Annotated in this window: 44 protein-coding genes and 1 pseudogene (1 of these 45 cut by a window edge); 22 read left to right on the top strand and 23 right to left on the bottom strand. The window is 40.4% G+C overall.

Annotated features, from left to right (window positions below):
* Window positions 1-55 precede the first annotated feature (55 nt).
* The 5 genes from FTT77_RS05335 to FTT77_RS05315 form a co-directional block, all read right to left on the bottom strand.
* Window positions 56-514 carry a hypothetical protein gene (locus FTT77_RS05335; RefSeq protein WP_180005394.1) on the bottom strand — a complete coding sequence of 153 codons (459 nt, stop codon included), beginning with the start codon at window positions 512-514 and terminating at the stop codon, window positions 56-58.
* 32 nt (window positions 515-546) lie between these two features.
* Window positions 547-897 (bottom strand): DUF2971 domain-containing protein, encoded by a 351-nt coding sequence (locus FTT77_RS05330; RefSeq protein ID WP_180005395.1) that lies wholly within the window; start codon window positions 895-897, stop codon window positions 547-549.
* A 606-nt stretch (window positions 898-1,503) separates the two neighbouring features.
* Complete coding sequence (gene ilvC, locus FTT77_RS05325) at window positions 1,504-2,520, bottom strand: ketol-acid reductoisomerase (protein WP_078192867.1); 1,017 nt, start codon at window positions 2,518-2,520, stop codon at window positions 1,504-1,506.
* A 109-nt stretch (window positions 2,521-2,629) separates the two neighbouring features.
* A complete protein-coding gene (gene ilvN, locus FTT77_RS05320; protein ID WP_078189625.1) occupies window positions 2,630-3,121 on the bottom strand; it encodes an acetolactate synthase small subunit in 492 nt (163 codons plus the stop codon).
* Window positions 3,118-4,845, bottom strand: coding sequence for an acetolactate synthase 3 large subunit (locus FTT77_RS05315; protein ID WP_168378448.1), 1,728 nt, complete (start codon window positions 4,843-4,845; stop codon window positions 3,118-3,120). Before FTT77_RS05315 ends, ilvN begins: the two co-directional genes overlap by 4 nt.
* A 758-nt stretch (window positions 4,846-5,603) precedes the next feature.
* On the opposite strand from FTT77_RS05315, the gene FTT77_RS05310 reads away from it, so the two are divergent.
* From FTT77_RS05310 to FTT77_RS05275, 8 genes are all read left to right on the top strand, one after another.
* Window positions 5,604-5,900 (top strand): DUF4124 domain-containing protein, encoded by a 297-nt coding sequence (locus FTT77_RS05310; RefSeq protein ID WP_373683082.1) that lies wholly within the window; start codon window positions 5,604-5,606, stop codon window positions 5,898-5,900.
* Window positions 5,901-6,028: 128 nt separating this feature from the next.
* Window positions 6,029-8,650 carry a leucine--tRNA ligase gene (gene leuS, locus FTT77_RS05305; protein WP_180109002.1) on the top strand — a complete coding sequence of 874 codons (2,622 nt, stop codon included), beginning with the start codon at window positions 6,029-6,031 and terminating at the stop codon, window positions 8,648-8,650.
* Window positions 8,651-8,851: 201 nt separating this feature from the next.
* Entirely contained in the window at window positions 8,852-9,385 is a 534-nt protein-coding gene (gene lptE, locus FTT77_RS05300) for an LPS assembly lipoprotein LptE (protein ID WP_078192675.1), read from the top strand.
* 9 nt (window positions 9,386-9,394) lie between these two features.
* Window positions 9,395-10,378: a DNA polymerase III subunit delta gene (gene holA, locus FTT77_RS05295; protein WP_180109003.1), complete on the top strand. Its 984-nt coding sequence runs from the start codon at window positions 9,395-9,397 to the stop codon at window positions 10,376-10,378.
* 136 nt (window positions 10,379-10,514) lie between these two features.
* Entirely contained in the window at window positions 10,515-11,867 is a 1,353-nt protein-coding gene (locus FTT77_RS05290) for a MacA family efflux pump subunit (protein ID WP_180109004.1), read from the top strand.
* A gap of 2 nt (window positions 11,868-11,869) precedes the next feature.
* Window positions 11,870-13,849 carry a MacB family efflux pump subunit gene (locus FTT77_RS05285; RefSeq protein ID WP_180109005.1) on the top strand — a complete coding sequence of 660 codons (1,980 nt, stop codon included), beginning with the start codon at window positions 11,870-11,872 and terminating at the stop codon, window positions 13,847-13,849.
* Between the two features lie 10 nt (window positions 13,850-13,859).
* On the top strand, window positions 13,860-15,263 hold the full coding sequence (locus FTT77_RS05280) for an efflux transporter outer membrane subunit (RefSeq protein ID WP_180007263.1): 1,404 nt from the start codon (window positions 13,860-13,862) through the stop codon (window positions 15,261-15,263).
* A 131-nt stretch (window positions 15,264-15,394) separates the two neighbouring features.
* Window positions 15,395-16,345 carry an SUMF1/EgtB/PvdO family nonheme iron enzyme gene (locus FTT77_RS05275; RefSeq protein WP_180007204.1) on the top strand — a complete coding sequence of 317 codons (951 nt, stop codon included), beginning with the start codon at window positions 15,395-15,397 and terminating at the stop codon, window positions 16,343-16,345.
* A gap of 28 nt (window positions 16,346-16,373) precedes the next feature.
* Here FTT77_RS05275 and FTT77_RS05270 read toward each other — a convergent pair whose 3' ends face one another.
* The 4 genes from FTT77_RS05270 to FTT77_RS05255 form a co-directional block, all read right to left on the bottom strand.
* A complete protein-coding gene (locus tag FTT77_RS05270; RefSeq protein ID WP_180025989.1) occupies window positions 16,374-19,466 on the bottom strand; it encodes a hypothetical protein in 3,093 nt (1,030 codons plus the stop codon).
* A gap of 13 nt (window positions 19,467-19,479) precedes the next feature.
* The gene (locus tag FTT77_RS05265; RefSeq protein ID WP_180109006.1) at window positions 19,480-22,254 is read right to left on the bottom strand and encodes a type VI secretion system Vgr family protein; all 2,775 of its coding nucleotides are present in this window, start codon (window positions 22,252-22,254) and stop codon (window positions 19,480-19,482) included.
* 236 nt (window positions 22,255-22,490) lie between these two features.
* Window positions 22,491-24,305, bottom strand: a complete 1,815-nt coding sequence (locus FTT77_RS05260) for a tetratricopeptide repeat protein (RefSeq protein ID WP_180109007.1) — start codon at window positions 24,303-24,305, stop codon at window positions 22,491-22,493.
* Window positions 24,306-24,420: 115 nt separating this feature from the next.
* A complete protein-coding gene (locus FTT77_RS05255; protein WP_180041398.1) occupies window positions 24,421-25,191 on the bottom strand; it encodes a ThiF family adenylyltransferase in 771 nt (256 codons plus the stop codon).
* Between the two features lie 199 nt (window positions 25,192-25,390).
* Between FTT77_RS05255 and FTT77_RS05250 the strand changes: the two genes are divergently transcribed.
* Complete coding sequence (locus FTT77_RS05250; RefSeq protein ID WP_180041397.1) at window positions 25,391-25,831, top strand: GNAT family N-acetyltransferase; 441 nt, start codon at window positions 25,391-25,393, stop codon at window positions 25,829-25,831.
* A 56-nt stretch (window positions 25,832-25,887) separates the two neighbouring features.
* Here the strand turns inward: FTT77_RS05250 and orn are convergent, their stop codons facing one another.
* Window positions 25,888-26,445, bottom strand: a complete 558-nt coding sequence (orn, locus tag FTT77_RS05245) for an oligoribonuclease (protein WP_067763591.1) — start codon at window positions 26,443-26,445, stop codon at window positions 25,888-25,890.
* Between the two features lie 125 nt (window positions 26,446-26,570).
* On the opposite strand from orn, the gene rsgA reads away from it, so the two are divergent.
* From rsgA to secB, 4 genes are all read left to right on the top strand, one after another.
* Window positions 26,571-27,629, top strand: a complete 1,059-nt coding sequence (rsgA, locus tag FTT77_RS05240; protein ID WP_180007196.1) for a ribosome small subunit-dependent GTPase A — start codon at window positions 26,571-26,573, stop codon at window positions 27,627-27,629.
* Window positions 27,630-27,722: 93 nt separating this feature from the next.
* The gene (locus tag FTT77_RS05235; protein WP_078189639.1) at window positions 27,723-28,130 is read left to right on the top strand and encodes a rhodanese-like domain-containing protein; all 408 of its coding nucleotides are present in this window, start codon (window positions 27,723-27,725) and stop codon (window positions 28,128-28,130) included.
* Between the two features lie 20 nt (window positions 28,131-28,150).
* Complete coding sequence (gene grxC, locus FTT77_RS05230; protein ID WP_078192689.1) at window positions 28,151-28,405, top strand: glutaredoxin 3; 255 nt, start codon at window positions 28,151-28,153, stop codon at window positions 28,403-28,405.
* Window positions 28,406-28,445: 40 nt separating this feature from the next.
* Window positions 28,446-28,901: a protein-export chaperone SecB gene (gene secB, locus FTT77_RS05225; RefSeq protein ID WP_180109008.1), complete on the top strand. Its 456-nt coding sequence runs from the start codon at window positions 28,446-28,448 to the stop codon at window positions 28,899-28,901.
* A gap of 163 nt (window positions 28,902-29,064) precedes the next feature.
* On the opposite strand, the gene FTT77_RS05220 is transcribed toward secB, so the two are convergent.
* The 7 genes from FTT77_RS05220 to FTT77_RS05190 form a co-directional block, all read right to left on the bottom strand.
* The gene (locus FTT77_RS05220; RefSeq protein WP_078189642.1) at window positions 29,065-29,871 is read right to left on the bottom strand and encodes an enoyl-ACP reductase; all 807 of its coding nucleotides are present in this window, start codon (window positions 29,869-29,871) and stop codon (window positions 29,065-29,067) included.
* Between the two features lie 151 nt (window positions 29,872-30,022).
* A complete protein-coding gene (locus FTT77_RS05215; protein WP_180109009.1) occupies window positions 30,023-30,844 on the bottom strand; it encodes a TatD family hydrolase in 822 nt (273 codons plus the stop codon).
* Between the two features lie 8 nt (window positions 30,845-30,852).
* Complete coding sequence (locus tag FTT77_RS05210) at window positions 30,853-31,836, bottom strand: RsiV family protein (protein WP_180025995.1); 984 nt, start codon at window positions 31,834-31,836, stop codon at window positions 30,853-30,855.
* Between the two features lie 74 nt (window positions 31,837-31,910).
* Window positions 31,911-32,738: a hypothetical protein gene (locus FTT77_RS05205; protein ID WP_180025996.1), complete on the bottom strand. Its 828-nt coding sequence runs from the start codon at window positions 32,736-32,738 to the stop codon at window positions 31,911-31,913.
* A gap of 106 nt (window positions 32,739-32,844) precedes the next feature.
* A complete protein-coding gene (locus FTT77_RS05200) occupies window positions 32,845-34,437 on the bottom strand; it encodes a peptide chain release factor 3 (RefSeq protein WP_078192693.1) in 1,593 nt (530 codons plus the stop codon).
* A 242-nt stretch (window positions 34,438-34,679) separates the two neighbouring features.
* A complete protein-coding gene (locus FTT77_RS05195; protein WP_180109010.1) occupies window positions 34,680-36,746 on the bottom strand; it encodes a bifunctional diguanylate cyclase/phosphodiesterase in 2,067 nt (688 codons plus the stop codon).
* A 431-nt stretch (window positions 36,747-37,177) separates the two neighbouring features.
* Window positions 37,178-39,388, bottom strand: coding sequence for a carboxy terminal-processing peptidase (locus FTT77_RS05190; RefSeq protein ID WP_180026004.1), 2,211 nt, complete (start codon window positions 39,386-39,388; stop codon window positions 37,178-37,180).
* A 200-nt stretch (window positions 39,389-39,588) separates the two neighbouring features.
* Between FTT77_RS05190 and nagZ the strand changes: the two genes are divergently transcribed.
* Together nagZ and FTT77_RS05180 are read left to right on the top strand one after the other, a co-directional pair.
* A complete protein-coding gene (nagZ, locus tag FTT77_RS05185; RefSeq protein WP_180026005.1) occupies window positions 39,589-40,611 on the top strand; it encodes a beta-N-acetylhexosaminidase in 1,023 nt (340 codons plus the stop codon).
* Window positions 40,612-40,741: 130 nt separating this feature from the next.
* The gene (locus FTT77_RS05180) at window positions 40,742-41,611 is read left to right on the top strand and encodes a class I SAM-dependent methyltransferase (protein WP_180109011.1); all 870 of its coding nucleotides are present in this window, start codon (window positions 40,742-40,744) and stop codon (window positions 41,609-41,611) included.
* A 27-nt stretch (window positions 41,612-41,638) separates the two neighbouring features.
* Here FTT77_RS05180 and FTT77_RS05175 read toward each other — a convergent pair whose 3' ends face one another.
* Entirely contained in the window at window positions 41,639-42,967 is a 1,329-nt protein-coding gene (locus tag FTT77_RS05175) for an alpha/beta fold hydrolase (RefSeq protein WP_180109012.1), read from the bottom strand.
* 303 nt (window positions 42,968-43,270) lie between these two features.
* On the opposite strand from FTT77_RS05175, the gene FTT77_RS05170 reads away from it, so the two are divergent.
* From FTT77_RS05170 to pta, 3 genes are all read left to right on the top strand, one after another.
* Window positions 43,271-44,536 carry a glutamate-5-semialdehyde dehydrogenase gene (locus tag FTT77_RS05170; protein WP_078189652.1) on the top strand — a complete coding sequence of 422 codons (1,266 nt, stop codon included), beginning with the start codon at window positions 43,271-43,273 and terminating at the stop codon, window positions 44,534-44,536.
* A gap of 492 nt (window positions 44,537-45,028) precedes the next feature.
* Window positions 45,029-46,246 carry an acetate/propionate family kinase gene (locus FTT77_RS05165; protein WP_180026008.1) on the top strand — a complete coding sequence of 406 codons (1,218 nt, stop codon included), beginning with the start codon at window positions 45,029-45,031 and terminating at the stop codon, window positions 46,244-46,246.
* Between the two features lie 59 nt (window positions 46,247-46,305).
* Window positions 46,306-48,447 (top strand): phosphate acetyltransferase, encoded by a 2,142-nt coding sequence (gene pta, locus FTT77_RS05160; protein WP_180004548.1) that lies wholly within the window; start codon window positions 46,306-46,308, stop codon window positions 48,445-48,447.
* An 88-nt stretch (window positions 48,448-48,535) separates the two neighbouring features.
* Here the strand turns inward: pta and FTT77_RS05155 are convergent, their stop codons facing one another.
* Window positions 48,536-49,219: a hypothetical protein gene (locus tag FTT77_RS05155; RefSeq protein ID WP_180050478.1), complete on the bottom strand. Its 684-nt coding sequence runs from the start codon at window positions 49,217-49,219 to the stop codon at window positions 48,536-48,538.
* Window positions 49,220-49,307: 88 nt separating this feature from the next.
* Between FTT77_RS05155 and FTT77_RS05150 the strand changes: the two genes are divergently transcribed.
* The 4 genes and pseudogenes from FTT77_RS05150 to FTT77_RS05135 all read left to right on the top strand — a co-directional run bounded on the left by FTT77_RS05150 (window position 49,308) and on the right by FTT77_RS05135 (window position 53,843).
* A complete protein-coding gene (locus FTT77_RS05150; protein ID WP_168378404.1) occupies window positions 49,308-49,661 on the top strand; it encodes a DUF2345 domain-containing protein in 354 nt (117 codons plus the stop codon).
* Window positions 49,658-50,814 (top strand): annotated as a pseudogene (locus tag FTT77_RS05145) (DUF2515 family protein). Before FTT77_RS05150 ends, FTT77_RS05145 begins: the two are co-directional and overlap by 4 nt.
* The gene (locus FTT77_RS05140) at window positions 50,798-51,697 is read left to right on the top strand and encodes a hypothetical protein (protein WP_180109013.1); all 900 of its coding nucleotides are present in this window, start codon (window positions 50,798-50,800) and stop codon (window positions 51,695-51,697) included. Before FTT77_RS05145 ends, FTT77_RS05140 begins: the two are co-directional and overlap by 17 nt.
* 619 nt (window positions 51,698-52,316) lie before the next feature.
* Complete coding sequence (locus FTT77_RS05135) at window positions 52,317-53,843, top strand: fumarate hydratase (protein ID WP_078189659.1); 1,527 nt, start codon at window positions 52,317-52,319, stop codon at window positions 53,841-53,843.
* 127 nt (window positions 53,844-53,970) lie between these two features.
* On the opposite strand, the gene FTT77_RS05130 is transcribed toward FTT77_RS05135, so the two are convergent.
* The 4 genes from FTT77_RS05130 to tig all read right to left on the bottom strand — a co-directional run.
* Window positions 53,971-54,684, bottom strand: a complete 714-nt coding sequence (locus FTT77_RS05130) for a DUF2846 domain-containing protein (protein WP_180109014.1) — start codon at window positions 54,682-54,684, stop codon at window positions 53,971-53,973.
* A gap of 163 nt (window positions 54,685-54,847) precedes the next feature.
* Complete coding sequence (gene clpX / locus FTT77_RS05125) at window positions 54,848-56,158, bottom strand: ATP-dependent protease ATP-binding subunit ClpX (RefSeq protein ID WP_180109015.1); 1,311 nt, start codon at window positions 56,156-56,158, stop codon at window positions 54,848-54,850.
* Window positions 56,159-56,187: 29 nt separating this feature from the next.
* Window positions 56,188-56,793, bottom strand: a complete 606-nt coding sequence (gene clpP / locus FTT77_RS05120; RefSeq protein WP_078189662.1) for an ATP-dependent Clp endopeptidase proteolytic subunit ClpP — start codon at window positions 56,791-56,793, stop codon at window positions 56,188-56,190.
* A gap of 194 nt (window positions 56,794-56,987) precedes the next feature.
* Window positions 56,988-57,671: the 3' portion of a trigger factor gene (tig, locus tag FTT77_RS05115; protein ID WP_180040534.1), read on the bottom strand. Its footprint extends 648 nt past the window's final position; 684 of the gene's 1,332 nt are visible here — the last part of the coding sequence; its start codon lies off the right edge, out of view; the stop codon is at window positions 56,988-56,990.

Below are 57,671 nucleotides of genomic sequence, written 5' to 3'. Positions count from 1 at the left end.
CACAGATGACACAAATATAGGAGTTTTGAAACTACCTACGACTCAAACTATCAGATTAAATTGGAGTCGCTTTTAAAGCCCATGTTTCCAAATCTAATGAAATACATTTCAAACCAATATTAGATTCAATACATAGATCTTTCAGCAATTCAAACTGATCTACCTTATGATCAATTACGGGCTTCACAAGCTCTTGCTTTCTTCTAAGATCAATATATGCATTTTTCCCAACATATACTTCAACAAAGGCTTCTTCAGGCAATTTTAATGTATAAATTGGACGCGTTTGCAATTGGACTCTTTGCCAAAGTTGGTCATTGATATATGCATGTGTTTTTGTAGAAAAGTGATACCCGAATTGAGCATCGCTAATATTCTTTACAATACGTACTTCCTCTTCGTATGCCCATTCCTGCATTTTATAAAGCAAACCATGCTTTATTAAAACTTCTTCATTATCCCAATTTAAAATATTTGAATTTCCTACAGACATTAATTTTTCAACACTTGCCACATTGGCTTGCTTCGGCGCTGTTTTTAAATATCTCAACTCTCCTTTTGTTGAAGGAATAATAAATTGATCACCATCTGTATATCACACTCAAAACCTGCTTTGCATGTGTCAATTCCGATCACAACACCTTTGTAACTATCCCCATAATGTGACCACATGAGTGGATTTAAAGCAGTTCTAGTCAAACTTAAAATCACATACTTTCTAGAAAACCGATTACGGAATGCCCCTATTGCTAGGGATGTCGGCACATCCAAATCATAAAAACCAAAACCAGTGCATTCAAATGGGTCATTAAAATCTTCTAAATCTGAAAAACCTAGAGATTTTGTTTTTAAAATCGTTAAAGCAGCTTCAAAACTCACATATTTATATAAAATCATTATCCTAACCCACGCTAATATTGGGTTTTTTGTAGCATAAAACTCAAAAGATAATTAATTAAATAAATTCTTTTCTTTGCTTACGATTTTGTTCACTTCTATCCAAAGTATGAACGAGTACAAACACTGTTTTGTACGAAGTACAACGAGGCAGCACACCATTCTGTGTGACGCGTAAGGAATGAAAGCATGCTTTTCTATTTTTAAGGCACGTAACTTTAGGTATTAAAAAACCCACTCAAAATGAGTGGGTCTTCGTATTCAAATCAATTGATTCAAGAAATTAGTTTTTCTCTTTATCAACGATTTTGTTCGCTTGGATCCAAGGCGCGAAAATGATGAAAGTATCGCTTACATCATTTGAGGCTCGTAGCCTTGATGCCGTCTTTTATAAGGGATAAAAAAGCCCCTGTTAAAAACAAGGGCTTTTTGACTTAGATATCAGAACTTCGTTCTTTTCTTTGTCTACGATTTTGTTCGCTTGGATCCAAGGTACGTAAAAATAGAAAAGCATGCTTTTCTATTTTTAAGGCACGTAACTTTAGATATTAAAAAACCCACTCAAAATGAGTGGGTCTTCGTATTCAAATCAATTGATTCAAGAAATTAGTTTTTCTCTTTATCAACGATTTTGTTCGCTTGGATCCAAGGCATCATCGCACGTAACTTGTTACCAGTTACTTCGATACCATGCGCCGCGTTTTGACGACGACGAGCAGTCATTGAAGGATAGTTCAACGCACCTTCTTGGATGAACATTTTCGCGTATTCACCAGATTGAATACGTTTAAGCGCATTACGCATCGCTTCACGAGATTGTTCGTTGATTACTTCAACGCCAGTTACGTATTCGCCATATTCAGCATTGTTTGATACTGAGTAGTTCATGTCCGCGATACCGCCTTCGAACATTAAGTCAACGATCAATTTAAGTTCGTGTAAACATTCGAAGTAAGCCATTTCTGGTGCATAACCAGCTTCAACAAGAGTTTCGAAGCCCATTTTAACCAATTCAACAGCACCACCACAAAGGACTGCTTGCTCACCGAAAAGGTCAGTTTCAGTTTCTTCACGGAATGAAGTTTCGATAATACCAGTACGGCCACCACCAACACCTGAAGCGTAAGAAAGCGCAACGTTACGTGCATTACCAGAAGCATCTTGGTGAACAGCGATAAGATCAGGTACACCTGAACCACGTTGGAATTCTGAACGTACAGTATGACCAGGCGCTTTTGGAGCAACCATGATTACGTCAAGGTCAGCACGTGGAACAACTTGGTTATAAAGAACAGAGAAACCATGAGCAAATGCTAGCGTTGCACCTTGCTTGATGTTTGGCTCAATTACGTCACGGTAAAGTTGTGATTGGAACTCATCTGGAGTCAAAATCATAACTAAGTCAGCTTGAGCTACAGCAGCAGGAACTTCTGAAACTTTAAGACCAGCATTTTCAGCTTTTTTCCAAGAAGTAGAACCAGCGCGTAGACCTACAGTTACGTCAACGCCTGAATCTTTAAGGTTAAGCGCATGAGCATGGCCTTGTGAACCATAACCAATGATTGCTACTTTTTTGCCTTGGATGATAGATAAGTCTGTGTCTTTATCGTAAAAAATTTGCATTGCTGTCTCCGCTAAAATGCTTTCGTTTCCTTTAACTTGATACCGTGATTCTGTTTGATTATTCACGTTTCAAGTACCTCACCCATAGGAGTGAGGTGAATATATAAAATTAGATAGTTAAAACTTTTTCGCCACGTGCGATACCTGAAACACCTGAACGTACAACTTCTAGAATTGTATTTTCAGCTAAGGCATCAATAAAACCATCTATCTTTTCAGTTGTACCTGCGATTTGAATGGTATATGTCGTTGGCGTTACGTCTACGATTTGTCCACGGAAAATATCCGCAGTACGTTTAATTTCGGCACGTGCTGAACCGAGTGCTTTGACTTTAATTAACATCAATTCACGTTCAATATGAGCACCTTCAGACAAATCAACAACTTTAACAACTTCGACAAGCTTGTTGAGTTGTTTGGTGATTTGTTCAATTTTATGCTCATCGCCATACGTGGTTAAAGTCAAACGCGAAAGCGTCGGATCTTCTGTTGGCGCTACGTTTAATGTCTCAATGTTATAACCACGCTGAGAGAATAAACCTACCAAACGTGAAAGCGCACCTGCTTCGTTTTCTACAAGTACAGAGATAATATGTCTCATTGTGTGCGCTCTCCTTTGCCTAACCACATATCTTTCATTGACTGGCCAGCAACCAACATTGGATATACATGCTCTGAACGGTCAACCATCACGTTAATAAACACGCACTTGTCATTGATCGCCATTGCTTCAGCAAGCTTCGATTCGAGTTCATCTGCATGATCAATTTGAATACCCACATGCCCATACGCTTCCATTAATTTAGGGAAGTCAGGAAGTGACTCAACATAAGAACTTGAGTGACGACCTTCGTAGTTCATGTCTTGCCATTGCTTAACCATACCTAATGCACGGTTATTCAAGCATAGAATTTTTACATTCAAGCCATATTGCTTACATGTAGAAAGTTCTTGGATACACATCTGAATCGATGCTTCGCCAGTAATACACACTACTTGTTGATCTGGGAAGGCAAGTTTTGCTGCCATAGCATATGGCAAACCTACACCCATGGTTCCTAGACCACCTGAGTTGATCCATTGACGTGGACGTGTGTATTTGTAGTAAAGCGCACCAAACATTTGGTGTTGACCAACGTCTGAAGTAATGATGGCTTGGCTATTGGTAATTTTATCCAACGCTTCAACAACTTGCTGTGGCTTCATTGAACCATCAGTTGGTTTATCATAGTTCAAACCATGAACTTGACGCCATTCATTGATTTGTTTCCACCAAGCCGCGATATCTTCTGGATTTGGTTTAGACACATTCAATTGCTTTAATTGAGCCAACATTTCAGTCAATACAGGCTCTACTGCACCCACAATTGGGATGTGCGCCATAATTGTTTTTGAAATCGTTGCTGGGTCTATATCAATATGAATGACTTTGGCATTTGGACAGAATTTCGCTGGATTATTGGTTACACGGTCATCGAAGCGCGCGCCCACACACAGAATCACATCTGCATTGTGCATCGTCATATTGGCTTCGTAAGTACCATGCATACCCAACATGCCGATGAATTGTTCATCATTGCCCGGATACGCACCAAGACCCATTAAGGTACTGGTTACTGGATAACCCAGTAAATGTGCAAGTTCTGTCAACTGTGCAGAAGCATTGCCTTGAACCACACCGCCGCCTGAATAAATAATTGGGCGTTTAGCATGAATCAATTCATCAATTGCTTTACGAATTTGACCTGAGTGACCACGATGCGGCGGTTGATACGAACGCATTTTCACTTTTTCAGGATATTCGTAAGCAAATTTCTCTGCAGGATTCGTTGCATCTTTTGGAATATCAACGACAACAGGACCCGGACGACCACTTGAAGCGATATAAAATGCCTTCTTAATAATCGAAGGGATTTCGCTTGCATGACGTACTTGGAAGCTGTGTTTTACGATTGGGCGCGAAATACCAACCATATCCGTTTCTTGGAACGCATCCTCACCGATAAGATGGCTTGCAACCTGACCTGACAAAATCACCATTGGGATTGAGTCCATATAGGCAGTTGCAATTGGAGTTACGGTATTTGTTGCACCCGGACCAGATGTCACCAGTACGACACCTGTTTTACCTGTGACACGTGAGTAAGCATCAGCCATATGACCAGCAGCTTGCTCGTGGCGCACTAGGTAATGATTGATTTTTTCTTGTTGAAATAGCGCATCATAAATATGCAGTACTGCGCCGCCTGGGTATCCAAAAACATGTTCAACGCCTTCGTCCGCTAAAGCGCGTACGAGCATTTCACCACCAGATAAAAGTTCCAACGTGATTCACCCTAATCTTTTTTCACGCACAAATGGAGGGCATTTGTCGTGGTTAATTCATTAACTGTGTGCTCTGTTATAGCACACAAATTTCATAGTTTTCATAGCAATAAGAAAAAAATCTGACCTGCTTGCTGTTTGAGCAATATGGGGTCTAAAACATGTTGGGATAAACATATTTTGTTGGCTTTGTTCAACCTCTCGGCTAGAGAAGAAGTCCATTGCTAAAATGCACTCATTCGAAGGGTGATCGATCTAAGGCATATAAAACTAAAGACAGCATTTTTGTAGTTTCAACCATTAAAGTCAAGTTTAAAAATGGGCTTTTTTCTGATTACTTACAGACCGTTTGTTTTTTAAGCACACTCCCGTTCTTTGCATTCTTTGTAGTTTGTTTATTTATAACCAGTTAGCATGTATTTAATAAAATACTTTTATAAATCTAATAAATAAATTAAATGAATTGCTGTGGGTTTTTAATTCAATTGCCTCACTTTCAACTTAAGGCATGGATTAAATGATAAAAACACAATATTTTGATTGCTTATTAATTCCACAATTCATCATTCACAAATCATCATTCACAAAGTTACTCATCCCACGCGATGCCCCTTTTATCCTTTGTGCTAAAAAATGCATAGATTCTGCTGTCAAAAAAGCGCAAAATTTTCAGCATAATTTTGCATGATCACTATAACTTTGGGACTGAATTTATGATGAAGACGACGATTGCACGAACTGCCTGTATTTTATCTAGCATGGCGTTTTGCCTGACCAGTTTGGACCTTTCAGCGAAAGAATATTACAAATGGGTGGATGCTAAAGGTTCAACGCATTACACCACCACGCCACCGCCAAAAAATGCGCAGCGTAAAGGTAAAGTAAATACCTATGGCGCAACAACGACTACGCAATCAACTCCAGCAAAAAACCAAGAAGAGGTTTCACGTGAAGCCGAACAGTCGAATGAACAAAATGAGCAACAAGCAGAACAACAACGCGAAGCCAATGCAGCACTCCGCCAAGCTCAAGCGGTAGCTGCCGCAGCACAATAATTCATGCCAAAGTCCTGCTATATCGACTTAAATTATTTACATCTACACAGCATCGCAAAATTCACTCTAGGCGTATTTTGCGCTATGCTGTAGCACAAACTTTTTAACCGTTATTTCTATTTACGTTTATGACTACTCACATTGACCCTGAATATCAAGCCAGTGCGATTGAACCTACAGTCCAACAAGACTGGGAAAATCGCAAAGCCTTTAAAGTTGCCGACCAAGTAGAAGGACCACGTCGTTATATCCTCTCTATGTTCCCTTATCCAAGTGGCAAACTGCATATGGGTCATGTGCGTAACTACACCATTGGTGATGTGATCAGCCGTTTCCACCGTTTACAAGGTGAAACTGTGCTACAACCCATGGGTTGGGATGCTTTCGGCCTACCTGCTGAAAATGCGGCGATTGCCCATCAAGTCGCTCCTGCAAAATGGACTTTTGAAAACATTGATTACATGCGTAATCAGCTTAAAAAGTTAGGTCTTTCTGTAGATTGGGATCGTGAATTTGCAACTTGCACACCTGAATACTATCGCTGGGAACAATGGTTATTCGTACAGCTTTATAAAAAAGGTTTAATTTACCGTAAGCTTTCAACAGTGAACTGGGACCCAGTAGACCAAACTGTTTTAGCAAACGAACAAGTTGAAAATGGTCGTGGCTGGCGTTCTGGTGCATTGGTCGAAAAACGTGATATTCCAATGTACTACTTCCGCATCACTGACTATGCGCAAGAATTACTTGACGATTTAGAAACATTAAAAGACGGCTGGCCACAGCAAGTTTTAACCATGCAACGTAACTGGATTGGTCGCTCACAGGGTATGGAAATCACCTTCCCTTCAGCGAATCCAGATATTTACGCAGATGGTTTAACTGTATTTACCACTCGTGCTGACACCTTAATGGGTGTGACTTATGTTGCGGTTGCAGCAGAACATCCGATGGCACTTAAAGCTGCGGAAAACAATCCAGAGCTTGCTGCATTTATTGAAGAATGCCGTATGGGTTCTGTTGCTGAAGCAGACCTTGCGACTGCTGAAAAGAAAGGCATGGCAACAGGTTTGTCAGTTAAGCACCCAGTTACAGGTGAAGAAGTTCCTGTTTGGATCGCAAACTACGTCTTGATGTCTTACGGTTCAGGTGCGGTGATGGCGGTTCCATCACACGATGAACGTGACTTCGAATTTGCGAATAAATATGGCTTAACCATCAAGCAAGTGATTGATGCGAAAGGCGCAGATGATAGCGACTTCTCTGCGACAGAGTGGCAAGAATGGTATGGCTCTAAAGAAGGTAAATTGGTGAATTCAGGTGAATTTGACGGTTTAGATTTCCAAGGCGCATTCGATGCATTCCTTGCAAAACTTGAGCCTCAAAAGCTTGCAAATGTAAAAGTTCAATTCCGTTTACGTGACTGGGGTGTTTCTCGTCAGCGTTATTGGGGTTGTCCAATTCCTATGATCAACTGTGAAAAATGTGGTCAGGTTCCAGTACCTGAAGAACAACTTCCAGTTGTATTGCCAACGGACGTGGTTCCAGACGGTTCAGGCAATCCACTCAACAAAATGCCTGAGTTCTATGAAACCACTTGCCCATGCTGTGGTGGCGATGCTCGTCGTGAAACAGATACTTTGGATACCTTTGTAGAATCATCTTGGTACTATGCACGCTATGCATCTCCAGATTTCACTGACGGTATGGTGAAACCTGAAGCGGGTCAAACTTGGTTACCTGTGAACCAATACATCGGTGGTGTTGAACATGCGATTCTGCACTTACTCTATGCACGCTTCTTCCACAAATTGATGCGTGATGAAGGCGTCGTTCAAGGTAACGAACCATTCACTAACCTTTTAACACAAGGTATGGTGTTGGCTGATACGTACTACCGTGAAGCTGATTCAGGTAAGAAGACTTGGTTTAACCCTGCTGACATCGATTTAGAACGTGATGAAAAAGGCCGTATCATTTCTGCGAAATATCAAGGTGATGGTCAAGACGTCGTGGTTGGCGGTCAAGAAAAAATGTCGAAATCGAAAAACAACGGTATCGACCCGCAAGCGATTATTGATCAATACGGTGCAGATACTGCACGTGTATTCATGATGTTCGCTGCACCACCAGATCAATCACTAGAATGGTCTGACGCTGGTGTTGAAGGTGCAAACCGTTTCTTAAAACGTGTATGGCGCCTAGCAACAGGTTTCCTTGAACAAGGCAACTCTGCTGTAAACATCGACAAAGCGACACTTTCTACCGCTGCACAAGACTTACGTCGTAAAACACACGAAACCATTCAAAAAGTGGGTGATGACATTGCACGTCGTCATGCCTTCAACACTGCTATTGCAGCGATGATGGAACTTCTAAACGCAAACAATAAGTTTGAAGTAAAAGATGATAACGATGCAGCTGTTGCACGTGAATCAATCATTACCCTTCTAACTTTACTTGCTCCGTTTGCACCACATTTAAGCCAAACCTTATTGGCTGAGTTTGGTATCGAATTAACATCAGCACGCTTCCCTGCGGTAGATGAATCTGCGCTGACTCGCAATACACAAACGATTGTAGTGCAAGTGAACGGTAAACTTCGTGGCAAATTAGAAGTGTCTGTCGATGCCTCTAAAGATGACATTTTGGCACAAGCAAAAGCATTACCTGAAGTTCAACAATTCTTGACTGGTCCAACCAAGAAAGAAATTGTGGTGCCGAATAAATTAGTAAATTTGGTGGTTTAATTTAATCCCCCTAAATCCCCCTTTATAAAAGGGGGACTTCCCCCTCCCAACAAAAAATCGGATCTCCTCCCTTTTTTAAAGGGAGGTCGGGAGGGATTAAAAAACAATTCCCAAACAAAGCCCGTTGCGAGTCAACGGGCTTTGACTTTACAATCCACACAGGATTTCAACATTATCCCTTCGGGAAACAGAGGACACTTTATGCACTTGGTTCAACGTGTTGCTGCAATTGTATTAACTATGGGCCTGAGCGCAGGCATGGTCGGTTGTGGTTTTCATTTAAAAGGCACCAACCCTGCTGCTGTACCTGTAGCCTATTCCAATATGCGATTGGCACTTCCTGAAGATACGGATGACTTACATGAAAAGTTAGCGATTTATTTAGGTTCTGCAGGCGTGCAATTGAGCAATAATCAAAATGCCTATGTCTTACATGTGTTGGATTACACTCCACGACGTTTAGAACTCAATGGTAAATTGGTTGAAACTTTACTGCGCTTGAATGTGACATTCCAAATTGAAGATGCTCAAGGTAACCCTGTGACAGAACCACGTACATTGATGGCAACACGTAGCTACCAATACGACGTAGCAACCGTGAACACTGATGACCAAGAAGAAAAATATTTAAAACAAGTGATTATTGATGACATTGCACAACAGATCGTGCGCCAAATTTCATCAAACCGCTTACCAAAAGCGAATCCACTAACTGCACCGACCAAAGCTGAGTAAGAACCATCCATGAAACTTGACTATCTTCAGGCATTAAAACGTGTAGATGAAGCGCAAGGTGCCTGGGTGCTACATGGTCAAGAGCCATTACTTGAACAAAATCTCCTCGATGCATTTCGTAAGAGTTGGAACGCTAGAGAAATCGAGCGTCAACGGTATGACATTAGCTCTGCTGCTGATTGGAAAAATGTCTTTAATGCTTTAAATAGCTTGTCATTATTTTCCAGTCAACTGGCAATTGAGGCACATGGCAGCATTAAACCCGATGCCAATGGACTAAAACTGTTAAAAAGCTATTTACAGCAAAATGAAAGTAACTTGCTGCTCGTGGTCATGCCGAAGCAAGACAGTGCGAGTTTAAAGACCAGTTTTTTCCAAACCATTGATGCCAATGGAGTCAATGTTGCACTGACTGCAAACTACCCTAAAGATCGTCAGCAAATTTTGGCCGTTGAAGCACAAAAGCTTGGCATTCAACTCGCCAATGATGCTTGGCAATGGCTAGAACAGCATCATGAGCACAATTTACTGGCGGCAAAAAATAGTTTAATGCGTGTCGCAGATACTTTTCCTGAAGCAGAGATGATTCAGATTGATCATCTGTACTCTTGCTTACAAGATCAGTCACGCTACACCACCTATGATTTAAATGATGCCATGCTGCAAGGCAATTTGGCGCAATCAATTAAAATTTTTCAATACTTAATCGCTTCAGGCGAGCCGATGTCGCTGATTTTATGGAGTATCAGTAAGGAAATGCGTTTGCTGATGCAACTGTTTGAGCAGCCACAAAATGCCTTGCAAATCGGTATTTGGAAAACCAAAGTCGGGCTGTATCAACAAGCGTTACGCCGTTTAAATGCGAACGATTTTTTGACTTGGCCTGCCCTATTACTTCGTTTAGACGCGTCAATAAAAGGTTTAGGTCATGAAAATCCTGAGCACTTGGTACAACAAGCTATTGCCAGCTTGTGTGGGCGCAGACTCTTCTAGTCTAATAAAAGGCTGTAATAACTTGCATTCCAGTATAAAAGAATAATTATCATTACTGTTTGTTCAAAAAGTTCACAATTTATCCGTATTTAAATCTTATAATTCAATCATCTTTATAAACTTTTAACTGCCAATCATGACAAAAATAAAACCAGCAAAATTGATCGTAGCCATCATCGTTGCTTTGGCAATCGCTGTCACTGCATGGCATTTCCTAAAACCTAAAGAAACTCAGCCGCAATATATTACTGCTGAAGTGAGTCGTGGTGACATTGAAAACTCTGTGCTTGCAACAGGTGTACTTGAAGCAACCAAAATGGTGAGTGTTGGTGCACAGGTTTCTGGTCAGGTGAAAAAGATGTATGTGCAGCTCGGCGATGAAGTTAAACAAGGTCAGCTGATTGCCCGTATTGACTCGGTACGTCAGGAAAATGATTTAAAAACTGCAGAAGCTAGCATCAAAAACCAACAAGCGCAATTGGCAGTTAAACAAGCAAATCTTGCAAAAGTCCAAGCTGAATATAATCGTCAACAAGCAATGTACGCTCAAGACGCGACTAGTCGTGCAGAACTTGAATCTGCGCTAGCAAGTTATAAAACTGCGCAAGCTGATATTGCAGCCATTAATGCACAAATCGAACAATCACGTTTAACTTTAGCGACTGCAAAAGAAGACTTAGGCTATACACAAATTGTTGCACCTATGGATGGAACCATCGTGGCGATTGTGACTGAAGAAGGCCAAACCGTAAATGCCAACCAAAGTGCGCCAACCATTGTGAAATTGGCAAAACTCGACACCATGACCATTAAAGCTGAAATTTCTGAAGCCGATGTGATGAAAGTCCAAGAAGGTCAAAACGTTTATTTTACAACCTTGGGCGACAGTGAAACAAAACACTATGCTACCCTGCGCCAAGTTGAACCTGCGCCAAACTCAATTAACACCGAAAGTAACAACAACACCTCTTCGTCTTCAAGTACTGCGGTTTACTACAATGCGTTATTTGATGTCCCAAATGAAGACGGTAAATTGCGTATCGATATGACTGCTCAGGTGTATATCATTTTAGATGAAGCCAAGAATGTCTTGACTGTACCTGCCGCAGCCGTTCAAACCTCGAACCGTCCACAACGTAGCCGTAATAATGCATCTGCAAATGGTGAATCTGCTGATAAAAAAGCCAGCGCAGAAGCTAGATCGAACAAAGACAATCCAAACCGTCCTAAACGTTTAGAACTGACTGAAGCTGAAAAAGCATTGGTCAAACAAGGCAAAGCCAGCGTTGCCATGGTGCGTGTATTGCAAGCGGATGGTTCTGCACAACCTCAACCTGTATTACTTGGCTTAAACAACCGTGTGACCGCACAAGTGATCCGAGGCCTAAAACAAGGTGATAAAGTCGTGATTGCCGACGGTTCTGATACTTCAAATGATACAGCGAAACGCAGCAACCGTGGTGGTGCTGGCGGCCCAATGAGAATGTAATTATGAGTCAATATCAGACGCCTCTACTCGAGGTCAAGAATCTGACTCGTGAATTCCCTGCTGGTGAAAGCACAGTCCAGATTCTAAAAGGGGTCAATCTTGAGATTTACCCAGGTGAACTGGTGGCGATTGTAGGTCAGTCCGGTTCTGGTAAATCAACCCTAATGAACATTTTAGGTTGCCTAGATAAACCCACAAATGGCAGCTACAAAGTCAAAGGGCGCGAAACGCGTGAACTTGAACCAGATGAACTGGCACAGTTACGCCGTGAATATTTTGGCTTTATTTTCCAGCGCTATCACTTACTCGGTGATTTGAATGCTGCAGGTAACGTTGAAGTTCCCGCAATCTATGCCGGTGCAGATGCAACCGAACGCAATGCACGTGCCAAGCAACTACTAACCGATCTTGGACTGGGTGAAAAAACCCAAAACCGTCCGAGCCAACTCTCGGGTGGTCAGCAACAACGTGTATCGATTGCGCGTGCCCTCATGAATGGTGGTGATGTTATTCTTGCCGATGAACCCACCGGTGCATTGGATAAGAATAGTGGTATTGAAGTGATGCGGATTTTGCGCGAACTCAATGCCAAAGGTCATACCATTATTTTGGTCACGCACGACCATAATGTTGCAAAAAATGCGACTCGAATTATTGAAATTTCTGACGGTAATATCATCTCAGATCAGCCCAATGTACCTGAAACAGGTGATGAACCTTTAGAAAAACAACAACTCGTTCCAAACACACAGAAAAAAACTTCAAGCTGGCGCTCTGCCGTTGACCGTTTAGGTGAAGCATTCCGTATGGCGATCCTTGCCATGAATGCACACCGGATGCGTACATTTTTAACCATGCTCGGGATCATTATTGGTATCGCTTCTGTGGTTTCTGTTGTGGCTCTTGGGAATGGTTCGCAAAAGCAGATTTTAGAAAATATCAGCAGTTTAGGTACCAATACCATCACGGTGTATCAAGGTCGTGGATTTGGTGATAACTCAAGATCATCGCAAGTAAAAACATTGGTTCCAGCCGATGCGACGGCCCTTGCGGAACAACCTTATGTCGATGGCGTTAGTCCTTCAGTCAATTCATCTGTTACAACACGTTTTAAAGACACAGAAGCGTCGACCACAGTGAATGGCGTGAGTGAAGATTTCTTCTATGTCAAAGGAATGAACTTCGCTTCGGGTCAACCTTTTGATAAAGAAAGCGTGACTGAGCAAGCGCAAGATGTGGTGATTGATAGTAATACTAAAAATACTTTCTTTGCCGATGGCACCAACCCTGTGGGTCAAGTCATTTTGTTAGGCAGTGTGCCGAGCCGTATCATTGGCGTGATCGAAGAACAAAAAAGCATGATGGGCAACTCAGATAGCCTGAATGTGTATTTACCCTATTCAACGGTCATGAGTCGTATGTTAGGTCAGTCGAATGTACGTAGCATCATTGTCCGAGTGAAAGATGAATATCCAAGTGCTGCTGCTGAGAACGCCATCTTAAGCTTATTGGTACAACGTCATGGCGCGCAAGATGTCTTTACACAGAACTCCGATAGTATCCGCGAAACCATTCAACAAACCACGGCAACAATGACCCTATTAGTGTCTGCGATTGCCGTGATTTCATTGGTCGTCGGTGGTATTGGGGTCATGAACATTATGTTGGTTTCTGTGACTGAACGTACCCAAGAAATTGGTGTGCGTATGGCCGTGGGTGCACGTCAAAGTGACATTCTGCAACAGTTCCTGATTGAGGCGGTGTTGGTGTGTATCTTAGGCGGTGTGCTTGGGGTTTTATTATCTTTAGGTATTGGACAATTGATTAGTCATTTTGCCGGTGGAACATTTCAAATGGCCTATTCAACGACGTCTATCGTTGCTGCATTTGTCTGCTCAAGTATGATTGGTATTGTGTTTGGCTTTATTCCTGCACGTAATGCCGCACAGCTTAACCCTGTCGATGCGCTTTCTCGCGAATAAGGAATTAATGATGCAAATGACCTTAACTAAACTTGCAAGTGCCTTCATTCTCGGAAGTAGCTTAGTCGGCTGTGCCGCTGTGGTTAAAACGCCGTACGAAGCTCCTGCAACACAAATTCCGACGCAATTTCAAAATGCGAAAGCCATGAGTCAGCAAGTTCATGCAGATACTTATGCTGACCAATGGTGGACATTGTTTAATGATGCTCAATTGAACCAGTTGGTGAATCAAGTTTTAGCTGCCAATACTGACCTTGCTGTTGCAGGTATTAATTTACAGCAAGCTCGGCTACAAGCAGGTTTAGCTGAAAATAAACAAGGGCCACGCGTGAGTTCAAGTGTTTCAACTGGACATAACTTTGACCTTAATTCAGGTGATGATTCCTCAAAAGGTGTATCACTCAGCGGTGGCGTCAGTTATGAAGTAGATTTATTTGGTCGTTTGGCTAGCCAGACTGAAGCAGCAAAGTGGGAAGCTTTAGCGACTGAACAAGACCTGCAAGCCACTGCCCAAAGCTTGATTGCAACAACAGCAAACCTATATTGGCAACTTGGCTATTTAAATGAGCGCTACAGTATTGCGCAGCAAAATTTGGCCAGTACGCAAAAAACCTATGACTTGGTCAAGGTGCAATATAAAGCTGGCGCTGTGTCAGGTTTAGATCTAACCCAAGCAGAACAGTCGGTCCAAAGTCAAAAATCGACCTTAAGCCAAATTGCCCAACAAAAAGTGGAAACACGCACTGCATTGGCTGTGTTGTTACATCAACCTGTGCAACAACTGAATATTTCAGAGCCGCAGCGTTTACCTCGAATTGCATTACCTACGATTGCTGCAGGTTTACCTGCCGAGTTGTTGTCTCGCCGTCCAGATTTACAAGCGAGCGAATTAAGATTACGTAAAGCTTTGGCAAATAAAGATGCAACGAAAGCGAGTTACTATCCTTCGATTAGTTTGACTGGCAATTTAGGATCGAGCAGTACCTCTTTGAGTAATTTATTACAAAACCCTGCTTTGGCTTTGGGTGCAAGTTTAAGTTTACCTTTCTTGCAATATAACGATATGAAGAAAGACCTTGCGATTAGCGATTTAGATTATGAAAAATCTATTATTCAATATCGTCAGACCTTGTATCAGGCTTTTGCCGATGTGGAAAATGCACTATCCAATCGTACTGAGTTAAGTCAACAAGTTGCTTTGCAAGAGCGTAATGTACAGCTTGCAGAAAAGACTGAGCGTTTGACTGAAGTACGTTATCGAAATGGTGCAATTGCGTTGAAAAACTTGCTAGATGCACAGGAGACCACACGTAATGCGCGACTGTCTTTGGTTCAAACCAAACAGAGTCAATATAATGCTTATGTAACTTTAATGCAGGCGTTGGGTGGCAGTCCGATTCAACAGTTACCTTGATTTATATAAAAAAAGCCCTGAGGGGCTTTTTTTACATCTAAAGGGTTTAAATAACAAAAACTCTCTTTTTGAGATATTAAATTTGCTTTATTCTTTGGCAATATTTTAACAACTCTATAATTTTTAAGAATATGATCAATCAAAACCTAGCCATTATTTTACTATCAACCTTTGCTTTAAGTGCATGCGCAAAAACTACCAACGAGACTCAAGCACCTTCTAATCATCAAAATAATGCTTCTCCCGAATTACAAGCACAAATTCAAAAATTGCTAGAAAAAACCAAAAAGAATATGATTTTTGTGGAAGGTGGTACTTTTATGATGGGGGATTTTGATCATTATGACAGCAAGATTGATAGCAAACCTGTTCACAAAGTAACTCTAGATAGCTTTAGCATGTCTGCTTATAAAGCCACCTATGCAGATTTAGACATATACAGCGCTGCAACCAATACCCCTAAAGTAGGCTCAACCGAGTCTCACTCTTCACAATTTAGATATCCTGTTTCTTCTGCAGGTGTTTCTTGGCAAGAGGGACGAAATTATTGCCAATGGTTAGGTACACAACTAAAACTTGACATAGACCTCCCGACCGAAGCTCAGTGGGAATATGCTGCCCGCAATAAAGGCCAAAAGATTCATTTTCCAACCAATACAGGAAAAATCGAAAATGGCGTAAATGTATGGAGTTTTAAACAGCGACAAGCATTATTTCATGAATTTAAGTCTATTGGTGCTGAAATTTCTGTAATAGGCAGATACCCAGCTTCAGCACTAGGTTTTTATGATTTAATTACAGACAACTATGAATGGATGCTTGATTGGTATGCAGCAGATTATTATCAACATTCCCCTGAAAAAAACCCGAAAGGCCCTAAAGCAGGAACTGAGAAAGTCCTCCGTAGTGCTAAACCTCTAGATGGCCAAACCTTGCAGATGGGGGAGGGTTTAACTGTACGGCGTAGTCATACTCACCCTATTCAACCAGTAGATTTCCCTGAAAGATTTAAGGGAGTAATCAATCCAAACTTTGACAACTCTGTACGCTGTGTAGTAAACCAAACTAAAAAGATTCTATAGTCTAACGTAACGTTCAGCTCTATCAAGCTCAAGCTTGATAGAGCTGTATGTCCTTGTCGTCAAATGGAGCTAAAATATCTAAATTTGTAGCTAAAATTGCGTCGTTATCTGCATAACCATTCATATAATCCAACTGTTTAAATTGCATATCATCTTGATTTTTTACAATTAAATGATTCAAAGGGTAACCTTGTATCGGTTTTGCCTGCTTACGGTATTTAAGGAAATCTTTTAACCATTGGTTCTCTCGACCACCTGCATAATCTCCCCCGGAATTGAGTGCAATAATAATATCTTCAGCAATACTGACATCTTCGCCATAGTTTAAAAAGCGAATAATATCCCCTTCAATTTTTTGCATATTACTTTTGGACTGGGTTTTAGCACGAGGATGCACATGTTGAATGACATTCATCCATTCCTGAGTGGAGATACAGGTTTTAAATATATTAATAATGGCATTTTTCCGTGTTACAAAACGGTTAATCTCTACATCTAAACCACTCATGCTAATCGTCATATCAAATAAAGAAGCTGTACGAGTTGTCCAGTGTGTTACCCCATAGATCAATATCCCCTTGGTTTCAGGTGAGGCAATGACTAAACCATCTAAACCACTAGGTGAGTTGATATTCATAGCGGCTCTATAACGTTGTTGATCAGAAGAAAGGCCACTTATCCAAACACTAAAATCAATGACTAATTCATTAACATTTTGTGTCAAAGGATGATTATCTCCAATACAATAAGCTAATATTTGCGCTAATGCAGTGAAAGCTAATTCATTAATATATAAAAGCTGTTTAAATGACGCTTGTAATAATTGACTTTTTACAAACAGCGCAAAATACCACATTTGCTTGAAATCAACTTCAAAGTCTAAAGCTCCCTTTGCCCCGATCCCCCAACATACATGCAAAGCCACACGAAATTTAAATTTTCCACCTTCAAGAAATATTTGAAATTTCCCCTCAAACCCTCCACCAATACTTCCACCCACCGTCGGTGCTGCAGAGGCCAAATTAACAAACTTAGCTGGACTCTCTGTCTTATCGTTATACCACTCTATAGAGCCTAAAGCAGTAACACCCATTTGGGCTCCACCAAATGCTTTTACTTCAGCTGTCACTTGATTTTCTGTTGTTTTGTCAAAATCAGCATCATCAGGCTTTAAAATACCGCGGGAAGTAGCATTAGTACGCCTTGGTGTCCGTGTCGTAGGATAAACAACTTGAGGCGCACCAACAGTCATTGGCAAATCAACCGATAAATTACCTGCCAATCCAATATTTGCACCAGCAAAACCATGTAAACTACAACCGCGAATAAAGCGAATAGTACCTAGTGCCATATCTCCGACCTCTAGATTCCAACCATTTTCACTTGGATAAAAGCTTCTCCATTCTTTTTGCTTTTCAAATAATACAAATTTTGCAGAGAGATCGCCTTTTGCTCTAATTGAAGTTCCTTTATTAGTCGCATGTATTGAAGCTTCACCTCCATTTCCAGCAACTAAGCGCATCCATTGCGACTCAACACTAACATTGACCCCATTACTATTTTTATATTGTTCTGCAATTTCTCCACCAATCCCACCTATCATGTCGTAGATAACTTTTTCATCATCACCAAATTTCTTTTTATAAATTTCTACGCTTAGTTGCTCTTTTAAATCATCGAAGCTTTTCTTCATATCTAGTAAGTCAATTTCTATATCACCATCTTCTTCATAATTCCTAGATTTAATCGCAGCAGTTTTTATTTTTATTTTTGATTCACCATTTAGTCGCTTTGACTTTAATTGATCATATTCCTTCGCCGTTAAATATTTTCTTAATAGTTGTTTTTCCCCTGTTTTAGTATCTCCTTTGGTTTCTAAAACCAAAACTTCTCGCAAATCTGCTTTATTTCCAAATTTTTCATTTAATTTTTCTATTGCTTTTTGTTGATTAATATTTAATCTTTTTTCAATTTCTTCAATTTCAGCAGTAGACTTAGCAGTAGAGCTAGATAAATAGTTCATTTTTTCATCTAATTCATATTTTGTACGATGTATATTTTTTATAGAATCTTCTAAGTCACGCGTTATTTTTTCAAATGTATCGAAAGCATCCTGAGGTAATATTAACAATTCATCAGTATGAGGATTTACTACAATTGGTATTTTTTTAGCTTTACCTAAGCCGACAGTAGTATTTTCATTCGGGCTGCTCCCACCGATTGCTACACCTATACGAATTTGATTAATTTGATTTTTATCAATACAAGTGATCGAGGGAAAAAATTCACTCTCTTTATCTTGATTTCCTATTTTATATTTAACCTGACTACTTTTGGTAGTGAATGCAATTCCTGTTACCCCATTTTTTTCAGCACTCTTTGGAAAATTGTTTAAAATTGGCTTCTTATTATTTTTCTCAAATACTTGATATTGAATATTAGATATAGGTTTTGACTGTGAATTCATAAACTGAAAAACAGAATACGTCTTCAAGAAAAATACCTTAGCTTTATAAATTTTTTTTGTACATTTCTTTTTATATTCAATATAATTATTGCCTAAATCTTTAAGTGACCGTTCAAATGGTTCAATCAAACCATTACTATTACTTAAGTTTTTATTTTTCAGTATTTCTGCAAATTTTGGGTCTATTGGCTTACTACCCGATAATTCAAAAACTGATTTTTGAATGTTAATTTTTCCGATACCATTGTTTGAAAAAATTCCCTTCGTAGAATTCTCTTTCATTACTTTTATTGTATTTCTTAATTCTTTCTTTCTTAATTCATATTTCTGTTCACTTGGAAATTTAGAGTTTTCAAGTAACTTCTCTTCATCAATGACAATAATATTACTTACATCACTTTTAGAAAATAATGGGATCATCCATTCACTTTTAGCTGAATAAGGACTCTTAAATCCATAAACAAAAAATCTTAGTTGGCAAATACTCTCTACTATTACATTTTTTGTTTGCCCATTTTCATCAGTTACATCCTGTAGCTCTTTTACTACTTTGTTATTTTGTACTATTTGTACTTTATATTTTACTTTAGAGAGCGCTCCACCCCCCTGCTTACTAAGCTGAATTTTATTATCAATAACGTAATATTTATCCATTTTCTTATCCAATTTAGTTATTTTGCAAAATTTTATATTTTGAAGCGTCTTTATCTGAAATATGCACACCTATTCGCTCTGGACCATCAGTTTCGAATCTTTCCGTTTTACCATTAGCATCAGTCTTACCAATTTTTTGCGTACCATCAGATTTAAAAACTACATATTCAACACCTTGTCCTGGCTTACCAAATTCATCGACAATTTCAAATGTTAAGTAACAAGGTGACGAATTTAATTTAATTGGTGGAACCTCCACCTTTTCCCCTTCCACAAACTTATGCTGCCCCGCTTTCGCTTCAAACTTGCCACCCGTAGTCGGAAACACACCTGAACCATTTATTTTGATCTGTGAACCACCCGCAGTTAAATTAACCTCTTTAGGGCTGGTGATATAAACCGTATCTTCAGTAGAAACAATTTGAATGCCTTTACGTGCAATTAGATCGAGTCCATCACCTTGTGCCTGAATTTCAACTTTGCCTTTGCCAGCAAATGCACGTAAACCATCTTGTGCTGCAAATAAACTGATTTTTTTACCTGCATGGCCAATTAAGGATTTTTGCGTGGAAATATTCATACTATCGCCTGCAGTTTGGCTGATTTGACCATTTGCAGATACATGTATATCTTCATTACTGCTTAAAGCAATCGAATTGGGTGTGGCCAAGACCATAATGGCTGATTTAAACTCGGCAGCTTTTTGCTGATCATCCTGACTTAATATCTCAATAAAGGCTTGAAGACTCTCTAAAACTTCAAGCGGGTCGGTCTGTTGGTTTTTCGCTACATCACTCAGCCCTTTAGCATTATTCAATGCGCTTTCGATTTGAGTATGGGCTTCATTGCTCGCTAAATGCACCCCACCTGCCTGTGCTTGCTGATGTGTCGACACCAATAAACCTTGTCCAGCTCGAACTGCCCCCCATTGATCCGTCCTCAGCTCAAAACCTTCACCCCGACTTTCACTCTCAACCTTTTCTTTAGGATGACTTAAATGACCTAAATTCAGTTGTGTTGCACCATGGCTACTTTGCAACTGCGTACTAATTTGTCCCGTGGTGTCATCAAAGCGTAATTGACCAAATCCCTCTCCCGCCACTTCTTTAGAACGAATTCCCGCGAGTTTTTTGGTATCTGGTAATTGTCCTTTATTGTCAAATTTAGTGGGACTACGCTGCGCTTCATGAATACGACCCACGACAAAAGGTCGGTCAATGTTGCCATCAAAGAAATCAACGACAACTATTTCACCAATTCGAGGTAAGAAGCGTGCGCCATAACCTTCGCCGGCCCAAGGCGTCAGTACATCAACCCAAGCCGAGTCTGTGTCATTATTATTCGCACCTGCACCGCCATCATGACCATGATCATCGGAACGGGTAAATAGGAAACGGACTTTTATCCGTCCCCATTCATCAACATGGATTTCTTCACCAGCAGGACCCACAACTTTAGCACGCTGTGGATGTGTTACTGGTCGATGTGTGAGCGGATTAAATTCAGGGACGGTCGTTATATTTCGACGTTGCAAAGCCAAGGTATTGGCTTGGCGTTCATCCGCATCGCTTTGTTTGACTTGCCACTGACTTTGATGGATCAGTTGTGTAACTTGATCGGTTAAGTCTTTGGGTAAATTATTTTGGTTATAAAAAGACTTGGATAAAATCAAAAACTCTTGATCTGCACCACTATGCTGGTCAATCTCTGGATGCTCATCCAATTTGAACCAATAACCAACTTGTGTATCACGCACGGTACTTTTAGCAATAAATTGTTTGGCTTGAGCCGCATAATAATCACTAAAATTTTGATTGAGACGTTCAACTTGAGCACTATTAGAGGCAGTTGCAGCATCTTCACCATTCAGATCTTGTATCCATGCAGGGCTCACATGCCATGCCTGCTCTAAGCTTAAGCTCGCATTATCTTGATTTTGACTATGTAGGTGCTTGCTTTGTACTGCACCACCCCCCTCGTCCTGTTCAAGCACATCCGCCTGCCACCGCTGCACATGTACCGACGTCGGCTGCAGACTGCGCTGACCGATAAAACTGGTCATACTGTCATTTTTTTCAGTCGCACTACTGCGATGAAAACGGATATTACGTCGCTCCAAAGCTTGATATTGACTATTATCATCAATCAAACGTAGCTTTTGAGCTGCTATGGGTGTCGCAGACGATGTTACAAAAGATTGAGCTTCATCAACCAACCAATGAATGCCTTCACTGCGTAATAAGCGGGTAATAAAATCATAGTCGGTTTCATTACTTTGCATCATGAATGGTCGAACATCATACTCTTTTTTTAAGCCACTTAAGTCCAAACTTAAGCTCGCTGCAAAAAGTGGGCTCTTTTTTTGCCATTCTTTAAAAATAATCTCGACCACATCTTTGACCGATTTATTCATAAACACACGGCTATTACGACGCTTATACCACAATGCCGTTGCATCTTCTAAGGTCAACTTATATAGCGTTAATGCACCATCACTTTGGCCTTGAAATGCTTCAGTAATGATCCCGGTAATACGAAAAAGTTGCCCCGCATCGGTCACCTGATCAATTGCGACTTGTGTGCCAATAAATTGTTTCAGTTCGAGCGTGGCAGAAGTTGAGAGACAGATGAGCTGAACATTCAAACCTTCACTTAAGGCATGTTCCCCATCAATGCGTTGTAAAAATACCGCCTGATTTAATGTCGAATTTGAAAATTGAATGTGCAAAGCACGTTTTTGTGGACTAATGCCCAATTTTTCAATTGCAGAATATATATTGTTCAGCATCGTTATTATCTAAAATCAGATTTTTATAAAATATGCGGGGTATTTAATCAAAAAAACTCATATTTTTCTAGGCATAAACTGCCTGCTTTGTTGGGTTTTATGTAAGTAAAAATTCAAATTTCCACATTAATTCTTTATGTTATGTTTACTCTATTTATTTCTGCATTAAAAAAATATAGAGACCATCAAACTAAACTTCAGGTCTCTTCATATTACCTTACTGCTTTGCATCACGATTAATTGGCATTTAAAAATGCGTGAATATTCTCCAATTGTTCTTGTGCTTCGACATAGCCTTGCAAGGCCGCTTTTTCCAAATATTGCTGTGCAATTTTAAGATCACGCTCTACGCCCATGCCATGAATATATAAATAGCCCAATCGCGTTAACGCCACAGCATTCATCCCCTGAGCCGCTTGTGCATAATAGCTATGCGCTTGGGTTAAATCTTGCTGTACACCTAAACCATGTTCTGACATTTCACCAAGCTGGTACAAGGCAGTCACATTTCCTAATCCCGCCGCTTGCGAGAAATACTGCAACGCTTGTTGGAAATCTTGTGTTCCCCATTGTCCTTTTAAATTAACTAGACCTAGTTGCGTGAGTGCATCAGGATGACCTAATTTTGCCGCTTTCAACAATGCCCGCTGTGTTTGAGCATCATCAAATTGTAGATCAGGTAAGATATTGTCCACGGCTAAACGGTAGAGATACCAAGCAGCATCCTGCGAACCTTGTTCTGCGGCTTTTTCCAGATAACTCAAACAGTAATCACGATGTGCTAATGGATACTCTGGCAATGCATAAAAACGTCCAATCACATAGTTTTGATCGGCGACACAAGTAATGGACATATCATTTAAGTGTCTTGCCGCTTCAACTAAAAGTTGCTGCGCTTGCTTGATATTTCGCTCAACACCGACGCCGTGTAGATAGCATAGGGCCAAACCAACTTGGTTAATGAATAATGGTTTGAATTGATACGCTGTTTGATATAACTCAAATGCTTTTTGCGGATCATCACGAACCAAATACTTTTCAAAATACAGTGCGGCAATAAGACTAATCGCTTCAGCATCTTTAAGTTGAGCAGCTTCGGTCAGAAAGCGAAAACCTAAAGTTTCCTGCTTCTCCAAGTACCAACCATGAAAATGTGCAATACCTAATAATCGGCTGGCTGCAGCAACTTTGTGCTCTTTGGCCTGCTGCAAAAGATCATGATAAACCCGCTGACGCTGATCGACATCGATCTTACCCATCAATACTGCTTGATAATATTCATACAACTGCTGCTGGTGCCCGAGTAGCAATCCTCGCTTTAAATATTGCAATGACTTTTCATCATTTTGCGCAAGATACTTTCCTTGAGCATAGAACTGCTGCAATTGCTGAATAGCCGCCATATGATCTTGTTGGGCAGCTTTCAGTAAATATTCCAATCCTAGAGCAATATTTGGCGTGGCTTGTTTTAAATAGAACTGTGCCAATTGATACTGTGAATTGGCATGTCCATTGTCCGCATTTTTTTGCAACAAATCTAAATGTTGCCGCTCGGCATGTGTTTGATCTTCTGGGTTTAATTCGGCGAGTCGATATTGTGCATCCAAATGACCGCGTGAAATCGCATGTCGATACCAATATTGTGCTTTCTCAATATTGGGCACTCCGCCATAGATACCTTCTTCAACTTGCCCCAACACATATGCAGCATCATCACTGCCTAAACTATTGGCTTTTTCCAATAAAGCCAGCGCATTTTCCACACTGACTTCTCGGCCTAAGCCTTGTAAATGCATCTGCCCCATAGCGACATAGGCCTGCGGAATTTCATGCTGTTTGGCCAAATTTTGATACAATTCATAGGCACGCGCATAGTCGGTTGGTGCATCAAGCATTAAACGTTCTGCGAATTTCAGCTGCGCATCTAATTGGTCTATCCACAAGTCATGCCCAACCGCTTTAGCCTGATCGCGTTTCACTGGATCGGGTCTTTTCCACATCCAAAACGCAAGTACTCCCATCCCCAAAATTAGTATCAGTAAAAACCACATACTCGCCCCAAAAAAATCAATATTTTAATTATTCCAACATTGTGTCTGATTTTAATTCTATATACAAAAAAAGCACCGAATTCGGTGCTTTATTTTTTTCAAAATGAGATAACTGTCATGCTTTTGCTCGTTTTGCATCAAGTTTTTTGAGCACCTCTGACACAGCCACCATCGCAAAGCTGGACGTCACCACTACTGCTGAACCATATCCACCACAACGTAAGCCCGCACTTGGACAAACATCAGCACTGGAAAATGGATTATCAATCGAATAAACACAGGTAATCCCAAACTTTTCTTTCGGCTTTTTACAAATGCCTTTGCAGCGTAATTGTGTGCGCAATTTAGCTAACATCGGGTCTTGCTCTGTTCTTGATAAATCTGCGACTCGGATTTTCAGCGGATCAAGTTTACCCCCTGCTCCACCGGAAACGATCAACGGAATTTTATTAAAACGGCAATGTAGCATTAAGGCAAATTTGGCCTTCACATCATCTATGCAATCTAAAATCAAGTCAGGATCACCTGCCAAAATTTCTTTGACATTTTCAGGTGTTAAGTAATCATCAATTAAATTTATTTTGATTCGGGGATTAATCGCACGGCAGCGCTCTGCCATCACTTCAATTTTTTCATGTCCCAGTGTCGTGCTCATGGCAGGCAATTGTCGATTAATATTCGATGCAGCAACTACATCCATATCGACCAAGGTTAGCTCACCAATACCTGTACGCGCTAAAGCTTCGACCGCCCATGAGCCTACACCACCAATCCCAATCACCATGACATGACTTTTTTCATAATGATGAAAACTTTCATCACTATATATTTTGGCTACGCCAGCAAAACGGCGGTCATATTCATCATCTTGGAGCAGTTCAGTCATAGGTCTGGAGGCAGTGTTAAATCAGCCGCCATTTTAGCAAATTCACTGCTTTTTTTCTTTGATAAAACGCAATTCAGCATACATCGCAATAGAGCGGCATTCGCATCAGGTCTAAATCCATCAAAATAAACATTTACAGCGAACGGAGGTCTGCTTTAAAAAGTATAACCATAGATCAAAAAATCAAGTGTGTATTGCCATGGAGATCCATCCTCTGCCAAATAATTTAAAAATTACAGATGACAAAAATAAAATGGATTTAGACACAGTGCATCGCTTTTTAAGCCATACCTATTGGTCAAAAGATATTCCAAAACATGTGGTGAAAAAAGCGATTGAAAACTCTTTGGCCGTGGCCTTACTTCTCGATGAAGAACTCATCGGTTTTGGTCGTGCCATTACGGATTATGCAACTTTTGCTTATTTAGCCGATATTTATGTCGCCGATGAGCATAGAGGCAAAGGCTATTCAAAATTAATTGTGAGTACTTTATTTGAAAAATGTGGCTCCGCAGATCTAAGACGCATGTTGCTTGCGACGGCGGATGCACATGGTTTATATCGTCAATTTGGCTTTACCGATTTGGCTCAACCTGCAAATTTTCTCGAGATTCATCAAGCCAACATCTACCAAAGATAGAGAAAATATCTCGGATAAAAAAAAGAGGCTTTCGCCTCTTTTTCGATCTTACAACCTTAGTCTTTATTCATAATAAAGAAATATTCACGGTAGTATTTGAGCTCTGCAATCGAGTCACGGATATCATCCATTGCTAAATGCGAGGCATTTTTCTTCAAGCCCCCCATGATCTCTGGGCGCCAGCGTTTCGCCAATTCTTTCACTGATGATACATCGAGATTACGGTAGTGGAAGTATTGTTCCATTTCAGGCATCAAACGATGCAAGAAACGACGATCTTGGCAAATTGAGTTACCACACATTGGTGATGATTTTGGATTCACCCATTTTTTCAAAAATTCTAAAGTTTGCTGTTCAGCATCTTGTGCTGTTAATTTACTACGACGTACACGTTCGATTAGGCCTGATTGACCATGTTGGCGAGTATTCCATTCATCCATCGCATTGAGCACACGGTCAGACTGATGTACCGCAAGCACAGGCCCTTCCGCCAGAATATTTAAATTATCATCCGTCACAATTGTTGCAACTTCAATAATCTGGTCGTTATCTGTATCTAGACCTGTCATTTCAAGGTCAATCCAAATCAGGCGTGTATCAGGTGTGCTGCTCATAAATGTGCAATCTTATTAGGCTGTAAAAATGAACATAGTAGCAAATTTATTGGGCTTGCGCTGTAAATAGCCCCTGCTTTCATGCTATTTTTGCCATCTAGTTTTCATGGTTTTTTAGGATATGAATGGCTTTAATTCGTAAGCGCCGACTGACTGAACAGCAGCAACGTCGCATTCAGAAGCAACATAAATCTCGTCAGGAAGAAATCGATACTTCTGCAGATTTGGAAGGCTTGGTCGTCCAACATTATGGTCGTCAACTTGAAGTTCAAGCGCTGTCTACACCCGACCAACATCCTGAAAAACCCATTGTGCAAGCAGGTGAACCTGAACCCCATTGGAAACCCATCGAATTAGGCAGTGTTTGGCGCTGCCATACCCGTACCAATCTCGAATTATTGGTGACGGGTGACCGTGTCAAATGGCAAGCTGACCCGATTACAGGTTTAGGGATTATTACCGCGATTCATCCACGCCAATCTTTACTGACACGCCCTGACCGTTATCACAAAGTGAAACCTGTCGCAGCCAATGTCAGCCTGATTGTGATTGTATTTGCACCACTTCCTGAGCCAGCGCCAGGCCTGATTGACCGCTATTTAGTGGCCTGTGCAGATGCCTATATTCCAGCATTATTGGTCTTAAATAAATCCGACTTGCTTAAAGACAACGATCCGATCTTAACGCTATTACAAGAATATCGTGACTTGGGCTATGAGGTCATGCAAACTCAATCTGATGGTGACTTAAGCGCACTTTCTGCTCGCCTTTCAGGTGAAACTGTCGCATTTGTAGGTCAGTCTGGGGTTGGTAAAAGTACTTTAATTAATGCCATTGTTCCGGATGCTGCGCAAAAAACCAATATTATTTCGGAAAACTCCGCGCTCGGTCAGCACACCACCACCTCTACGCGCTTAATTGCGTTTGGTGAAGGTTCTGCATTGATTGATTCACCAGGAATCCGTGAATTTGGTTTATGGCACCTAGAATTGGAAAAAGTTCAGCAAGGTTTCCCTGAGATCGAGTCACATTTGGGCTATTGCCAGTTCCGTAACTGTACGCATAAACATGAAAAGCAATGTGCGCTTAGAATGGCGGCTCAAAATGGCGAAATTTTACCGCGCCGATTAGACAGTTATTTACGTCTGATCGACGAAATTACGGAAGCGCAGCAAAAAAATTAATTTTTATTCTGTTCATGCCCTTGAAGGGGTGATTTTGATCACCATATTTATGGGCTATACTCTTGGCAATTTAAAATTGTAGTTAGGTGAATTGTGGAACGTTGGTTCGAATTTATGGGGAATCACCCCTTCTTATTTGGAACGCTGGCTGTATTGGTCGTGCTGTTCTTTATTCTTGAAGGCCAGCGTAATGGTCGCAAAATTTCACCTCAATCTTTAGGGATTTTAGTTAAAGCTAAAAATGCTCAATTGATTGACTTACGTGATGCGAAAGACTTCCGCGAAGGTCATATTAGCGGTAGCCGTAATATTCCATATAGCCAAATTACAAAACACATTGAAGAGTTAAAAACTTCTGATCGCCCGTTGGTTTTTGTATGTAACCTTGGTCAAGTGGCAGGTTCTGCATTGCAACAAGTCGGTCATGCAGATGCATACCGTTTAGACGGCGGCATTAGCAACTGGAAAGCTCAAGGCTTACCTCTAGTTAAAAGCAAATAAGCGCTTCTTAGGAGATTAACATGGCTGAAGTTACGATTTATTCAACAACTGTATGTCCTTACTGCATTCGTGCAAAACAGCTCCTAGAGCGTAAAGGCGTGGCTTATAAAGAAATTAATTTATCAAATGAAGCGCCTGAAGTACGTGTTGAATTGATGCAACGCACCAACCACCGTACCGTTCCTCAAATTTTTATTAATGATCAGTTTATTGGCGGTTTTGACCAACTTTATGCTTTAGAGCGTGAAGGCAAACTCGACAGCATGCTATCTTAATTTTAAACATAAATCGTCACCTCATATTAAGGAATAAACAATGAGTGAAGAACAACAAGCTCAACCACAATTGGCATTAGAGCGTATTTATACTAAAGATATTTCTTTCGAAGTACCTGGGGCTCAAGTATTTACTAAAGAATGGCAGCCTGAACTAAATATCAACCTTTCTTCTTCTGCAGAAAAAGTTGATCCAACACACTTCGAAGTTTCACTGAAAGTTGTCGTTCAAGCGAACAATGCGGGTGACACTGCATTTATCGTTGACGTTACTCAAGCAGGTATCTTCCTGATCGATAGCATTGAAGAAGAACGTCTTCCGTACATTCTTGGTGCTTACTGCCCAAATATCTTGTTCCCATTCCTACGTGAAGCAGTGAACGATATGGTTACTAAAGGCAGCTTCCCACAATTATTGCTTACACCAATTAACTTCGATGCTGAATTCGAAGCGAATTTGCAACGTGCGCAAACTGCTGCTGAAGGCCAAGCTTAATCGCTTATCTTTAAATCTAAAAAAGACCGCTTTTAGCGGTCTTTTTTATTGCTTTATTTATTCCCTCTTCTTCTAGGAGATGAGAAATACTGTTTCGCAAGGGTAGAGGATTTTATTCCCTCACCCTAGCCCTCTCCCAAAGGGAGAGGGAACTTAAAGAGAATTACTCAGCATCTGCCATCAGATCAGCGCTCATACCTACAGTATTAAAGCCAGCATCAACATACAGAATTTCACCTGTAATACCATTTGCCCAAGGCGAGCAAAGGAACAATGCTGCATTACCGACATCTTCAATAGTTACATTGCGTTTAAGTGGTGCGACTTTTTCATTTAGGTCTAACATTTTACGGAAAGATTTAATCCCTGAAGCCGCTAAGGTACGAATCGGACCTGCTGAAATCGCATTTACACGAATACCTTCAGCACCAAGACTTGTTGCCAAATAACGTACGCCTGCTTCTAGTGACGCTTTTGCCATGCCCATAACGTTATAGTTTGGCATTACGCGTTCAGAACCTTGGTAAGTCAGCGTCAATAAGCAACCTTGACGTGCAGCCAATAAAGGTTTTGCCGCACGAGCCATCGCAATAAAGCTATATGCGCTGATGTCGTGAGCAATTTTAAAACCTTCACGGTCGGTAATATCAGTGAAATCGCCATCTAAAGTATGTGCCGGTGCAAAACCAATTGAATGCACAACACCGTCTAGACCATCCCAATGTTTAGCAAGTTCAGCAAAAGCGGTATCAATTTCAGCGTCCACTGCGACATCACATGGGAAAACTAAAGTTGAACCAAATTGTTCAGCAAAATCATCTACACGTTTTTTTAATTTTTCATTTGGATATGTAAAAGCCAGTTCTGCACCTTCGCGATGTAAAGCTTGCGCAATACCAAATGCGATTGATAACTTACTTGCAATACCCGCGATTAAAAAGCGTTTGCCAGCCAATAGTCCTTGTGCCATGTGAAACTCACTCAAAATAATTTAACAGCATAATGCCAAGTCTAAAGCATTTTAGAAATTGCATAATGCGCCTTTTTTTAGAAAACCATCATTGCATGCACGATGCGAATGAAACTAGATTCAATCAAGCAGCATCAATATTTATTGGCCCTTAAGCGTCCAGATGCAATGCTTGTAATGAATTAGTCCATAAGATCTGTGCAATCTCAGATTCAGTACGGTTTAAGCTCTGAGCTAACCCCTGCAAGACATAGGGCAAATTGACCGGCGTATTACGAGTACGCCCTTCCGTCGAATGCTGACAACATAAGGGTGTCATATCTGGACAGTCGGTTTCTAAGACCAAATGATCTACATCCAAAGTCTGAACCACTTGATGTAATTTTTTTGCATTAGGATTGGTGATTTGCCCTGTTATACCAATTTTAAAACCTAGTTTGGTAAATGCCTTCGCTTCTTCAACACCACCACTAAATGCATGTGCGATACCACCGAGTTTAAATTGATGCTGCTTTAGCATCGAAAGCATCTCCGCATGGGATTTGCGAATATGCAGCAAAATGGGTTTATCAAACTGCTGTGCTAACTCAAGTTGTGCGGAAAAATACTGCTGCTGCTTTTGAAAAAGTTCAGGCTGTTTATGCTGTTTCAAAAAGGTATCTAAACCTATTTCACCGACAGCAACACAATCATGCTGCTTTAGCATCTGCTCCACATCGAGCAAATGTTCTGTACGATGTTGCTCAATATAAAACGGATGTAAGCCGGGAGCTAAATAGCTTTTTGGAACATTGGATAAACGAGCTAAAAACTCTTGAGTTTGCAGCAAATCTTGAAAACGTGACTGTAAAAAACCAATCAATACTAACGCATCGACACCCGCCTGTTTGGCAGCATACGCCAACTGTTCCCGATCAGCGTCAAAATCAGGGACATCAAAATGCGTATGCGTATCAAACAGTGAGTAAGTCATTGAACTAATTAATTTGCTTTTGCGGCTGAGGCTTCAACAGCTTCAACAGCTTCAACAGCTTCAACAGCTTCAACTGGAGGTAGATATTGCTTTTTCAATACACTTTGCAATTGATCATAGGGAATGGTCAAGCGAGGTAAACCCACCACATACGGCCCAATTTCATATTCGGCATATTGCAAAATTAAACCTTGCTGACTCAGATAAAAATTATCAGACAGTTTAAATTTCCAAATCTGTTCGTATTCTTGAATATTGTCTGCCAACTTGGCATCTTTCACCCAAGTTTTAAAGACTTCATAGCCCCGCTTTTCAAGCTCTGCACGTTGATTAGGCAATAATATGTCATTGAGCTGTACCAATTTTTGAGTGCTTAAATCGAAGTTATAATATTGCTGTGCAGAAGAACCATGCGCTCCACCTAAATATGAACTGGTATTTAAAACCACTGTTGCCAAGGGTTTTTCAGCATTCAATATTTTAGGTTTAATCATCAAACTGATTTGCTGATTGGCACTTAAAGATTTCAATTCTTTATCTAAATTTAAAAACGCTTGCATATAAGGCTGCGTGGCTTTTTCCAATTTTAATTTGGGCGTTTCAACCTTGGCCAAAGCAGATTTTGTTTCAGATGCTGCAGGAACTTCACTTGCAGCGGGAGCATCAGTGCTCAGCGTCTTATCTTCTAAAGGCGAAATAGATAGAATTTCGTCTAACTGTTTTAAGATTTTCGCATCAATAAATTCATCAATAAAGGCTTGATTACTGTTTAAGCGTTCAACTGAAATTTCAGGACAGACCCCGCCATCACATTCAGGTAAATTCAGTTGTAATTTTTCCGCATCACCAATCAGTTTTGCACTCAAATCTGGCTGTTCAGTTTTGGCTTGATCCGGCTTTTTTTCAGGTTCAGCTTGTTGTGGCTGACACGCCGTGAATGCAACAGAAACTGCCAATATTGAGCTTGCCCAAATTTTATTTTTTTGCACCATTGCTTCAACCTTTCATTTCGAATGATTGATATTTATTTTGGTAAATATCTTATCAAATTAAATACTTTCGTTGTTTAGAACATATGCTGATAAACGTCAGCTTTCAATACTTGTTGTGTTTGTGCTTTGCTGAGATAAATATCCAGTTGTTTACCATCTTTGACAATTTCATCTGTACGGTAATGCAAACCGACACCTTCTTGATCAAAGAACCAATCTGCTTGGCCCCAATAGAGTTTTTTCGGTGCCGATTTTTTGACATCTACCTCTTGTTCATCTAGCCATTTGCTATAGGCTTGCTGCACAATAGCATCCATATTTTGCTGTTGCTTTGCATCAATAATATCTAAAGGTTTAAGATTCTTTTTCGCACGGCGGTCTGCCACAAAAAAATAATAACGCTCTTTGACCGTGATATTTTCCTGTTTGGTATCAACACCGATTTGCAGCAACACATATTGATTCTGTTGATATGGAACTCGTGTGTACATGGCCAATTCATAGGCTTTATTGGTTTTAAACTCTGCCTGCCAAGCATCTGATTTTTTCACATACGCATCGACGGCTTGTTGGAGATTCATATTTTGCTTTAATGCAATCTGATCTTGTACGACGCTGGCCTGATTCTTTTCAATCCAGCCATTCAACCATGTATCTACGGTCTGAATGGTTTGTATCTCTAAATCAATACAACTTTTATTTTCACAAAACGGTTTGGCGATTTTTGCGGCTTGCTCTTGGATATTTAAATAAGGCAAAACATCTGGATTAATCACAGCCGCTTCAGAAGCACCACCGTCGGCCGGCTTTGTCGCTTTGTTTTCTTTTCCTGAATCACATGCACTGAGCAGCAAAACACTCCCCAAAAGTGCAAAAACTGTAGCATCCTTGAATTTTTTCATGATGTCCTAAACGACCAAATGATTGCGTAATGTATGGATTTAAAAACTCTACCACAAAATAAAACAGCTTCACGAAGAAGCTGTTTTATTTCTGTAAAAGAACAACTTAGTGTTCACGTGTATTGCTGAACACGATATCCGGATAACGTTCTTGCATTAACTGTAAATTCACACGACTTGGTGCAAGATAAGTTAAATGACCACCGCCATCGACAGACAATTGGTCGTGTGCTTTTTTCTTAAATTCGTTGAATTTTTTCTCGTCATCACACGATACCCAACGTACGGTATTGATACTTACAGGCTCATAAATACAATCAACTTTGTATTCTTCTTTCAGACGATAAGCCACAACTTCAAACTGAAGCACACCCACAGCACCCACGATTAAGTCGTTACTGTTTTGAGGCATAAAGACCTGAGTAGCCCCTTCTTCTGAAAGTTCTTTTAAGCCTTTTTGTAGCTGTTTTGACTTCAAAGGATCTTTTAAACGCACGCGACGGAACATTTCAGGGGCGAAGTGAGGAATACCGGTAAAATGTAAATCTTCACCCGAAGTGAAAGTATCACCGATTTGAATCGTACCATGGTTATGCAAACCGATAATGTCACCCGGCCATGCTTCTTCAAGGTGTTGACGGTCACCGGCAAGGAACGTTAAGGCATCACTAATACGCACATCTTTACCTAGACGCACATGTTTCATTTTTAAGCCTTTTTCATACTTACCCGAACAGATACGCATGAATGCAATACGGTCACGGTGTTTTGGATCCATATTGGCTTGAATTTTAAAGACGAAACCAGTGAAGCCTTCTTCAGTCGCTTCAACTTTACGGTCTTGAGTTGGATGTGCTTTAGGTTCAGGCGCATATTGACTAAATGCATCCAAAACGTGGTCCACACCAAAGTTACCGAGTGCCGTACCAAACAAGACTGGCGTTTGACGACCTGCCAAAAATTCATCACGGTCTAAAGGTTCATTGGCCATTTGAACCAATTCCAATGATTCTTCAAATGCAGCCCAAGCGAGATCACCGACTTTTTCACGCAAATCTGCATAGTCATAGCCATCACGGACTTCAATATCCGTAATGGTTGAACCGAAACCTGCCTTATAAACGTAGAACTTTTCTTCGAGTAGGTTAAATACACCGGCAAAGTCACGACCTGTGCCCAGTGGCCAAGTAATCGGAACACATTTAATTTTTAAAACGTTTTCGATTTCATCAAGCAATTCTAATGGCTCACGAATTTCACGGTCCATTTTGTTGACGAATGAAATAATCGGCGTGTCGCGCATACGACACACTTCCATCAACTTGATCGTACGATCTTCGACACCTTTTGCACCATCAATCACCATAAGTGCAGAGTCAACGGCAGTTAATGTACGGTAGGTATCTTCAGAAAAGTCTTCATGCCCTGGGGTGTCGAGCAAGTTAATCATCTTGTCTTTAAACGGGAACTGCATAACCGAAGTGGTGATCGAAATCCCACGTTCTTTTTCCATTTCCATCCAGTCAGACGTTGCCGCACGATCAGATTTACGGCTTTTTACCATACCTGCAACCTGAATCGCCTGTCCCCATAACAACAGTTTTTCTGTCATTGTGGTTTTACCGGCATCGGGGTGGGAAATAATAGCGAAAGTACGTCGCTGAGCGACCTGTGTCGCTAATTCTTCTTTAAAACTCATGAAAGACACCTACTGCAAAACTCGCAGTGCAAAAGATCAGATCTGATCAATATGGAAAATTGGCGATATTGTATCAGATTGACCATTAAAAATAATCAACCACATCGGGTTGAGTCAAAATCTTAGCGTGGCGTGTCTTGATGTTTTACATTGGATGACGACCTGTTTTTATCGACGATATAGCACATTTCATTTTCTTTTTTTCTATACACATTGGCAATGCGATCAGACTACAAATGACCTTATTCAACTTTCGCTTTCATGCTTTCTTCAAGCTGTACCACTGGCATCGGCATTCCTAACAAATATCCTTGTAACTGTTGGCAACCTAAACGTTTTAAAATTTCTGCTTGTTGTTCTGTCTCTACACCTTCTGCAGTGACTGTTAGCCCCAGTCGAATTGCCAAGTGAATAATACTTTCTAAAATAATTTCTTCTTTAGAGCCAACGCTCAAATTGCGGATAAATTCACGGTCAATTTTCAGCTCATCTACAGGTAGTTCTTTTAAATACAAGAAACTTGAATGTCCTGTTCCAAAGTCATCAATCGCAACTTTAATCCCCATCTGTCTCAAATGTTCAAAAGTCACGATACTGGCATCGATATGATGCATCGCTGTTGACTCGGTAATTTCAATAATTAAATTTGACGGGTTAATTTCATAACGTGCAAAAAGCGACTCTAAAGTACTAAATAAATGTTTATGCTCAAACTGGATGGCCGATAAATTGACCGCAATCGGATACAGCGGCATATTCAGCTTTTCCCAGTGCTGAATTTGCTTACAGGCTTCTTCAAGCGCCCAATAGCCCATGGCAATAATCAGTCCAGTTTTTTCCGCACCATTGATAAACTTATTTGGCGTCAGCATACCTAAGGTTGGATGATTCCAACGAATTAAGGCCTCAACCCCACAAATTTCACGATCAGTGGCATTGAATTTTGGCTGATAAAATAAGATAAATTGTTGTTCTTCTACCGCTTTATATAAATCATTGATCAGTTTCGTCTGACTTTTTTCTTCAAATTGGTCAGCGGTATAATTAAAAAATGAATAGGTATTCCGCCCTTGATACTTTGAACTCAACATTGCTGTATCTGCATTGATCAGCAGATCTTGTAGGTTCGCACCATGTTCAGGGTACATCGCAATACCAATACTGCCTGAAATATTGATTTCCTTGCCTGCAATCAAAAAGCTTTCTTGCATCAATTCCAATATTTTTTCAGACATTGCTGTCGCAGAGTCATTGCTTGCCGACTCAAGCACAATCAGAAACTCATCGCCACCGATTCGTAGCAATTTGGCTTGATCATCGATTAAACGATGAATTCGCGTGGCAATTTGAATCAGCAATTGATCACCCATATGGTGTCCAAACACATCATTGACCGCTTTAAAACGGTCGATATCAATATAAATAAAAGCAATTTTATCTTGTCTTAAGCGATGCTCTGTAAATAGAAAATGTGCATATTCAGCCAAAAACAGTCGATTAGGTAAACGGGTCAAATTGTCTTGTACCGCTTGATTGGCCAATTCTCGATTTGCACGCATCAACTGTAAACTGCGATGCTCTAAACGTTGTTCTAATACCGCTACACTAAAGGCTGCCATCAACAATAAACTGGTGACAAATAAGACAATAAACAGCAATAAATTATGGTTTATCTGCGCTGCCACCAATACATCCATCGAGTTTAGCGGTACAAAATCAACAGCCGCCATACCAATATAATGCATAGCCACAATGCTAAAAGTCAGCATTAATGCGACAAAGACATTCAAAATATTCCGTTTTGGCGAATATTTATTTTTAAACGTCATCCAAAAGGCCAAACCCGAACCACAGATCGCAACTAAAATTGAACAGATAACAATTAAAGGTTCATACCGTTGTTCATAGCCCTGAACGGCTAAACTCAGCATACCGGTATAATGCATGCCGGAAATGCCAAGGCCCATTAACACTGAACCTAAAATTAAACGAGGAAAAGGTAATGTCTGTCGTGTGGTTAACCACACAGCAAAAGTGGAAGCAACGAAAGCAATAAAATAGGATATCAGGGTCAGACTGGTATCGAAACTATGGCTTGAAGGCAAATGGCTGGCTATCATGCTTACAAAATGCATGCACCAGATCGCAGCACCTAAAATTGCACCGCTGAAGAATAAAATGACATTTTCATATCTTGGTCGTGTTCCACGAAACAACATTTGTTCGAGTGAAACAGCAAAGTAACAACTTAATAATGCAACTACGATTGAACCAGCGACCAGACTGTAATCATAATGAATATGAGTCATATCAAGCGTTCCGCTTAGGTTATCGTGGCACTTTCTTTAACCGAATTACCCAATCTATCTCTTCCCTTTAACTTGTTACGTTTTCAATTACTTACTTATTTTCCCTTAGAATCTATTAGTCTACGATAATGGTCAAGTCTTTCTTTCAAGATTTTAAGCAACTGATTAATTTAAAAAAAGAAAGCTTGATCAAGTTCACTAAAACTTAAACTTTTGATAAAAAATGCATCAGGTGGTTTTTATTTTAGAACAGTTTCTAACCATAATAAAATGAATAAATTAGATTGATTTCTATATTGTTTTCTAGATTTAAATCATGCCTCTCTACACAAAAAAATAGCGAGCCGTAGCTCGCTATTTCTCAATAGGTAAATTCATCTTTTCCGTCAAAAACTTAAGCAATCAGCTCAATATTTTTATGGATGAATGGCTTACTTTTTGGCTGCTGTTGTTGGATTCGTACCTTGTAATTTGGCATAGTCCATTAGCACATTCGCTGCTTCCATCACAAAGACTTCTTCTTCAGGCAGTGCTGGACGTTGGTTCGCCTTCATTTTCGCACGTGCTTCCACCAATGCATCCATAGACGCTTGGTAGCTCTCCCAGTTGGCATAAGGCTTTTGACCCACCACTTTACGACGTTGATTTTCAGCATCCAAAGACTTTTGCTCAAGTGCCAATAATTCAGCTTTACGCTTCGTTAAGTCGAGTACCACACGCTTTTGCTCATCCGTCTTTTTTGCAATCGCTGTACGTTGCTCTAAATACTTAAATTGAGGATCAATCGTGACGCGTTGCTGAGATGACTTAATCAAATCTGGAACATAGGCTTGGATCGAGCCTTCACGTTTAAACGGTGCAGTTGGAATAGTATCCCACTGTAAAGCATTTTTCGATTTACGCTCACCAAACTCTTCATTGTAAATATCGACCAGCTTAATATCCGGTACGACCCCTTTATTTTGGGTACTGCCGCCCGTCACTCGGTAAAATTTACGTTGCGTTAAGGTTGCTTGACCATAGGCTAAAGAGTCAAGTTGTACCTGCGCTGTTCCTTTACCCGTTGTGGTACTACCAATCACCACACCACGCTCATAGTCTTGAATCGCAGCAGAATAAATTTCACTCGCAGAAGCCGAAGCCAAATTAATCAATACCGCCAATGGGCCTGCATAAGTTTGCGCGCCACCATCATCATCTTCAAACACGCTGACATTGCCATTACCATCACGGATTTGCACCACTGGACCTGATTTAATCACTTGTCCAAGCATACGTGCTACTTCTTCAAGTGAGCCACCAGGGTTGTTACGCAAGTCAATGATGATGCCTTCAACATTTTGCGCATCTAAAGTTTTTAAAGCTTTATTGGTATCTTCCGACACAGAACGGTAATCTGTACCCGCACGACGTGCACGATAGTTTAAGTAAAACGATGGAATTTCAATCACACCAAACTTATGTTTTTTGCCATCACGTTCAATTTCAACGGTACGTGAACGCACGCCTGCATCTTCTTCTTGAATTACATCACGTACAATAGTGACATTTCGCGCTTGATTCATGGACGCACCAGCACCCAATAAACGTAAAGTCACTTTGGTGCCACGTTTACCACGAATCAGTCCGACAATTTCATTGCTCGGCCAACCAATCACATCGACCATTTTGTCGCCATCTTGGGCAACACCAACGATGCGATCGCCTGACTTCACTTGTCCTGATTTGCTGGCTGGCCCACCTTCCACAATCGTCTCGATTTTGGTGTAGTCTTCATTACCACGTTCAGGACGGATCGATACCCCAATCCCTTCCAATTGCAGCGTGGTTTGACGGTTCAATTCCATCGCATCTACAGGTGGAAAGTAATTACTGTGCGGATCATACGTCAGCATCATGGCATTCAGAGTTTTATCAAGCACATCATCGCTTTTTAAACGACTAATCCGCTCTAACTGACGTGTATAACGCTTGGTTAAAGTCTGTACAGGTGTTAAGTCTTCAGGACCTGTTAAGTCTTGACCATTTGCCAGTGTTGGGTCATCTTTCAACGCTTTTTGTTTGGCTTTCTCTTCTTCTTTGCTGATGGTTAAGTTGATCAGCTGAGAGACCAACATTTTATTCCAATGCGCACGCTGTTCTTCTGTCGATTTAAAGAATGGCGCTTTTTCACGATCGGTTTCGATGTAGTTATTCGGTTGATTTAAATTCTGTGGCTTTTTCAGCTCTTCCAACATATAGGTGTAGAACTGTTTTAAGCGCTCACGATATTGCGCATGAATGGCATACGGCCCTGTTAAATTGCCCGCTTTGAGATTTGCGCCAAAAGTTGAGCCATAACGTTTTTTATAATTTTCAATATCCGATGCCAAGAACAACGTATGTTCAGCGTCTAAACTATCAATATAAAAATCTAAAATACGGTTAGATGTATTAACATCTAAACGCTGATTTAAATAGTGTTGACGGTCTACCAATGTTGCAAGCTGACGTGAGACCAAGGCTTGCTCTTGTGTGGGCTGAATGGTACCCGCGCTCACTGCTTCTGTATTATTGGCAGCAATTGCGTCATTCACCACATGAGTGAAAAAGAATCCACCTGTCGCAATCGCAACGGCACAAGCTAATGTTTGAAGTTTCATAAATAATTTGTACTTCCTTGGTATTAAGACCAATATTACCGTGTTGGTTTTCGACCTGAATTGAATAGATTCAAAATCTTAAACAACTTAATATGTTTATGTCGTGTAGTTTTATCATATTCTCTGCTGACAAAGTGTAGCAAATCATTGCAGAATTCAGGTATTGTTTTTCCTTAAAAATTCCAACACGGACACCGAATATGATTGGCGCATTAATGCTCGACATTGCTGGCACAGAACTTACCCAAGAAGATATTGAACTATTACAGGCACCACAAGTTGGCGGCATGATTTTATTTGGTCGTAACATTGAATCTCCTGAACAAGTTCGTGCCCTAACCGACCATATGCGTCAAATTCGTCCTGATATTTTAATTGCGGTCGATCAGGAAGGTGGTCGTGTACAACGCTTAAAACAAGGCTTCACACTCCTACCAGCTATGGGTAAGTTTGGAGAACTTTACTTAACTGAACCTGAAAAAGCTGTTGAACTGGCTGAACAATGTGGCTGGTTGATGGCAGCTGAAGTCCTTGCGGTCGGCATCGATTTTAGTTTTGCACCAGTGCTGGACCTAAATGATGTTAGTGATGTGATTGGTGACCGTGGTTTTGCCAAAAATATGCAAGATATCATTCCACTGGCAAGTGCTTTCTTAAAAGGTATGAAACGTGCAGGAATGGCATCTACAGGTAAGCATTTCCCAGGCCACGGTTCAGTGAAAGCAGACTCACACGTCGCTGCTGCTATTGACCATCGTAGTTATGAAGAGATCTACCAAAAAGACATGCAAAGCTTTATTCAACTGCAACCACAGCTTGATGCCTTAATGCCTGCGCATGTGATTTATGAAAATATTGATCCTAATCCTGCTGGATTTTCACCGTATTGGATTCAGAAAGTCTTACGTCAAGAGCTCCAATTTGATGGCGTTTTATTCTCCGATGATTTAAGCATGCAAGCCGCTTGTGTCGCTGGCGGCGCAGATGCTCGTATGCAAGCAGCATTAAATGCAGGTTGTGATATGGGCCTTGTATGTAATAACCGTGAATCTGCATGCATTGCGCTGGATGGCATTCAAAACTTGGCTCTCCCAAATCAAGAACGCCTAGAACGTATGCGCGGTAAAATCCCACAAATTGAGATTGGACAAAGCATTGAACTCGGAGCGGACTGGCAAAACGTGCGTAACCGTATTGTGGATTTTAAAAATCAATATTGCTAATCCAAGACTTTCAAAATTCTAGAAAATGGAGCACGACAAGGTGCTCCTTTTTGATTTATGATGAAGACAAAATAAGTGCTTCGGCGCTATACAAAAATTGCCAATAAAAACAACATTAGGTCAGGACGACATGACACAAAGTTTATCGGAACATCGACACATTTCCTTTACTGCACATTACACCGGCTATATTTGGTACAGCATGGGGATTTCGCATCCCGTTTTTGCCACACGTAAAGGCAAATTTTTAGCACGTTTAGTCCATCCTTTAGAAAGCTGGGCAGAAAAGAATGTGGGCGGTAGCATGCGTTCGACGCTTAAACAGCGCCATGCCATGATCGATCAACATTTAGATCAACTCATTGCCCAACACCCTCAGCTACAAGTACTCGAAATTGCCTGTGGCCTCTCCCCGCGCGGTTGGAATTTTCGTACCAAGCATCCTGAAATTGACTATCGTGAACTCGACTTGCCAGATATGGCAAAAATCAAAACACAGGCACTCAAACAGATTGACCCGCATGCCCCTGAGGTCTTAACTGGCGACATTTTCACTCAAGATTTTGAACGTATTTTTCAGAGTTTTGACCCTGAACGCCCTTTGGTGGTGATTAGCGAAGGTCTGATTAATTATTTTGATCAAATCCTACTGAATAAATTATTGCAAGGGATCACCGAATATGGCGCCTCGTTTCAGGAATTGCATTATCTGACCGACATCTATCCAGAACCCGTTAAGAACCGTTTAGCACGTTTTATTTGGGCCAGTAGTAAATTACTCAAAGTCATGTCTCGCAGCGCTTTTACTTTTCATTTTCAATCCCCTGCTGAATTACAGCAGTTCTTCAGTCATACAGGATTTGAAGAAGTAGACGTCGTTCAGCCGGCCTTATACTTTCCACAACAGCAACAAGAACAAGTGATTCCTTTCCACGATGCAGATCAGCATTGTGGGGATTTGGTTTGGATGGTCCATGCCAAAACAAAAAAACAGCGCTAAAGCGCTGTTTTTTCACTTTTTCATGTTTTAACTAACGGCTTCTAATAACAACACATCTTCTTTTTGGCGTTGTACAAAGCGCAATAAGCGTTCTGCCAACTCAAAACTACCATGCTTAAACAAAGCGCGAACCTGTGTATCCACAACGTCAAAGATGAGACATTCAATTTTAAACTCACCTTCTTCGTCTTCTAGATGTAATGCCAAATCCCGTGGATATGCGTGCATGCAGTCCAACATTTCAGCCTGTACATTCAGCAACACGCCGAAATAATTTAAATCCGTAATTTGAGTTTCAACCACGAGGTCTGAATGGCGATGAGATAAATGCGTGAATGGCTGTTGTACACTTACACGCGCTTCGCCACGGCGTTCAATATTTAGCATTTGCTCTCGGCTCATTGGAATGATTCCTTCCAACTGCTGAATAGACTCGCCGCGTAGATAAGTTGCAAACAAATTCATAGTTTCCTTACGACGCTGCAACTGAGGTAAATGATCCGCATTGGCAATCATGGCAAATTGCATATTCGGACATTGCAAGGCAAAGCCTGCATTTTCATGTGGCAAAGTAAAACTGTCGTACTGCCCGCATGACACCAATACATCACATTGTGGAATCGGCACGTCTTGCAAACGCAGCAAACGATTACAGTTAATGTCATAACGCTCTTGTTCGGTATTGGTGAATTCAGCCATTTGTCTAAAGAACAAACGCTTTGCTGTCGGTGACATCCGCGTCACATCCAGTTTGGCATGATTGACCAAATACAAAATCACCGCTTGACCAAATTCATCCATGCGTTGTTCTTTCATCAAATGCAAGGATTCTTCAAGCAACATGCGCCAGCTCTTGCGCGTTTTTTGCATTACGCCCATCAATATCATGCGATCAATCAATTCAGGACGTTGATCCGCCAGTCCTGCTGCCACCACTGAACCTAGTGACATCCCCATCACGGATACTTTTTCTAGCCCGACGATATCCAGCCAAACGCCCAACATCTGCGCCAGATCGCCCAACTCTAAAGTCCCTGCTGACACAGCTGTATCTACATTGGTAATTTGCTGGTTTGAGCCCATGGATGGTAAATCAATTAAAATAATAGGGCCTGCCGCAAATAATTGTTCGACACAATATTTGTAGGAATTAAAGTTTTGAAATGCCCCACCAATAATAACAATCGGGGTGCGATGAATCGTTTCAGGTTGTGCAATGGCCATATATTCGACCTTCCAGCCATCAATCCATGTTGTTCTGGCAGGCTGTTTAAAGCTTTGCTTGTCATACAGATCGAAAAAACTGTAATGCGTACTTTCCTGTACGGTGGGATCCATTTGGATAATGGAATTCATATTCCTTTCCTCCATTCCTGCCTTATTTTTATTGTCAGGAATTCATTTAGAGACTCTGCTCGACTTAGCGTCCTGCTCTTTAATCGTTATTTGTACGACTTCAATGTCGCTATTGTTTCATTCTATACAGAGGTTCATTTTACAAGCAACTGATATCCCCGCCGCTTATCTACTTTTGTTCTAAAAACAATTTCAAAATGTTAATTCTGGTCAGCATGTACAGTCGAATATGCACTTAAGTGCTTCATTGTTCAGTCACAGGCTGTTAATATCGAGTTGAAATTTCTAAGTGATCAAACCGCTATGCAAGAGTCTATTGAACAATACATGCAAACGGTAGGACAGCAAGCACGCACAGCATCACGTGTGCTCGCAGGGGCTTCTACCCAGACTAAAAATAATGCCTTATCAGCAATTTATACTGCTTTACAAAACAGTGAAACTGCAATTTTGGCAGCTAACCAAGTGGATATGACCAAAGCGCATAACAACAACTTGGATAGTGCTCTACTTGATCGCTTAGAACTTACCCCCACACGCTTTAAAGGCATGCTTCAAGGTCTAAAAGATGTAATCGCACTCACTGACCCGATTGGCGAAATTACCGATATGGCCTTTCGTCCGACAGGTATTCAGCTGGGCAAAATGCGCGTGCCGCTAGGTGTTGTCGGCATGATTTATGAATCTCGCCCGAATGTAACGCTTGAAGCCGCATCTTTAGCGCTTAAATCAGGTAACGCGATTATTTTACGTGGTGGTTCTGAAGCTTTGGAATCTAACCAAGCAATTGCGGCAGCGATTCAACATGGCTTAACTGCTGCAGGTGTACCTGAGCATGCCGTTCAAGTGCTTAATACCCCAGACCGTGCTGCGGTTGGCCAATTAATTACTATGCCTGAATATGTCGATGTGATCGTACCTCGTGGTGGCAAAGGCTTAATCGAACGTATCACCAATGAAGCACGTGTGCCTGTTATCAAACATCTTGATGGTAACTGCCATGTTTTTGTGGAAGCTCAGGCTGATTTGCAAAAAGCATTACCTATTGCGCTTAATGCCAAAACACACCGTTATGGCGTATGTAATGCCATGGAAACCTTGCTCGTCGATGAAAATGTCGCTGAAGAGTTTTTACCACGCATTGCTGAACTTTATGCTGAGAAAAAAGTTGAACTTCGTGGCTGTGCTGAAACCCAGCGCATTTTGGGTGAATCGATTGTTCCTGCAACTGAAGAAGATTGGTACACCGAATACTTAGGCCCGATTTTGGCAGTGAAAGTCGTTACTGGCCTAGATGAAGCGATCGAGCACATCAACAAATATGGCTCACACCATACCGACTCGATCATTACCGAAAACTTTAGTCTGGCTCGTCAGTTCTTGGCGCGTGTAGATTCGAGTTCAGTGATGATCAATGCCTCAACGCGTTTTGCGGATGGGTTTGAATATGGTCTTGGTGCTGAGATTGGTATTTCAACCGATAAAATCCATGCACGCGGACCAGTCGGTCTAGAAGGTCTAACTTCTCAAAAATGGATTGTGTTTGGTGATGGTCAAATTCGCCAATAACACCCAATAAGACAATGAAAGCTGTGCTTTTCTGATTAAAGGCACAGCTTTTTTTATGGCGATTTAAAAAACTAGACCCAGGGTTCACATATTGAAATATAAGCCTGCAAACACACAGGATATAGAATCGAAAACAGATTTTTTGACAATTAAATGCTTAAGAAGAATAAGAAAAGTTCAAATTACCTGCTTTTTGCAACAATTTGAGGATTACAGCGCAGCAACCGCATGTTATGTTCTATGTATATCCCTTAAATCGTATAAATTTTGAGGATTATTTTATTAATAAATGAAAACTATGAACTGATAAATTTTAATTATTATTGTGCTCAGGGTCGATAGTGCTTAAGTCTAATCTCCTAAAGTCTATCTAGGACGATAAAAAAACCCATGATAAAACATCATCACAGATCTAAATTGCATCAATCAATACAACTGCAATCAGATCAATATTATGGATAAGTATTTCAATTAGAATTCGGGTATTTAAACGTGTCTACATCAGTATTAGTAATTAACTGCGGATCTTCTTCTATCAAATATGCGTTAGTTTCTGAGCGCCGTGAAGATCGTATTTTTGGTCTAGCCGAGAACCTAGGTTCTGCTGATGCACGTATTAAAGGGGTCACTACAGGTGGTGATGCGCTTGAGCTGTCTATTCCATATGCTGACCATGAAAAAGCCCTCGAAACTATTTTAGAGCGTTTGGCTCACCATAATCCTCAAGCGATTGGTCACCGCGTTGTTCACGGCGGTACATTAACCAAAGCTGAGCTATTAACACCAGAAATTATTGAACGTATTCGTGAAGCAACTCCACTTGCTCCATTGCATAACCCGGCTCACTTGGTGGGTATCGAAGCAACCATGCGTTTGTTCCCTGAACTTCCGCAAGTAGCCGTATTTGACACTGCATTCCACCAAACCATGCCGTCTCATGCATACCGCTATGCTTTACCAAAATTCTTGTACACACAGCATAACGTGCGTCGTTATGGCTTCCACGGTACAAGCCATGCCTACGTATCTGAGCGTGGCTCAATGTTGGCAGGCAGCTTTAAACAAGGTGGCTGGTTAACTGCTCACTTAGGCAATGGTAGCTCGACTTGTGCGATTTGGAATGGTCAATCTGTAGATACGTCAATGGGTCTAACACCTCTTGAAGGTGTGGTCATGGGCACACGTAGTGGTGATGTTGACCCAAGTATTCACAGCTTCCTTGCGAGCAACTTAGGTTGGGATATCTACAAAATCGACAAAATGCTGAACAGCCAATCAGGCCTACTCGGTTTGTCTGATCTTTCAAATGACATGCGTACATTGATCGAAGCATCGGAACAAGGCAACGAAGATGCCGCGCTTGCCATTGAAGTATTCTGCTACCGTTTAGCAAAATCTTTAGCAGGTCTCAGCTGTGGTCTACCACGTATTGACGGTTTATTCTTTACCGGTGGTATTGGTGAAAATTCTGCCTACATTCGTGAAAAAACGGTTTCATACTTACCACACTTTGGTTTCAACCTGAGTAAAGAATTAAATGACAACCTAAAACGCGGTACGGAAGGTCGTATTGACCACGGTACTGGCCCACAAATTTGGGTTGTTCCTACCGATGAAGAAGGCCGTATTGCCAAAGAAACTGAGCATGTTGTAGACGAGGTGACAGCGTCTGCTACAAAAAAGCCTGATGCTGAAGCTGCGATTGCATAAGCAATCGCATCAGCCCCTTCGCCTTCAATATTAATTTTTAGCTTTAATTTAGACACCGTATGAAAACAATTTTACTCGTGCCAACTGGGGAAGGTGTAGGTTTAACATCTGCATGCTTAGGTTTAATTTATGCTTTGGAATGCCAAGGGGTCAAAGCAGGTTTTCTGAAACCATTTTCACAGGAAAATGTCGCAGATACTGTAGACCGTACAACGGCTCTTTATCGTCATTTATTTAATAATGAAACGGTAGAACCCATTCACCATGCCACCATCGTGAAACAACTCAGTCATGATGAAAGTGATGAACTGCTCGAAGAAGCGGTTCGTTTGCACCGTGAAATTGCAAAAAAGCATGACCTAATTATTGTTGAAGGCTTGGTTCCAAACAGCCGAGATAACTTTGCCTCAGAACTGAATGCGACTTTAGCAAAAGCACTCGATGCCAAAGTGATTATTGTCAGCACAGCAGATATTCAAAATGCCACGAAAACGGCTGAGAAAATTGACAGTTCACTACGCCAATTTGGTGGTGCGGCATCTGAACGTACTGCGGGTGTTTTGTTTATGCGCACACGTGGCTTGCCAGAAGAGTCTGCGCAAATTCCTGTCACACTTGATCCAAATCTGCGTTTAATTAGTGACACCAATAAATTTGTACTCGAATTACAACAAAGTAATCCGCAAATTGGTTCTACACAGCTACCTGTTATTGGCCTCGTTCCATTTAGTAATACGCTCAGCGTACCGCGCATGTCTGACTTGGCGACGCATATTCAAGCGGAATGGATCAACCAAGGCGATGCCGCTCATCGCCGCGTACTACATAGCAGCCTAGTTGCATCGAATATTGAACATGAACTTCACAAATTTGTGGCAGGCGAACTGATTATCAGCGCCTCTGACCGTATTGATGTGTTGTTGGCTTCTAGCCTTGCAAGTAGCAATGGTATTCCACTTGCCGGTTTAGTTTTGACTGAACACCATCAACCGAACCCACAAGTTTTGGATTTCTGCCAAACTGCGATTAAGCAAGGCTTACCGATTTTACATACGCCTTTAAGCACTTTTGAAACGGCACAACAACTTTCAAATTTAGGCAATGAAATTCCTGTCGATGACGTAGAACGTGCAGAACAAGTGACCCGCTTTGTTTCAAGCCACATCAATGCTGAATGGATTACTGAAGTATTAAATGGTTCATATCAACCACGCTTGTCCCCTTCTGCATTCCGTCATGAATTGGTACAAAAATCTATTGCTGCGAAAAAACGAATTGTTCTACCTGAAGGTGATGAACCACGCACCATTCAGGCGGCTGCCATTTGTCAATCACGTGGCATTGCACACTGTATTTTATTGGCAAAACCTGAAGCCGTGATTGAAGTTGCAAAAGCACGTAATATCGAACTTCCACATGATTTGGAAATTATTGATCCAGATCTGATTCGTGAAAACTATGTGCCTAAAATGGTTGAGCTGCGTAAAGGCAAACTCAATGATCTACAAGCACGCGAACAGCTACAAGACACCGTGGTTTTAGGCACCATGATGCTTGCACTCGATCAGGTGGATGGCTTAGTCTCAGGCGCAGTACATACTACGGCGAATACTGTACGTCCTGCATTCCAATTGATTAAGACCGCACCTGATTATTCATTGGTTTCTTCAGTATTCTTTATGCTGTTACCGGATGAAGTCTATGTATATGGTGACTGTGCAATTAATCCAGATCCAAATGCAGAACAGCTTGCAGAGATTGCGATTCAATCTGCAGATTCAGCAAAAGCCTTTGGTATTGACCCACGTATTGCGATGATTTCATATTCAACAGGTACTTCTGGTGCAGGCGCAGATGTCGAGAAAGTGGCTGAAGCAACACGTATTGCCAAAGAACGTCGTCCAGATTTACTCATTGATGGCCCGCTTCAATACGATGCTGCATCGGTGGAAAGTGTGGGACGCTCTAAAGCACCTGACTCGAAAGTGGCTGGTCGTGCCAATGTATTTATTTTCCCAGACTTAAATACAGGTAATACAACCTATAAAGCAGTTCAACGTTCTGCAAATGTAGTCAGTGTTGGCCCAATGCTGCAAGGTTTAAACAAGCCTGTAAATGACTTGTCTCGTGGCGCATTGGTCGATGACATCGTGTTTACCATTGCATTAACGGCGATTCAATCCGAACAACAAGAAGCTTAATTTTAGTTTCGAGTTCTTAACCACCCTTTCGAAAGACTGGGTGGTTTTTTGTTTTGTATAACTGCCATTATGTTGAAAAGACTCAGAATTAGTAGAAATTTCTTTTAAATTCTATGGCTGAATTTTGAGTATTTGGTACATGACCAATAATGTATTCATTCTTCGCTTGAAAAAAGAAATCAAAGCTCTGACTCATCAGTGAATCTTGCTGGCTTTGCTTTTTGTAAATCGGAGCGATACGGTTAAGATAGTAATTGATCCATTCTGCTTGATTAGAAAACGCTGCATAGTCTTTTAAATCTGTATATAGATTCTGTAGATCTGTGGAAATTAATTCAATATTGGGGTCAAACATCCATACTGTGATATCCATTGGTTCAATCTCTGTGAATGTAAGAGGTTGTGCACTATCAAAACGCTCTATCTTATAAAGTTGAGCTCCATTTTCACTATAGCTACTACAAAGAAGTTTGGTATTCTCGACCTGATAGTGATTTTTCCCTATTTCTAATTCTCTGATTTGTTTTGATATTTCTAAGCATTGAGGTAGTTTATGAATATTTGAATACGCTAGTTGTTTGAAAAGAACTATGGACCGATGTATTACATAGCTCTCTCCTGTTCCAATAATAATTCCATTATCCCAAGTATGAAGTTTTAATGTATAACATTCGTTAAAGCTGTCTATTTTTTCCTCACTTATGACAACCACTTTTTTATCTGCTGTAACAACGATGCTATCCTTCAGTTGAAGGGCAATGATGAAAGTCATATCTAAATTAAAAAATTTTGAAATATTCGTTTTATATATTAAGTCAATTTCGAGCTTAATTTTTGAATTTAATAAAAACAGGTAATATATGGCTGGTGGTTCTCAAATCATACTAAATAAGAATGGGATTACATTGATTACACCTGCAAAATTTGAGGCTAAAGCAGGGCAACACATCTTTAAAAGTGGGGCTGAAGTAGGTGTAAATCTTAAAGGGTTACCAGCTTACGAAGCTTATAACGAAAAATTTCAGATGTTATTACCCTCTGGTGAGCCCTTGAAAAATGCTGATTATAAAATCTCAAACGGGTCTGATGAGTTGACAGCTATAGCTGATAATAAAGGGCGCTCTAAACGAGTGAACTCCTTACAAGAAGAAAGCTTAAAGCTGGATTTGAATTGGATGAAGTTAGAAGCTGAACCGAATGATGGGGATGAATAGTGGGAAGTTTAGATTGGGAAGGTAATACAAATACAACAGAAAACAGCTGTAAAACCGCACAGTGTGATTGCTTAACTTTTTGGGAAATACAACAACAAGAAGCTCTGATACGCCTATCTAATTTAAAAGATAAAAGAAAAAATTTACATAAATTAGAGCCTGGATATGAAGCTAGGGCGAGACGTATTGCTTCAGTTTATGCCAATATTTATCTAGAAAAAGAAAAACATGGAAACAAGGATTTGGTTGGCCGTTACTATTGGATGGGCTTAGGTGCATTTGCTTCAAAAACCGTAGCTGCCATTTTTAAACATGGTTTAACTGCATGGGGGTATAAATGGATTCCACTAGGGGTAATTCGTGATCCTGTACATACTTTTGCAAAAGGTAACTTATGGTTATTTATGGATATTGCACCTTGGCATTATGCTTGGAGCATGTCTTCAACCTCTTTCAATCAATGCCGAATTCAACGTGATGTTTCCAAATTCACTCATATTAAGGAAGAAGTTATAAACGTTCCTTGGTCAAGTTGTTTACCCATAATTAAACACTTAAAAAGCACTCCAGAAATTAAAAGTGCTTTTGAATATCTACCTAAAATTGAAAAAGTATTTATAAAAAGAATGTATCAAGACAAAATAGATTTAAGTTGTCTAGTAAAAATCTTTTCGATCACCTCATGGTGGTTGCAGTACAAGAGCAAAGAAATATTTTACAAGAATTAGTATGGAAAGACTGGAAGGTACAAGCTCAAGCAACGGTGCAAAGCTTTACTCGCTTACCTGATAGTACCTTAGTCCTGTCGAGCGATTACTTCGTTGAAAGTGTTAAATCTGTTAGAAAATCGAAAAGTATTCTGCCGAGTTCTTATAATATCAAAAGCATGGAAAGAGAATATCAGGGGCGACACGCAGGTGTACTCGATAAGGTACCAGAAACAGTATACAGCGAACCATTAGCAAACACTAAAGTCGCCAATTATGATAGCCGTATGGAATGGATTAATAAAGCAGCAGAAAAATATCATCGTTTAATGCTCAATGATAAAGGAAGATACTTTTTAGAAGAAGAACTAAAAATTATTGCGAAATGGGACGATAGCAAAGCTAATTTTACAGTTGGAAAGGATAGTAATGATGGAAAAATTTAATTACTTCATTGTTATTTTTATGGTGGGTTATCTCCTTTCAGCTTGTCAACCTAGTGCAAAAAATACAGAGAATAATGTCATGAATCAACAGCGTTTTAGTTTACATTTAGGCCAACAAGGATTTAAAGATTTTTCTCAACATAATCTTGGGCATCCCGATAGTCATCCATCTGGAGCAGGTTTTAGAGAGTTAGATTTTACACCGCCCAACTTAGGTCAGATTAAAGTTGAAAATGGTGAGAATAGCTTAGTGATAGATCATGTATTTTCAGTTCTAGGAACATCGTTTAATAATGAGGATGGAATACAAGGGCTTGATATTAATGCAGGGCTAAACAAAGAGGAATTTGTACGTCCTGAACAAGCCTACCAAGCTTATGTTGACTTAATGAAACGTATAAATCAGGCCGAATGGAAAAATTATTTCTATCGTTTTTCTGCACGAATAGCAAAGGATGATAATATTCGATATCTAATGAAATCAGGTGATGTCATTGACCCGACTTATATCTTTAATTATGAAGAATGGAAAAAGATAATAAATACAGTTGGAGGGAACTCTATAGGCTACCGATTATATGCCAATGGTATCCTTTTGGATCTGAGTATAAAACAAACTCAAAAAACTGAAGATGGTAAAGAACAATATATGGTTCGTTATGCTTTCAATACGATTCGTTATGATGAAAGAAATTCAATGGATGATTCAGAGAATAATATTGATACTTACAAAATGACCTCAAAAGAGTTAGAACAAGCATTTGCAAATGAGCTGATAAGAAATAAAAAATCAAGAGAAATTGATGAAAAAGAAGTTATAGTACAAGGCTACCATATCGATGAAAATTATGAAGATCCTGATGTTTGGCAATATGTTAAATAATCAAATGTTGTCGCGTTTAGACTCAATTTTAAAGCACTTTTACACAAAATTGATCATTGAAACTAAAGATTTGAAGATTTGAAGATTTGAAGATTTGAAGATTTGAAGATTTGAAGATTTGAAGATTTGAAGATTTGAAGATTTGAAGATTTGAAGAAGAATATTATTTTTATAAAATTTAAAGCAAAAAAAAAGAAGATAAAGCTTTAGGCTTGATCTTCTTGTTGACCGTAGAACCAAGTTGCTGCGATAAATAGAGAAAAACCAATAACTGACAACACTGGAGTAACCATATAATTCACACTCTAACTTTGATGACGTCATTATGTAAAAGTTTTATGACAGTTATATGACAAATATGAAATATCCAAAAATAATAAATATTATTTAATTTCATAATCTTAGAAACAAAAACAAATCTTCTCCTCTAGTTATGTGACAAATATTTCATGAAATATGACAGTGAAAACGTCATTTTTAGGATATTGATGACAGCGAAACATGGCGCTGTTTAAGCCTATTAAACTTTCGGCCAAAGATTAAGCGAAATACCCACACAACTGTATTTTTGTCTTATAATTTAGCCCGCTAGCTATCAGCCCGCTCAAGAGATATTTGTATGACAACTATTATCAAGCAAGATGACTTGATCACATCGGTAAAAGATGCGCTTCAGTTCATTTCTTACTATCACCCACAGGACTTCATCCAAGCGATGAGCCGTGCGTATGACCGTGAAGAAAACAAAGCCGCAAAAGACGCGATTGCACAAATTTTAATTAACTCTCGTATGTGTGCAGAAGGCCATCGTCCTATCTGTCAAGATACGGGTATTGTGAACGTATTTCTTGAAGTGGGCTTAGACGTTAAATTTGATTTAACCATGAGCCTAGACGATGCAATTAACGAAGGTGTACGTCAAGGTTATCTTGAAAACTCAAACATTCTTCGTGCATCAGTATTAGCTGATCCTGCTTTTGGTCGTAAAAATACCAAAGACAACACCCCTGCTGTAATTCACTACAAACTCGTTCCGGGTAATAAAGTTGATATTACTGTTGCTGCTAAAGGTGGTGGTTCAGAAAACAAATCTAAACTTGCAATGCTTAACCCTTCTGACTCTATCGTAGATTGGGTACTTAAAACTGTTCCAACAATGGGTGCAGGTTGGTGTCCTCCTGGTATGCTCGGTATCGGTATTGGTGGTACTGCTGAAAAAGCCATGATGCTTGCAAAAGAAGCATTGATGGAAGAAATCAACATGGACGAACTCCTTCGTCGTGGCCCACAAAACCAAATCGAAGAACTTCGTATCGAAATCTTCGAAAAAGTAAATGCTTTAGGTATTGGTGCTCAAGGTCTTGGCGGTTTAACGACTGTTCTTGATATCAAAATCAAAGACTACCCATGTCACGCTGCGGGTAAACCAGTAGGTATGATTCCTAACTGTGCTGCAACTCGTCATGCGCATTTCCAATTAGACGGTTCAGGTGTAGCGCATATTCAAGCGCCTAGCCTTGAAGACTACCCTGCGGTAACTTGGGATTCATCAACGTCTAAACGTGTTGACTTAGATAACATCACTCAAGAAGAAATGAACTCTTGGCAACCTGGTGACACACTACTTCTTAACGGTACAATCTATACAGGTCGTGACGCTGCGCACAAACGTATGGTTGACATGTTAAACAAAGGTGAAGAACTTCCAGTTGACCTAAAAGGTAAATTTATTTACTACGTTGGTCCTGTTGATCCAGTCGGTGACGAAGTCGTTGGTCCTGCTGGCCCAACAACTGCAACACGTATGGATAAGTTCACACGTCAAGTGCTTGAAGCAACTGGCATGTTCGGTATGATTGGTAAAGCTGATCGTGGTCCTGCTGCTGTTGAAGCAATCAAAGACAACAAAGCAACTTACCTCATGGCTGTCGGTGGTGCTGCATACTTAGTATCGAAAGCGATTCGTGAAGCTGAAGTGGTTGCTTTCGCTGACTTAGGTATGGAAGCGATCTACAAATTTGTTGTAAAAGACATGCCTGTATCTGTAGCTGTTGACGTAAATGGTACTTCTGTTCACGCAACTGCACCAAAAATCTGGCAAGCAAAAATTGGTAAAATCCCAGTAGTTGATGCTGCTGCGAACTAATTTCGCCACGTTCAAGATAAAAAAAAGCACCCCATCGGGTGCTTTTTATTGTCAATATTTAGACTGTCTGTCGAATGACATTCGCTATTTAATGCTTTCACACACTCAAAAACACGAGCTAATTACATTACCAAGTTAATGGATTCCACAGTTTAAAAGGCTTGGTCAACTGCACATCTTCCGCAGGATCATAATGAGGTGCTTTCAACTTCTGCGCACTTTTCCGCACTTTTCCAGTGTTTTGATCTTCTGCCACAAAGTTAAAACTGTTGGATTTCAACTCTGTAAATGCGATTTCATTTCGACCAATTTTTTCAGGCATGAGCAGCAATGGCCCTGAAACCGTTCTTTTACTGGATAAATTCTCTTCATCATATTTAATGAAGTAAGTTTGACCTGCTTCAACATCAAAGTCTAAATATTTAGGTTTTTGAAAATGATTCACCCCCAAAGGGCGACTCGATGATAAGCGGTAATTCCCCGCAGGTAACTCCACCCAGTAATAATGATTATTCAATAAACTTGGAATACGCTCACTGTTCAGAAATAAGCTGCTGGCCACAATTTCTTGACGATTCCACTTACTGTCTGGACGATATAAATACACAATCGCTGCTTGATCATGCTGAGCTTTCACTTCTTGAAAATGTCGGCCTTGTTTCTGATTGACCCAACCACCAATGGTAAACATACCCAATCGATATTGCTCAATATAACCCGGTGTACTTTCAGGATCCACAGGCTTTAATGTCGAAGCCAATGACGTTTGCTCAATGGCTGATTTTCCATGACAACCCAGCAGCGCTACACTGCTTAAAAGTAGAATTGCAACTCCACGCATGATTATCCCTCACTGCGTCTTTTTTTATTTTTACACTTTTGTTTTCAGTTTTTTACATTCAGGCATCCACGCCATCCTGCTGAGATTAACATTCTGCTTTTATTTTTGGAAATAAAAAACGTGTGCAAATCTTGGATTTACACACGTTTCAGACGAATAGCGCTTAAGCAGATTTAGAGTTCACAACTTTTAAATCTGACTTCGGTGCAGCTTCTTCAGTTTTCTTTGGTTGACGTTCTGATTTAAATTCAGGTTCCGCTTCACCATTAATCACCGCTTCATTGACGACAACCGTACCCACATCTGAACGACTTGGTAAGTCATACATCGTTTCAAGCAATGAATTTTCTAAAATCGAACGCAGACCACGCGCGCCCGTATTACGGTCGAGTGCTTTTTTAGCCACGGCACGCAATGCTGAGTCTTCAAATACGAGGTCAACATTTTCCATTTCAAATAAATATTGGTATTGACGTGTCAATGCATTTTTCGGTTCTGTCAGAATCTGCATCAATGCTTCTTCGTCCAGTTCTTCCAAGGTAGCAATCACAGGTATACGACCAATAAATTCAGGAATCAGACCGAATTTAACCAAATCTGTCGCTTCAACTTGGCGGAATAAGTCAGATAATTTTTTAGTTTCATCTTTCTTACGGACTTCAGCCGTAAAGCCAATACCGCCTTTTTCCTGACGCTGCTGTACGATTTTCTCTAGGCCAGAGAATGCACCACCACAGATAAATAGGATATTTGAAGTATCAATTTGAATAAATTCTTGCTGCGGATGCTTACGACCACCTTGAGGCGGAATCGACGCAACCGTACCTTCGATCATTTTCAATAATGCTTGCTGAACACCCTCACCCGATACATCACGAGTAATAGATGGGTTTTCAGACTTACGGGTAATTTTGTCGATTTCATCGATATAGATAATGCCTTTTTGCGCTTTTTCTACATCGTAATCGGCTTTTTGAAGGAGTTTTTGAACAATGTTCTCAACGTCTTCACCCACATAACCAGCTTCAGTTAAAGTCGTTGCATCTGCCATCGCAAATGGCACATCTAAAAGACGCGCAAGTGTCTGAGCAAGCAGTGTTTTACCTGAACCTGTTGGTCCAACTAACATGATGTTACTTTTCGAAATCTCTACACCGTCTTCTGGTTTTTTACCACTAGTGCCAACTTTTAGGCGTTTATAGTGGTTGTATACCGCAACAGAGAGGGTCTTTTTCGCAACATCTTGCCCAATCACATATTGGTCAAGCGCAGCACGGATTTCATGCGGTTTTGGTAAAGGACGAGTTGCCCAGTCATTTGATTCAACTTGCTGACTGGTCTGAACTAGGTCAAGACATACGTCCACACACTCATTACAGATGTACGCGTCCTCACCTGCAATCAGTTTCCCGACTTCAGACTGCGTTTTACCGCAAAATGAACAATGCTTTTGTCCTTGAGGATGTTCGGACATATTCACTCCAATAATTAATTCTTTAAAACTTATGGACGTTTAGATAAAACTTCGTCCACAAGACCGTATTCTTTTGCAGCTTGTGCTGTCATAAAGTTGTCACGGTCAGTATCTCGAGCAACAGTATCGTAGTCTTGACCACTATGCTCTGCCATCAAACGGTTTAAACGTTCTTTAATGAATAGAATTTCACGTGCATGAATTTCAATGTCAGATGCCTGACCACGGAAACCACCAAGGGGTTGGTGAATCATGACACGGGCATTCTCAAGACAGTAACGTTTGCCTTTAGCGCCAGCATTGAGCAGGAATGCACCCATCGATGCTGCTTGACCCATACAATAAGTCACAACATCAGGTTTAATAAATTGCATGGTATCGTAAATTGCCATACCTGCAGTAACCGAACCACCTGGTGAGTTGATATATAAATGAATATCTTTATCTGGGTTTTCTGCTTCTAAGAACAACATTTGGGCAACGATCAAATTTGCCATGTTGTCTTCAACTTCACCGGTTAAAAAAATCACACGTTCACGCAAAAGGCGTGAGTAAATATCAAAAGAACGCTCGCCACGAGATGACTGTTCTACCACCATTGGCACTAGTGCGTTTTCAATTGTTGGAACATACATACGTTATTTATTCCTAAATTTTTCTGACTCAACCCATAATTCACAATATGAGGGATATTTGTCGAAATTGCAAAAGATTCCCAATTAAATAACAGATATTTTTTTCATAAGCATTGTGAAATCAGGACAACTTATTTGGGGGCAAAATTCGATAAAAAAAGGCGCTTAACGCGCCTTTTTTTGAAAGCTAGAAATTAGCCTTGTTGACGAGCTTGTTGCTCTTTCAATAAGTCTTCATAGCTCACAGTTGTATCCGTTACTTTCGCAGAAGCTAAGATGTGATCTACAACTTGGTCTTCAAGAATAACAGCTTCGATTTGAGCACGTTGCTGTTTATCGTTGTTGAAGTATTCAATCACTTCTTTAGGATCTTCGTAAGAAGAAGCCATATCTTCGATGTAAGCATCAACACGTGCAGCATCAACTTCAATTTTAGCATCAGCTAATACTTTGCTGACTAATACGCCAAGTTTAACTGATTTTTCAGCTTGCTCTTTGAATAGGTCATCTGGAAGCATGCTTGAATCAAACGCTTTAGCGCCTTGAGCACCAAACTGTTGAGTGAATTGTTGGATCATTTGTTGACGTTGACGGTCAATTTCTTGAGCAACCATTGCTTCTGGAAGTTCTACTTCGTTTGCAGCTACAAGCGCATCAAAAGTTGCACCTTTCACTTGGTTACGAAGACCGTTTTTCACTTCACGTTCCATGTTTTTACGCACGTCAGCTTTCAGCTTTTCAACGCCTTCTTCTTCAGTTAGACCGAAGATTTTTAAGAATTCAGCATCAACTTCTGGAAGTTTTTGTTTTTCAACAAGCTTAACAGTGATTTTGAATTGAGCAGCTTTACCAGCAAGGTTTTCAGCTTGGTAGTCTTC

Origin of the sequence: Acinetobacter sp. YH01010 (assembly GCF_013420775.1) — a bacterium.
GTDB lineage: Bacteria > Pseudomonadota > Gammaproteobacteria > Pseudomonadales > Moraxellaceae > Acinetobacter > Acinetobacter amyesii.
Note: the sequence above shows the minus strand (reverse complement) of the source record. Positions and strands in the feature narration are given on the sequence as shown.

Excerpts from the sequence above, each read along its gene's own strand:
- FTT77_RS05330 (WP_180005395.1), bottom strand. The coding sequence starts at position 897 with ATGATTTTATATAAATATGTGAGTTTTGAAGCTGCTTTAACGATTTTA.
- ilvC (WP_078192867.1), bottom strand. The coding sequence starts at position 2,520 with ATGCAAATTTTTTACGATAAAGACACAGACTTATCTATCATCCAAGGC.
- ilvN (WP_078189625.1), bottom strand. The coding sequence starts at position 3,121 with ATGAGACATATTATCTCTGTACTTGTAGAAAACGAAGCAGGTGCGCTT.
- FTT77_RS05310 (WP_373683082.1), top strand. The coding sequence starts at position 5,604 with ATGGCGTTTTGCCTGACCAGTTTGGACCTTTCAGCGAAAGAATATTAC.
- leuS (WP_180109002.1), top strand. The coding sequence starts at position 6,029 with ATGACTACTCACATTGACCCTGAATATCAAGCCAGTGCGATTGAACCT.
- lptE (WP_078192675.1), top strand. The coding sequence starts at position 8,852 with ATGCACTTGGTTCAACGTGTTGCTGCAATTGTATTAACTATGGGCCTG.
- holA (WP_180109003.1), top strand. The coding sequence starts at position 9,395 with ATGAAACTTGACTATCTTCAGGCATTAAAACGTGTAGATGAAGCGCAA.
- FTT77_RS05290 (WP_180109004.1), top strand. The coding sequence starts at position 10,515 with ATGACAAAAATAAAACCAGCAAAATTGATCGTAGCCATCATCGTTGCT.
- FTT77_RS05285 (WP_180109005.1), top strand. The coding sequence starts at position 11,870 with ATGAGTCAATATCAGACGCCTCTACTCGAGGTCAAGAATCTGACTCGT.
- FTT77_RS05280 (WP_180007263.1), top strand. The coding sequence starts at position 13,860 with ATGCAAATGACCTTAACTAAACTTGCAAGTGCCTTCATTCTCGGAAGT.
- FTT77_RS05275 (WP_180007204.1), top strand. The coding sequence starts at position 15,395 with ATGATCAATCAAAACCTAGCCATTATTTTACTATCAACCTTTGCTTTA.
- FTT77_RS05270 (WP_180025989.1), bottom strand. The coding sequence starts at position 19,466 with ATGGATAAATATTACGTTATTGATAATAAAATTCAGCTTAGTAAGCAG.
- FTT77_RS05265 (WP_180109006.1), bottom strand. The coding sequence starts at position 22,254 with ATGCTGAACAATATATATTCTGCAATTGAAAAATTGGGCATTAGTCCA.
- FTT77_RS05260 (WP_180109007.1), bottom strand. The coding sequence starts at position 24,305 with ATGTGGTTTTTACTGATACTAATTTTGGGGATGGGAGTACTTGCGTTT.
- FTT77_RS05255 (WP_180041398.1), bottom strand. The coding sequence starts at position 25,191 with ATGACTGAACTGCTCCAAGATGATGAATATGACCGCCGTTTTGCTGGC.
- FTT77_RS05250 (WP_180041397.1), top strand. The coding sequence starts at position 25,391 with ATGGAGATCCATCCTCTGCCAAATAATTTAAAAATTACAGATGACAAA.
- orn (WP_067763591.1), bottom strand. The coding sequence starts at position 26,445 with ATGAGCAGCACACCTGATACACGCCTGATTTGGATTGACCTTGAAATG.
- rsgA (WP_180007196.1), top strand. The coding sequence starts at position 26,571 with ATGGCTTTAATTCGTAAGCGCCGACTGACTGAACAGCAGCAACGTCGC.
- grxC (WP_078192689.1), top strand. The coding sequence starts at position 28,151 with ATGGCTGAAGTTACGATTTATTCAACAACTGTATGTCCTTACTGCATT.
- secB (WP_180109008.1), top strand. The coding sequence starts at position 28,446 with ATGAGTGAAGAACAACAAGCTCAACCACAATTGGCATTAGAGCGTATT.
- FTT77_RS05220 (WP_078189642.1), bottom strand. The coding sequence starts at position 29,871 with ATGGCACAAGGACTATTGGCTGGCAAACGCTTTTTAATCGCGGGTATT.
- FTT77_RS05215 (WP_180109009.1), bottom strand. The coding sequence starts at position 30,844 with ATGACTTACTCACTGTTTGATACGCATACGCATTTTGATGTCCCTGAT.
- FTT77_RS05210 (WP_180025995.1), bottom strand. The coding sequence starts at position 31,836 with ATGGTGCAAAAAAATAAAATTTGGGCAAGCTCAATATTGGCAGTTTCT.
- FTT77_RS05205 (WP_180025996.1), bottom strand. The coding sequence starts at position 32,738 with ATGAAAAAATTCAAGGATGCTACAGTTTTTGCACTTTTGGGGAGTGTT.
- FTT77_RS05200 (WP_078192693.1), bottom strand. The coding sequence starts at position 34,437 with ATGAGTTTTAAAGAAGAATTAGCGACACAGGTCGCTCAGCGACGTACT.
- FTT77_RS05195 (WP_180109010.1), bottom strand. The coding sequence starts at position 36,746 with ATGACTCATATTCATTATGATTACAGTCTGGTCGCTGGTTCAATCGTA.
- FTT77_RS05190 (WP_180026004.1), bottom strand. The coding sequence starts at position 39,388 with ATGAAACTTCAAACATTAGCTTGTGCCGTTGCGATTGCGACAGGTGGA.
- nagZ (WP_180026005.1), top strand. The coding sequence starts at position 39,589 with ATGATTGGCGCATTAATGCTCGACATTGCTGGCACAGAACTTACCCAA.
- FTT77_RS05180 (WP_180109011.1), top strand. The coding sequence starts at position 40,742 with ATGACACAAAGTTTATCGGAACATCGACACATTTCCTTTACTGCACAT.
- FTT77_RS05175 (WP_180109012.1), bottom strand. The coding sequence starts at position 42,967 with ATGAATTCCATTATCCAAATGGATCCCACCGTACAGGAAAGTACGCAT.
- FTT77_RS05170 (WP_078189652.1), top strand. The coding sequence starts at position 43,271 with ATGCAAGAGTCTATTGAACAATACATGCAAACGGTAGGACAGCAAGCA.
- pta (WP_180004548.1), top strand. The coding sequence starts at position 46,306 with ATGAAAACAATTTTACTCGTGCCAACTGGGGAAGGTGTAGGTTTAACA.
- FTT77_RS05155 (WP_180050478.1), bottom strand. The coding sequence starts at position 49,219 with ATGACTTTCATCATTGCCCTTCAACTGAAGGATAGCATCGTTGTTACA.
- FTT77_RS05150 (WP_168378404.1), top strand. The coding sequence starts at position 49,308 with ATGGCTGGTGGTTCTCAAATCATACTAAATAAGAATGGGATTACATTG.
- FTT77_RS05140 (WP_180109013.1), top strand. The coding sequence starts at position 50,798 with ATGATGGAAAAATTTAATTACTTCATTGTTATTTTTATGGTGGGTTAT.
- FTT77_RS05135 (WP_078189659.1), top strand. The coding sequence starts at position 52,317 with ATGACAACTATTATCAAGCAAGATGACTTGATCACATCGGTAAAAGAT.
- FTT77_RS05130 (WP_180109014.1), bottom strand. The coding sequence starts at position 54,684 with ATGCGTGGAGTTGCAATTCTACTTTTAAGCAGTGTAGCGCTGCTGGGT.
- clpX (WP_180109015.1), bottom strand. The coding sequence starts at position 56,158 with ATGTCCGAACATCCTCAAGGACAAAAGCATTGTTCATTTTGCGGTAAA.
- clpP (WP_078189662.1), bottom strand. The coding sequence starts at position 56,793 with ATGTATGTTCCAACAATTGAAAACGCACTAGTGCCAATGGTGGTAGAA.